The sequence below is a fragment of the Halovulum sp. GXIMD14793 genome (assembly GCF_054457435.1).
In genome coordinates this window covers 1-56,441 of sequence record NZ_JBTLNE010000005.1, presented here as the reverse complement: position 1 = coordinate 56,441, position 56,441 = coordinate 1, and the positions used below count along the sequence as shown (strand labels likewise).

Here is a 56,441-nt window from a genome sequence, read left to right as displayed (position 1 = left end):
AAGATGCGGATCCCATCAGTATCCGCAATACGCTGATCGAGCTGGCGAAATATGATGCACCGTTGTCCATTCTGACCCGGCTGTGTGCCAGTTGCGAACAGGGCGAAATTGATCCGGACTGCATCAGCCAGTCGCTTGATGTGATCCGGGGCTATCGCACACTGCTGTCAATCCGCACCCCGACGGAGGCGGTTATTCCGGCTGACGACTACTTTGCCTCGGACCGGGCGATGATTACGCTGCGTCAGGCCATTCGCAGCAATGTCGGCTATTATCCACGCAAGATTGAAAGCACCTGCGTCGCATCTTTCGCGCAATAGCGCGCGAAAAAAGGATTACCACGACCAAGACCGCGTCAGCCCACTGACGCGGTCTTGGTATTTTATAACGGTCACTTTTGTCGCGTGTTTTGGCCTTCCCCACCGTCAGGTGATCCGTTAGCGTGCCGCCGAAACACTGAAAGTAAGGATCACGGGATGGAAGAACTTCAGCATTACATCAACGGCAAACGGGTCAGCGGTACATCGGGCCGCTTCGCAGATGTCTTTAACCCCGCCACGGGCGAGGTTCAGGCCAAGGTCGGTTTGGCCTCAAAGGCCGAATTGGACGCCGCAGTCGCCGCCGCCAAAGCCGCGCAGCCTGCATGGGCTGCCACCAACCCGCAACGCCGGGCCCGGGTCATCATGAAGTTCGTCGACCTGCTGCACCGCGATATGGACAAGCTGGCCGAGGCGCTAAGCCGGGAACATGGCAAGACCTTCCCCGATGCTAAAGGCGATGTGATCCGCGGGCTGGAAGTGGCCGAATTCTGCATCGGCGCACCGCACCTTCTGAAAGGTGAATTCACCGATGGCGCCGGGCCAGGCATCGACATGTATTCGATGCGCCAGCCGTTGGGTGTTGCTGCCGGTATCACCCCGTTCAACTTCCCCGCTATGATCCCGATGTGGAAATTCTGCCCCGCTATCGTGGCCGGTAACGCCTTTATCCTCAAACCGTCCGAGCGCGATCCCTCCGTGCCGCTGATGCTGGCTGAACTGATGACCGAGGCCGGGCTGCCCGATGGCATTCTGCAGGTGGTCAATGGTGATAAGGAATCCGTGGATGCGATCCTGGACAACCCGGATATCGCTGCCATCGGCTTTGTCGGCTCTACCCCGATTGCGGAATACATCTATGGCCGCGGCTGTTCGAATGGCAAGCGCGTGCAGTGTTTCGGTGGTGCTAAGAACCACATGATCATCATGCCGGACGCCGATCTGGATCAGGCCGTGGATGCGCTGGTCGGGGCTGGCTATGGCGCGGCTGGTGAACGCTGCATGGCGATCTCGGTCGCTGTGCCGGTGGGCGAAGAGACCGCCGACCGCCTGATTGAGAAACTGGCCCCCCGGGTCGAAAGCCTGAAGATCGGCCCCTACACCGCCGGGGACGACGTCGATTTCGGCCCGCTGGTCACAGCCGAGGCAAAACAGCGCGTGCTGGGTCTGGTCGATAGCGGCGTCGATCAGGGCGCAAAGCTGGTGGTTGATGGCCGGGACTTCACCATGCAGGGCTATGAGAACGGCTTTTTCGTCGGGGCCTGCCTGTTCGACAATGTCACCAAGGACATGGATATTTACAAACAGGAAATCTTTGGCCCTGTTCTGTCGACCGTCCGCGCCAAAACCTATGACGAGGCCATCAGCCTTGCCATGGACCACGAATACGGCAACGGCACCGCGATCTTCACCCGCGATGGTGACACGGCCCGCGACTTCGCAAACCGGATCAATATCGGCATGGTTGGCGTCAATGTGCCGATCCCTGTGCCCCTAGCCTATCACACCTTCGGCGGCTGGAAGAAGTCCGGCTTCGGCGACCTGAACCAGCACGGACCCGACGCGTTCCGCTTCTACACACGGACCAAAACCGTCACCTCCCGCTGGCCTTCGGGCACCAAGGAAGGCGCCGAATTCGTCATTCCGACGATGTAGTAGACCAAGCGAGGACCGAATAGGGACTTGATGACCAAACACAGCCTGCGCAGAGAAGGATCCTAATCTGAACGATCATGCGATAATCCGGATATACGACCAACGCCTTCAGTTTCGTGCCCTTCGACTGACTGCACCTGACAAGGCAACATTTGTCGCGCATCCAATGATCCATATCGCGGATCAATCATTTTATGATCGCATCTCTGCGCAGGTGAAAACCTACGACGCCATTCTGACCGAGGGCGTTCGTGACAAAAAGCTCAGCGCAACTGTTAACGAAATATACCAGCGCTCGGTCGGTGGAAAATCGGGGCTGAGTGTTCAACCCAGCTTCGATAACGCGCATGCATCCACATATGGCGGCGACTTGGACGGCGCTGCGTTCTCCCGGCTTTGGGGCCGAGTTCCCAGGCTGAGAAAAGCATTGATCTTCAGCTTCATGTCTGGCGTCGCGCGATTACAAAGAACGCGCTGGTTTCGAAGATGGATGCTGGGCTCAAACATGGACATTGAGGGCTCCGTCTCGCTTGACAAGCTGCTGGGCAGCGCAGCGAAACAGGCGATTATTGACGAACGCAACAAGGCTTTGTTCCACAACTGCGAACAGATGATTGAGGGCTGGGCCGGATACACAATTGGGGTCATCTGGGGGGCCGTGCATATACCCCCGCTTGCGGAGGTTCTGGTAGGCAAGCACGGGTATGGATCGCAATATCTTGAATGGACAACCGTTTTCGCAGCCAATGACTGACATGTACGTTTGTCATAAACTACTGTCGCCGGATGAGCCGTTACGTCACCAAGTGTTGCAATAATTGAACCCACTCGCGCGTAAAACGACCTATACTAGACCCTGATATGGGAGTTTTGCCATGAAACATCTGATATGCGCCCTTGTGCTCGCCCTGCCCCTCGCCGGGCCTTTGACTGCGCAAAGCGGCGGTTTTCCCGTGTTTGGCCCCAGTGCTGAACGGGAAGCATTCTTTGAGGCACAGCGGCAGGAGCGGATTAAACGTGAGGATGATCTGCGTGAGGCGCGACTGGAACAGATGCGTCTGGCTGCGCAGGAGCGTATTGCAAAAGCCGAAGCAGAGGCCGAGGCCGCAAAGTCCCGCCGCATGGCGGCAGGCTACGGATGCTGGCCGGTGCCGGTTTATGACGCGGTGATTGTCGGCGACGGGCTGACCGTTGCGCCGGTCGATCTGAGTGCCTGTCGGACGTTGCATTGGTGGCCGCGGTACTACAGCACCCGCACCTCGCTTGATCTGCATTTCGGCGAAGACGGGTTTTCCGGCAGCGGCAGCTTCGTCACGCCAGGTCTGACTGTCAGCGTCGATGTCGACTGACGGGCGTGCCCCCTGCCCGAGGCTGGAATAAAACCATAGACGAACCGCGGCGGGCAGAAAGTCCTTTCCTGCCCTTGCCGATCCTGCGCACAGCGCTAATCTGGCGCCGATCAGAAACGGCCCGGAGTGCAGAGCGACCATGGATTTTTCCTTCAGTGACGACCAGCGTGCGATCATTGATCTGGCGCATGATTTCGGCCAGTCGGCCATCGCCCCTTATGCCCTGGACTGGGACCAGCAAGGCACCATGCCACGCGAGGTTCTGAGTGCGGCAGCAGAACTGGGTCTGGCGGCGATCTATACGCCCGAGGATAAGGGCGGCACCGGTCTTGGCCGTCTTGACGCTGTACTGATATTTGAGGAACTGTCCAAAGCCTGCCCCAGCATCGCAGCCTTTCTGTCGATCCATAACATGGTGGTCAACATGGTCGCCACACTGGGGACGGATGAGCAGATTGACCAATGGCTGCCGGGCCTGATCTCGATGCAGACGGTTGCCTCTTATTGTCTGACAGAGCCCGGCTCCGGCTCGGACGCGGCGGCGTTGAAAACCCGGGCGGACCGCACCAATGAAGGCTGGACGCTGAACGGAACCAAGTCCTTTATCTCGGGCGGCGGGTATTCCGATCTTTATCTCAGCATGGTGCGCACCGGGCAGGATGGCCCCAAAGGTGTCTCCGCCCTGCTGGTCCCCAATGGCACCGATGGCCTGTCCTTTGGCAAGAACGAGGTCAAGATGGGCTGGCGCGCGCAGCCGACCTCTGAGGTGCGGTTTCAGGACTGCAAGGTCGGCGCCGAGGCCCTGCTGGGCGAGGAAGGTCAGGGATTTGTCTATGCCATGCAGGGGCTGGATGGCGGGCGGCTGAACATTGCGGCCTGTGCGCTTGGCGGGGCGCAAGCCGCGCTTGACGCCGCCTTGCGCTATGCCGGAGAGCGTCAGGCCTTTGGCGGGCCGATCGACCGGTTCCAGTCGCTGCAATTCAGGCTGGCGGATATGGAAACAGACCTGCAGGCTGCGCGGGTCTTTCTGCATCAGGCCGCATGGCATTACGATCAGGGCTCCGCAGATGCGACGAAGCGCTGCGCCATGGCCAAGCGTCTGGTCACGGATGTCGCGTTCCGCGTGGCCAATGACGCACTGCAGATCCATGGCGGCTATGGCTATCTGGCGGATTACGGCATTGAGAAAATCGTCCGGGATTTGCGGGTTCACCAGATCCTGGAAGGCACAAATGAAATCATGCGCCTGATCATCGCGCGCGACATGCTGAAGGCCCGAGGATGAGCGATATCGACATTCGCGTGACCGGCCAGGCAGGCCGGATCACCCTGACCCGCCCCGGCGCGCTGAACGCGCTGACCTATGACATGGTTATGGCCATAGAGGCCGCTCTTGATGACTGGGCCGCCACTGACGCCGTCAAGCTGGTGGTGATTGATGCGGAGGGCGAGAAAGCCTTTTCCGCCGGGGGCGATATCACCGAGATGTACCGAACCGCCTCGACCGGAGATTTCGCCTATGGGCGTAAATTCTGGCGGGACGAATACCGCACCAACGCGAAGATCGCGACCTATCCCAAGCCTTACATCGCCTTCATGCAGGGCTTTACCATGGGGGGCGGTGTCGGGGTGTCCTGCCATGGGTCCCACCGGGTTGTTGGCACCACCTCTCGTATTGCCATGCCGGAATGCGGGATCGGGCTGGTGCCGGATGTCGGCGGCATGCTGTTGCTGGCCCGGGCGCCGGGGCATCTGGGGGAATATCTGGGCACGACCGGCACGAGGATGCGTGCAGGGGATGCGATCCATGCCGGGTTTGCGGATGTCTTTGTGCCCGAAACCGACTGGCCCGCGCTGATCGCGCGGCTGGAACAGACCGGCGACGTGCAGGCGATTGCTGAGGCGGCGCAGCCAGCGCCCTCTGCTGCGCTGGCAGAACAGCAGCCCCTGATCGACAAGCATTTTGGCCATCCCAATGCTACGGATATCCTGCAGGCTTTGCCCGATGATGACTGGGGCCGCGACACAGAAAAAGCGCTACGGCAGAGCTGCCCGCTGTCGGTGGCGTGTACGATTGAGCTGGTGCGGCGGGTGCGGGGCCTTGGCACGATCGAAGATGCCTTGCAGCAGGAATATCGCTTTACCCATCGCAGCGCGTCGGATGGCGACTTTGTCGAAGGCATCCGTGCCGCGGTGATCGACAAGGATCGCAATCCGCGCTGGAGCCACGCCCGCACCGAGGACGTGACACCCGACGAGGTAGCGCAGATGCTGGCCCCGCTGGGTCAGGACGAATTGTATCTGGGAGGAACGACATGAAGATCGGATTTATCGGGCTGGGCAATATGGGCGCGCCGATGGCCAAAAATCTGGCCGAGGCCGGGCATCAGGTGACAGGCTTTGACGTGGCCGGCGTCACGGTCGATGGCGCGGCCAGCGCATCTGCCGCCGCAGAAGCCGCCCGCGATCAGGACGCCGTGATCACCATGCTGCCGAATGGCGATATCCTGCGCAGCGTTGCCGCTGAGGTTGTGCCTGCGATGCGCAATGGTGCGGTTTTCATTGATTGCTCGACCGTGGATGTCGAAAGTGCTCGGGCAGCTGCCGCGCTGGCCAATGAGGCGGGACTGCTGGCGGTTGACGCGCCGGTCTCTGGCGGGATTGGCGGGGCGCAGGCGGGAACCCTGACCTTCATGGCGGGGGGCAGTGATGACGCTTTTGCCGCGGCCAATCCCCTGTTTGAGATCATGGGCCAGAAAGCGGTGCATTGCGGGGCGGCGGGGGCCGGTCAGGCCGCCAAGATCTGTAACAACATGATCCTTGGCATCTCGATGCTGGGCGTGTGCGAGGCCTTTGCCCTGGCCGATAAGCTGGGGCTGGATGCGGGGCGGCTTTATGATGTTGTTTCGACCTCGTCCGGGTCCTGCTGGTCGGTGAATAGTTATTGCCCGGTGCCGGGCGTCGGGCCGCAAAGCCCTGCGGATAACGGCTATACGCCCGGTTTTGCAGCAGAACTGATGCTAAAGGACCTCAAGCTTAGCCAACAGGCAGCCGAGGCGGCAGATGCCGCAACCCCAATGGGCCAAAAAGCCACGGACCTTTATCAGGCGTTTGTCGACGACGGCGGAAACGGCAAGGATTTCTCTGCCATCCTGCCGCTGCGGCGCGGCCAATCGCGGGGCTGATCGGGAATGGCACCATCACCTAAGACACTGCTGATCAGCGGCGGCTCGCGCGGGATCGGGCGCGCAACGGCGCTGGCCGCGGCAAGGCAAGGCTGGCAGGTGGCGCTGACCTATGCTTCGAACCGGCAGATGGCGGATCAGACCGTGCAGGAAATTGAGGCCATGGGCGCGCGCGCCCTTGCACTGCAGGGCGATGTGACGTCAGAGCAGGACGTCATCCGCAATTTCGATGATACGCTGCAAGCTTTCGGCAGCCTGCAGGCGGTGGTGGTCAATGCAGGGATCGTCGCGCCATCACTGCCGCTGGCTGACATGCCGTTGGAGCGACTGCAAACGGTGTTAAACACCAATGTGCTGGGGGCTTTGCTATTTGCGCGCGAAGCTGCCCGCCACCTTAGCGGGACGCCTGAGGCAACCGCCTCTATAGTGACGCTGTCTTCGGCGGCGGCGCGGCTTGGCTCGCCGTTTGAATACGTCGATTACGCTGCCAGCAAGGGCGCGATTGATACGCTGACGCTGGGGTTGTCGAAGGAATTGGCCCCAAATATCCGGGTGAACGCGGTGCGGCCCGGGCTGATCAAAACCGATATCCATGCAAGCGGCGGTCAGCCGGATCGGGCGCAGCGGCTGGGTCAGGCCGTCCCTATGGCCCGGGCGGGTACCGCTGATGAGGTAGCCGACACAATTCTATGGCTGTGCAGCGATGCGGCGTCTTATATCACCGGGGCGCATATTGATGTCGCGGGCGGACGCTAAAGCGTTTCGGGATAAACCTGAGACAAAAGATTATCCTGAAACGCAGTGATAAGCCTATATGGTGTACGCGTTTCGATTTTATGTGATGTCTCAAGGTAAACTCGAAACGCTTTAGAGCTTAAAGCGTCATGCGAAAAGCCTTACTCATCTAACGCTGCCTGAAATCATAGATTTCAACGCGTTAGATGGTGCGTGATGTCTAAGGTATTTCGCGAGACGCTATAAAAAGCAAAAGGCCATGCCTGATACACCGGCATGGCCTTGGAACACGTGTTTTCTCCAACCCGTGAAAGGGTCAGGTCAGCCGTCAATGTAGGACGCAACGACCTGTTCAAACTCACCCTTCTCAATCTCTTCCTTGTGCATGCTGACGAATGTCGCAACCACCGCACACAATACAAATCCTAACGCAGCAACTTTGTCCATTTCACCACATCCCAAAATTTTGCGCCCCGACTTGGTTAATGAATGCTAACCATCTGGGGCGGGAATGAGGCGCGATCAGGACATTTCCGCGGTCATCTCGCGGACAGATCATGTGCCCGTGCACATATCTGAATATACATCCCGGTCGCGCCCCGCTTTTGCACCACCGGGATCCAGTTTGCGCCCAAGATGTTAACAGATCGAAAAGATCAGGCAGCGGAGCTTTTGACCGACAAAAGCGGGGCCAGATAGCGGCCCGTGTGGCTGGCTTTGACTTTGCAGATCTCTTCGGGCGTGCCGGCGGCAACAATCTGCCCGCCGCCATCGCCGCCCTCGGGGCCGATATCTATGATGTGATCGGCGGTCTTGATCACGTCGAGATTATGCTCGATCACCACAACCGAATTGCCCTGATCGACCAATTCATGCAGCACTTCCAACAACTTGCGCACATCCTCAAAATGCAAGCCGGTGGTGGGTTCATCCAGGATATACAGGGTCCGGCCGGTGGCACGTTTGGACAATTCCTTGGACAGCTTGACGCGCTGCGCCTCCCCTCCTGAAAGGGTGGTCGCCTGCTGGCCAACCTTGATATAGCTCAGGCCAACCCGCATGAGCGCGGTCATTTTCTCGCGGATTGACGGCACCGCCTTAAAGAATTCCTCGGCATCCTCTACCGTCATATCCAGCACGTCCGAGATGCTCTTGCCCTTGAACTTCACCTCAAGCGTTTCGCGGTTATAGCGCTGGCCGCCGCAGCTTTCGCAGGTGACATAGACATCGGGCAGAAAGTGCATCTCGATCTTGATGACGCCATCGCCCTGGCACGCCTCGCACCGGCCGCCTTTGACGTTAAAGCTAAAGCGCCCGGGCTTGTAACCGCGCGCCTTGGCTTCGGGCAGACCGGCGAACCAGTCCCGGATCGGGGTGAAGGCCCCGGTATATGTGGCCGGGTTGGATCGGGGCGTGCGGCCAATGGGGCGCTGGTCGATATCGATGACCTTGTCCAGATGTTCCAGCCCTTTGATGGTGCGGCAGGGCGCAGGCACCTGCTGCGCGCCGTTCAGCCGCATGGAGGCTGTTTTGAACAGGGTTTCGATGGTCAGGGTCGATTTGCCGCCCCCCGATACGCCGGTGACACAGACAAACTGGCCCAGCGGGAATTCTGCGGTGACATCCTGCAAATTGTTGCCAGTGGCGCCCTCGATCACAAGTTTCTTGCCATTGCCCTTGCGCCGCTTGGCCGGAACCGGGATGGAGCGTTTGCCCGACAGATATTCACCGGTGATGGACCCTTTGGCCTTGGCGATCTGCTTTGGCGTGCCCTTTGCAACAATCTCGCCGCCATGCACACCAGCGCCGGGGCCGATATCCAGAACATAATCCGCCTCGCGCACCGCCTCTTCGTCATGTTCGACAACGATCACCGTGTTGCCCTGATCGCGCAGGTTTTTCAGCGTGGTTAGCAGCCGGTCATTGTCACGCTGGTGAAGCCCGATAGAGGGTTCGTCCAGCACATAAAGCACCCCGGTCAGGCCCGAGCCGATCTGGCTGGCCAGCCGAATGCGCTGGCTTTCCCCACCAGACAACGTGCCCGAGGACCGGCTGAGCGTCAGGTAATCCAGACCGACATTGATCAGAAAGCCAAGACGTTCCCTGATTTCTTTCAGGATGGCATGAGCTATGGCGTTTTTCTGGTCATTCAGCGTTGCAGGCACGCCCTCAATCCAGGCCAGTGCCTCTTTGATCGACCTCTCGACCGCCTGGCCCGCATGTTTGCTGTCGATCTTGACCGCCAATGCTTCGGGCCGCAGCCGATAACCGCCGCAGGCCGCGCAGGGGCGGTTGTTCTGGTATTTCTCTGACTCTTCGCGCACCCAATTGCTGTCGGTTTCGCGAAAGCGGCGCTCCATGGTCGGGATCACGCCCTCAAACGGGCGGGTGATCTCGTAGACGCGGCCGCTATCATCATAGCGGAACTTGATCTCTGCCTTGCCCGAACCGTGTAGAAAAACCTTTTGCACATCGGGTGTCAGATCTTTCCAGCGGGCCGAGGCCTTGAAGCCGTAATGCTTGGCAATCGCCTCGATCGTCTGGCGGAAATACGGGGTTTTGGTCTTGCCCCAGGACGCAATCGCCCCATCCACCAGTTTGATATTCTCATCCGGGACGATCAGGCGTTCATCAAAGAACAACTCCTGCCCCAGCCCGTCGCAGGCCGGACAGGCCCCAAATGGTGCGTTGAAAGAGAACAGGCGCGGCTCAATCTCGGGAATGGTAAAGCCCGAGACGGGACAGGCGAAATTCTCGGAAAAGGTGATCCGCTCTGGATCACCCTCTTTCGGGACGGTTTCCAGAACGGCAATGCCATCTGCCAGATCAAGGGCGGTGCGGAAACTGTCGGCCAGCCGGGTTTCCATATCAGCCTTGACCACCACCCGGTCCACCACAACGTCGATATTGTGGCGGTACTTTTTGTCGAGGGTCGGCGGCTCGGTCAGGTCGTAAAACTCCCCATTCACCTTAACGCGCTGGAAGCCCTGCTTTTGCAATTCCGCAAATTCCTTGCGGTATTCGCCCTTGCGGTCGCGCACGATGGGGGCCAGCAGATAGGCGCGGATCCCCTCCTCCATCTTCATCACGCGGTCCACCATGTCCGAGACCTGTTGCGCCTCAATCGGCAGGCCGGTCGCGGGGCTGTAGGGGGTGCCGACCCGGGCAAAGAGCAGCCGGAGATAATCGTAAATCTCCGTCACCGTACCAACGGTCGAGCGCGGGTTTTTTGACGTGGTTTTCTGCTCTATCGAGATCGCGGGGCTAAGACCCGCGATGTGGTCCACATCCGGTTTCTGCATCATGTTCAGGAACTGGCGGGCATAGGCCGACAGGCTTTCGACATAGCGCCGCTGCCCTTCGGCATAGATCGTGTCAAATGCCAGGCTGGATTTGCCCGAACCGGACAAGCCGGTGATCACCACCAGCTTGTCACGCGGGATATCCACATCAAACCCTTTCAGGTTATGCTCCCGCGCGCCGCGAATTTCGATATTCTTCAGCTCTGCCATACCCGCCCCAACGCGTTTTGCGGCAACCTAGTGCACCGACCGGTGATTCCCAATTCATAGATTTGGAACAAAACGTGATCATTGGCAAGGTTAATGCGTCCCGGCCCGCGATGTTTCGGCAAATTTCGTCTAGGTCGTGGGGACGGTTCAAGTCGTGCCGTGATCGTCGGCGATTGTCCTATGGCGCTAGACGATCAGATGCCCTGAGTTTGCAACCCAGCCTTTCCGGTTTCCGCTACCAGACTGCCTACTGACCGTAAATCTTCCGAACGTAGTTCTGCGTTTCTTTGTAAGGAGGCACCCCATTATAGCGCCGCACCGCCGCTGGTCCGGCGTTGTAGGCAGCAAGGGCCAGGCGCCAGCTTCGGAATTCGCGGTATTGCATCGCCAGATAGCGAGCCCCGCCATCAAGGTTCTGTTTGGGATCATGCGGATCAACGCCCAATGCACGGGCGGTAAATGGCATCAGTTGTGCCAAACCGATTGCCCCTTTGTGGGACTGTGCCTTTGGCTGCCAGTTACTTTCCTGTGTGACCAGCGCCATGAACAGATTTACCGGTATGCCATGCCGCACCGCAGCGGCACGGGCGTGAACCGTATAAGGGCTGGCGGGATGTTTGGTCGAGGCATAGACACCCGGATTATACACATCCAGCTTAACACCGTTCGGATTGGTCTTCGCCTCTTCTTCACGCTGCAGCCTTGGGGTGCGGGGCGTTCCAACCTTTGCACCAGGAACGGGCTTGCGGATCAGATCGCGGTCCTGCGACGGCAAGCTGGACGAATTGGAGAAAATGATTTGTGAAGACGCACCACCTGCAAAGCAAAACAGCAATGCCAATCCCAAAACCACACGCTTGACCATGCTTTCCCCCCTATCAGGTCAACCATTTACGCAACCGCCGAGGCTGGATCGGCGGGCCTGCGCGTTTTTAGCCGACTGGTTGCAGAAAGTCACCAGTCAACTGTTCACTAAAGTTTTCTTAATATTTTAGGCCTCTTGTCACCTTTGCGCGACAGGGTTGGTCTGAACCCGGACCGCTGTTCCGGCATGGTCTGCGGCTTGGAAGTTGGTTAATGTCGCGCGAGGATTCGGATTTTGCAGCAAGAGGCACGCAATGGCAGGAAGTTTGAACAAGGTAATGCTGATCGGAAATCTGGGGGCCGACCCCGAGGTCCGGACCTTTCAGAACGGCGGCAAGGTCTGCAATCTGCGTGTGGCGACCTCGGAACGCTGGCGAGACCGCAATTCGGGTGAGAACCGCGAGCGGACCGAATGGCATCAAGTGGCGATCTTCAATGAACGTCTGGCCGATCTGGCGCAGCAATATCTGCGCAAAGGCTCCAAAGTGTATCTTGAGGGCAAACTGGAAACCCGCAAATGGCAGGACCAGTCCGGCCAGGACCGCTATTCAACCGAGGTTGTCCTGCGCCCCTATTCCGGCGAGATGACCTTCCTTGATCGCGCAGGCGAAGGCGGCGGGAATGGTGGCGGCGGCTATGGCGGCGGTTCGGGTGGCTACAGCGGCGGTGGCGGGAGCGGCGGCGGCGGCTATGACGACCGCGGCGCACCGCCTGCAGGTGGCAACAGCGATCTGGACGACGAAATTCCGTTCTGATCCAAGGCAGCGTTTCGCGAAGGGCCGAAGATTGCGGTTTTCGCGAAACGCGGTGATATCAGGGGCCCGTCTGCAACAACGCGACAAAAAGGCGCGACACTCGCACCACAGAAACATGCCTTAGAGAGGCTTCTTCCCCTCTAAGCGCTTCTTATCCCACCCGGCGAAAGGTCTCCGGATAGTCGATCACAAGCCCAGCCTCATCAATTTCCAGCTCCGCTGTGAACTTGCGAAACAGTCCGTCATACCGATACAGGCGGCCCGGCTGCAGACAGGTGTACCGTTGTTCTGCCCTCTGCGGTAAGAAGTGCCCGTTGATCTGATCGGGCAGCGGAACATAGGCGACGGCAATGTCATGGCTTTCGCCAAGGGCAAGCTTAAGCCGCTTTATCGGCAGGGTGTTGGTGGCTGGTGTCATGCCGATATCCACATCAAAGCAGCCATCCAGATCAGGCAGCGCCGTGTCCCGGATGGCGTCGCGCCAATGCCCACTGGTATCCACTTCAAGATGCAAGTCCGGGCCATCAAGGTAGCTGACCTTTACCTCACGGGTTCTGAAGGCGTCATCCGTCCGCACAAAATACCGGCCGCCATAATGCCCGTGGCGTGTGCCGGCGACGACGCCTTCCAGCGTCAGGCCGCTATTGCTGCTGCGGCACACGCAATGCTCCAGACCCTGCCCCTGCCAATCCTGCCAACGCACATCTGACATCGTCGTCTCCTTCTACTAGAACCAGTTCAAAACCGATCCACGCGTCGGGTAAAGAAGTAAATCACGCCTGCTCGGCTGTTAGATGCCCTACCGCACCTCAGTCGGATCGCCGCCGTCTTCTGGCGGGTCGCACGACCAGCCCCTCTTGCAGAACTTCGGTCATGGGGTGGTCGGGAAATCTTGGGGCGTAGTGATTATGTAGGGCACGGATTGAGGCGATGGGATCAGCCATGTCAGGCGCGCCGATGGCCCAGTCAAAAAAGACTGTGCGGCAATCCTTGGCGCTTATTCCGTCCATGGAATAGGCCTCGCGGATCAGACCGCGGGGATCTTCGGGGATATCACCTTGCGACATGGGGCCGTGTTCTTGTGGCTTGCTTCGACATTTCGCCTGCATAGACTGGTCAGATGGGCGGGTGCAAGCATATCAGGCGGCACCAATACGCCGGGTTATGATGTCACCGGCGCGCGCGGCGGCATCGGCAAGTGCCGCTTGCAAGGCCTCGGCACTGGGGTGATCCGTGGCGTGGCACAAAAGCTGCCATAGACCGCGCCCGGTGCGGCCCGCCTCGATCCTGCCGCCGAGACAGAGCCGCGCAATCTGCTGAACGGCGGTATAGAGTTCAAGGGCGGCGCTCAGCCCCCCCGCGTCAGACGCGTCAAGCCAGCTGCTTTTGGCCAAAGCAGCGGCCATATCCCGTGGGCTTTGTGACATACCGCCAGATAACAGCGCTCCGGCTTGCAGAAGCAATTCGATATCGAGCATCCGGCCCGGACCCAGCTTGACCTCCCACGGGTTATCGGCGGCCTTGCTGTTGGCCTCGAACAGGCGGCGGCGCATGTCGCCAGTGTCATGGATGACCTTTTGTGTGTCTTGCGGTTCCGCCAGCACTGTATCAATCGCCTCCCTGATTTGCGCCATCAGGTGGGCAGGCCCCGCCAAAGGCCGGGCCCGGGTCAATGCCAGATGTTCCCACGTCCAGGCTTCCTCTTTCTGGTAGGTTCGGAACGCGGTCAGCCCCGTCGCCACCGGTCCCTGCCGGCCCGAGGGGCGCAGGCGCATATCGACAGGGTAAAGCGTGCCCTCTGCCGTCTGCGCCGTCAGGGCCGAGATCAGCGCCTGCGTCAGCTTCGCATAATATGGCCCCGCCATCAGCCCCCGGGGCCCGTCCGAGATCGCATCAAGCGGCGCGTCATAAATCACGATCAGATCCAGATCCGAGGTCGCCGTCATCTCGCGCGAGCCAAGCTTTCCCATCGCAACCACCGCGGCCCCCTGCCCCGGTGCGTTTCCGTAGCGTCTGGCATGTTCTCTGGTCACATGGGGCAACAGGGCGAACAGCGTGGCCTCGGCCAGGGCGGAATAGGCGACACCTGCTTCATAGGGGTTGATCAGGCGGCGCAACAATTGCACACCGATCTGAAAGCGGCGTTCCTTTTGCCAGCGGCGCGCGGCATCCAGCACAGTTTCGTAATCCGTACTGTCGGCCAGTTGCAGCGACAGGGCCGCGCCCAGCGCAGCCGCGTCCGGGGTGGGTTCAAAGAAACCCGGATCCAGCACCGCATCGAAAACCCGGGCATTGCGCCCAAGATATTCAGCCAGACGCGGCGCGGTGGCGCAGATTTCCACCAGCAGATCCATCAGTTTGGGATTGGCCTCAAACAGCGAGAAAAGCTGCACACCGGCAGGCAGACCGCGCAAGAAAACATCGAATTGCGCCAGCGCCTCCATCGGGCGGGGGGCGTCGGCCAGTCGGGGGGCCAGCATCGGTTCCAGCCGGGCGAAGATTTCTTCGGCGCGGGCGCTGCGCAGGGCCGGAATCGTATTCCAGGCGGCGGCGGTGTCCCGGGCCGCCTCGGGATCATCGAACCCGCACCACGGATCGTCTTCCTCCTGCGTCTGCTGCGGCACGAAGAACGCTTCGGTCATCGTATGGACCGCGGCGAACCGCTCAGTCAGTTCTGCCTCGAAGGCGGCAAAGTCGGATCGACCACACAGCGCCGCGACCCGGCGGCGCGCCGGTTCTTCAGTCGGATAGGTCTGGGTCTGCGCGTCATCAATCATCTGCAGCCGGTGTTCCAGCGTGCGGTGCTCGACATAAGCCGCAGACAGCGCATCGCGCATCTCTGCGGGCAGCCATCCCCGGTCCGCCAGATCGGCAAGCGTGACCAGCGTCCGCCGGTCGCGCAGCCCCGGGTCGCGGCCACCATGGATCAACTGCTGGGTCTGAGCCAGAAATTCAATCTCGCGAATGCCGCCGCGTCCCAGTTTGACGTCATGCCCGGGCAAGGTCAGCGGACCGCCCAGACCTTTGTGCTTGCGAATGCGCAGGCGCATGTCATGAGCGTCCTGCAGAGCGGCAAAATCCAGATTCTTGCGCCAGACAAATGGCGTCAGGGCCTCAAGAAACGCCTCCCCCGCCTGCTGATCCCCGGCGGCAATCCGCGCCTTGATCATCGCCGCGCGTTCCCATGTGCGGCCTTGGGTTTCGTAATACCGCTCTGCTGCGCCCATTCCGATGCATACCGGTGTAACCGACGGATCAGGGCGCAGGCGCAGATCGGTGCGGAACACGTAGCCATCGGCGGTGTTGTCCGACAAAAGCTTCACCATCCGCTGGGTGATGCGCACGAAGCTTTTGCGAATATCCGGGTAATCCTCGCCGGGATATAAGCTTTCGTCGAAGAGCAGGATCAGGTCAATATCGGAGGAATAGTTCAGCTCCCCCGCGCCCATCTTGCCCATGGCGATGGCGAACAGACCGCCATCGGGGCGGTCGGTCTCGGGCAGTTTGCCGCGCGCCTGTTCGGCGTTGACCAAATATGACAAAGCCGTCTGCACCGATGCGTCCGCCAGCGCGGTCAGCGCCCCGGTGACCTGATCCAGCGACCAGACGCCGCCCAGATCGGCCAGCCCGATCAAAAGTGCGGCACGCTGCTTGGCCCGGCGCAAGGCGGTGCTGAGGGCATCAAACCCGTTGCCCTCGATCACAAGCGTGCGGGCCAGAACCTCGTCCACATCGCCCGCAGCCAGATCGCGCAGCCAGTCGGCCTCTTTCCGGATCACACCACAGAGAAAGCGGCTGCTGGCAGCGGTTCCCACGACCAGATCCCGCATCGGTCCTGACAGGTCGGAAAAGTTGCTTTTGATCTCTGCCGCGATATCGGCATCGAAAGGGATCGGCGCGGCGGTGATCTGATCGGCAAAGCTCATGATGGTTTTGTTCCCCGCCCTGCCCCTTCGGTCAAGCCCGAGGTTCAGGCTGGGGCTTTTGCACAAGGGTGACCAAGACAAAGCTCAGGATCATCAGCAGATACCAAGATCCCAGCTTGGACCAGCTGACCAACTGCCAGCCCCCGGCCTGTTCGGGATAAATCCAGGCGCCACCAAAGGTGCCGATATTCTCGGCAAACCAGATAAAGATCGAGACCAGAAAAAAGCCCAGCGCCAGCGGCATCTTCAGCCGCATCGCCTTTGGTCGGTAGTGCACCCAGCAAGGTCCATAGAGGATAAGGGTTGCGGCAATCAGCACATAGCGCAGGTCCACCGTATAATGATGGGTGAAGAAATTGAGGTAAGAGGCCACGCTAACCAACACTGTGGCCCAAAACGGCGGATAGCGGGTGAAGCGAAAGTCAAAGATACGCCAGACCCGCGCCAGATAAGAGCCGACAGCGGCATACATAAAGCCCGAGAATAACGGCACGCCACCTATGCGAAACAGCGCCTCTTCTGGATAGATCCAGCTGCCTGCGGCCGTTTTGAAAACCTCCATCGCCGTGCCAACGATGTGGAAAATCGCGATAACCTTGACCTCGTCCCAGGTTTCCAGCCGCCCCAGGATCATGCCGATCTGGATCACAACGGCCATCAGGAACAGGAAATCATAGCGGTGAAGCGCCGCTTCTGCGGGGTAGAACGCCCATGTTGCCAGGATCAGCGCCAGCATCAGCCCGCCAAACAGGCAGGCCCAGGCCTGTTTCAGCCCGAACCACCAGAATTCAAAAAGTGCGGCTTTCAACGTCCCTCGTACCGCGCCGGACGTTTTTCCAGAAAGGCCATCACACCTTCGGTAAAGTCGCGCGTCTTGCCCGCCTGTCCCTGCAACTGCGCCTCAAGCGTCAGTTGTTCGTCCAGCGTGTTATCGTAAGAGCCACGCAGCGCCTGTTTCAGCAACCCGTAGGCTGCGGTAGGCCCATTGGCCAGATGCTGGGCGCGTTCCTGGATCGTGGCAGCAAAGCTGTCATCGGGAACCGCCTCCCAGATCATGCCCCATTGGTCGGCCTGATCCGCAGTGATCCGGTCGGCAAACATCGCAGTACCCATCGCCTTGGCAAAGCCCATCTGGCGCGGCAGCCAATAGGTGCCGCCAGCATCCGGGATCAGGCCAATGCGGGCAAAGGCCTGCACGAAAAAGGCCGACTTGGCCGCGATCACCACATCTGCAGCCAGCGCAATATTTGCCCCAGCCCCCGCCGCTGGCCCGTTCACGGCCGAGATGGTCGGGATCGGACAATCATAGATCGCACGCAACAGCGGCTCGTACTCCTCGCGCAGGGTGCGTTCCATGTCGATATCGGCTGAGGTCGTGCGATCCCCCAGATCCTGGCCCGAGCAAAACCCCTTGCCCGCCCCGGTCAGGACAATCACCCGCGCGCCATCCTCGGGCGCATGTTTGACCGCATGCAGAATATCCATCCGCATCTGAGAGTTCAGCCCGTTCATCACTTCGGGCCGGTTCAGCGTGATGGTCGCAACCCTGTCGCTGACTTTGTAAAGGATCGTCTCATAGCTCATTCCGGGCGCCCCCTGTCGTAGATTTCCGCAAACCTAGCCCGGGCTTTCTGGCAGGGAAAGCGAAACCTGAGGTCAGCAAGCGGGCGAAAGCGGAAAACTATTTGGAACCGATGTGAATTTAGGCGAAATAATTAATCGGATTCTATGTAAGTAAGGAGCGGATTTTCTACCACATAAACCGTATATATTCATGAGCACCTAATCACTTATTCCCGGCAACCAAAGAACCAGATCGGGAAAGGCCAGTATCAGCCCAAGGCCGATAAGCTGAAGCAGCACAAACGGCACCACACCGCGATAGATTGTGCTGATCGGCAGATCCTCTGCAATGCCACGCAGATAAAACAGCGCATAGCCGAAGGGCGGTGTCAGAAACGATGTTTGCAGGTTCACCGCCAGCGCGACGGCGAACCAGATCAACACCGCCTCTTTGCCAAGGCCCAGATCAAGCCCAGTGATGACGGGGGCGACAATGGGTACGACGACCAGTGTGATCTCGACCCATTCAAGGAAAAAGCCCAACAGAAACACGAAGCCCATGATCATCAGGATCGCGATCATGGGGCTGGCGTTATCAAAGGCAAACATCTCGACAATCATCTTGTCGCCGCCCAGTTTGCGAAAGATCAGCGAAAAAATTGAGGCACCAATCATGACGAAGACGATCATCGCGGTTGTGCGGGTCGTCTCGGTCAGCGCTTCGGCCAGTGTGCGCCAGTCCAGGCTGCGTGAGATAAGGGCGATAAACATTGCCCCGGCGGCCCCGATGGCCGCAGATTCGGTCGGGGTGGCGATACCGGCAATGATCGTGCCCAGCACCGACAGGATCAGCAGGATCGGCAGGATCAGGTCCTTAATCAGCATCAGAACAACCTGTGCCATCGGCATCGGCGGCAGGCTGCGTGCTGGGGGCATGCGGTCGGGCGAAATTATGGCAACCACCGTCAGATAAGCAGCATATAGCCCGGCCAGCAACAGGCCGGGCAGCATGGCCCCAAGGAACAGATCGCCAACCGAAACGTTCAGCTGGTCGCCAAGAATGATCAGCATCACCGACGGCGGGATCAGAATGCCCAGCGTACCGCTGGCAGCGATCAGCCCTGCCCCGATCCGCATATCATAGCCGTTCTGGCGCATGGCAGGCAGCGCCATCATCCCGATCAGCACGACCGATGCCCCAATAATCCCGGTCGAAGCCGCCATGATCACGCCCAGAAACGCAACGGCAAAGGCATAGCCTCCGGGCAAGGACCGGAACAACGCCGCCAACGCCCGCAACAGGCGTTCTGCAATGCCGGATCGTTCCAGCATCAGGCCCATAAAGACAAACAGCGGGATCGCGATCAGCAACCAGTTGGTCAGTACACCCGAATACATGCGCTGCACGCCAATGGACAGGAACAGCAGCGGTACATCGGCCATCAACGCCGTAAGTATTCCGACACCGGCCAGCACAAAGGCCACCGGGTAGCCCGAAAAAATCCCCGCCAGCAGCGCCAGCAGCATCAGAACAGGCCAGGAGGTCAGCGTTTCAATCATTCCGGATCAGCTTCTTAATCCCCAACCCAACGCGCGCCAGTGCCGACACCCCCAACAAGCCGAACGCCAGCGGCAGGCAGGCCTTAATCACCCAGCGATCCATCAACCCGCCATAGCTGGAGCCTTCGCCCGCATTGAACGCCGTTATCGCGAACTTGGTCCCGTACCAGCACATGATGGCGCAAAATGGCAGCAGGAAAAGCAGATCACCCAGGATCTGGACGGCTGTGCGCATCTTCGGTGGGAAGCGGGAGGACAGAAAATCAACCGAAACATGCCCATTATCGCGGAACGCCAACACCCCACCAAAAAGCGAGATCACCGCAAACAGGTACCATTGCAGGTCCATCATAGAGTTTGCGGTGATCCCGTCGCCCAGCAGGAACACACGGCCATCCCAGTCCCAAAAGGCGTTAAAGCCGACTTGTGCTGCATAAAGCGCCGCACAGACGCTGGCGATCAGGGGCAGGATCAGCCAGCCAACCCAGCGGCCGGGCAAGGCACAAAGATCAAGGATCCATCGCATCGCCCGGCCGACTCTGTTCAGCGATCAAGCTGCTGAAGCGCGCTCCACCGCCCTTGGGCAGCGATATAGGCGGTCAACGACTCATACGCTTCCTTGAAGTAGGGATCGTTGGCTGCTTCCTCCTCCATCACCTCGATTGAGGCAGCTTTCAGGGCCGCAAGCACATCATCAGGGAAGCGGCGCACGGTCGCCCCTTCGGCCTCCATCTTGGCGATCGGATCGGCCTGATTGTGGATCTGGTCAATCAGGTTTTCGGTGATATTGGCTTTGCACGCCTCGATCATGATGGTCTGGTTCTGTTCAGAGAACCCGTTCCAGACATCCATGTTGATGATGATCGAATCCCAGCTCGCGGGCTGATGCCAGCCGGGGAAATAGTAGTTCTTGACGATCTTGTGAAAGCCCAGATTGACGTCGATCTGCGGCACCGAGAATTCCGCCGCATCCAGCCGCCCGGTTTCCAGCGCCACGTAAATCTCACCTGCAGGCACGATCTGGGGGTTCGCGCCCAGTTTGGCCAGCGTCTTGCCGCCAAGCCCTGCAATGCGGATATTCTTGCCTTTCAGATCCTCGACGCTGTTGATTTCGTCATGATACCAGCCACCCGCTTCAGGCAGAACCAGATGACAGGGGATGATCTTGACGTTGTGTTCGTCATAGGCCTTCTGAATGATCTCCAGCCCACCACCTTCGAACATCCAGCCAAGGAAGACCTCCGGCGGGGGGCCAAAAGGCATCGCGCCCACAAGATTGGCCACCGGGATCGTGCCTGACCAGTATCCGATCCAGTCAAAGCCCATGGGCAATGCACCGGAACTGACGGCCCCGAAAACCTCGAAACCGGGTACAAAATCACCCGCGCCATGCACGGTGATGTCCACCTCGCCGCCGGTCATCAGCCGGACCTTGTCGGCCCAAAGCCCAGGGCTGGGCCCGATTGATGGGATCGCCAGCGGGAATGTGCTTTGCAGATCATAAGTGTCCGCTTGCGCGGGCGCTGTCAGGGCCGCTGCGGTGACGGTCGCAGCAGTAAGAATGCGTTTCATATATCCTCCCTTCCGGCTCAATGGGTGGCCGGTTTTATTGGCGCATCTCTTCTCTTGCGCCTGTATTCACGTTAGCCATAGGATAATAACTTAGCAATCAGCAAATTTAACAAAGCTGATAGGGGATTTGGGGATGTTTGATTTAAGCGGTCGCGTGGCGGTGGTGACCGGGGCCGGACAGGGCAGCGGGACAGCGATTGCGCGCGGCTTGGCCCAGGCCGGGGCGACGCTGGGTCTATGCGATCTGAAGGCTGACGGCGTCAGCGATCTGGCCGCCGAATTGCCGCAGCCGGGATATGCGGCGCAATGCGATGTGACCGACGCTGCAGCGGTTGCCGGTTTCGCAAGGGACGTTTCCGACCGGCTGGGTCAGGTGTCTATCCTGGTCAACAATGCTGGTGTGATCGCCCGCAGCACCCCGGATGCTGACGACTATGCCGAGAACTGGGACAGGATCTTTGCCGTGAACCTGACCGGCGCGCGCCTGATGACAGAGGCGTTTTTGCCGCAGCTCAAGGCAACAAAGGGCAGCATCATCAATATCGGTTCCATCATGTCGGTCACGGCCGGACCGGGGCTGACCGCTTATGCCGCCTCAAAGGGGGCGCTGGCACAATATACCCGTGCATTGGCCCATGATCTGGCCCCGCTTGACGTGCGTGTAAATGCGCTGTTGCCCGGTGTGATCGAGACACCGATGACGGCGGTAACCCGGGACAACCCTAACGCGATTGGCCGGTTTCTGGCCCATACGCCCATGGGCCGCGTCGGCCAGCCAACAGAACTGGCGGGGCCGGTGGTGTTTCTGGCCTCTGGCGCGGCCAGCTATGTCACCGGGGCACTTTTGCCTGTGGATGGAGGATATCTTGCAGCCTGAGATTTATGAATGCGATGTTTTGGTGGTCGGTTCTGGCGCAGGCGGGCTGGCCAGTGCGGTTAGTGCAGCACATCGCGGGCTAAAGGTGCTGGTGGTCGAAAAAGAACCCGTCTTTGGCGGCACGACGGCGCGGTCGGGGGGCTGGATGTGGATCCCCGGAAACGCCCCTGCAAAACGCGCCGGGGTTAAGGATAGCGTTGAGGCCGCGACAACCTATCTGCAGCATGAGGCCGGGGCGCATTTCGACAACACCCGCGTTGCCGCCTTTCTTGAGACGGGCCCGAAAGCGGTGGATTTCTTCGAAAGCCAGACCGCGTTGCAATTCGACCTGGGGCCGACTTTTGCCGATTACCACCCCAAGGCACCCGGCGGCATGGATGGCGGGCGGTCTATCGTGGCCCGCCCGTTTGACGGGCGCAAGCTGGGCAAGGAAATCAAACGCCTCCGCCCGCCGCTGAAAGAGATCACCTTTCTGGGCATGATGATCGGAACGGGCAAGGAACTCCTGCATTTCTTCAACGTCATGCGCTCGCCTGTGTCGGCGGGATATGTCGCAGTTCTGTTCGCCAAATATCTGCGTGACCGGTTATTTCACGGACGGCCCATGCGGTTGATGAATGGCAATGCGCTGGTGGCTCGGCTGGCCAAATCATGCTTTGACAAGGATGTGTCGATCTGGACCCGCGCGCCGGTGCGCACGCTGGTGCAGGATGCCTCGGGCCGGGTGACCGGTGCGGTGGTGCATGCGGTTCACGGCACGGTCGAGATACGCGCCGCCAAAGGTGTGGTGTTGGCCGCTGGCGGTTTCCCGCAAGATCCAGAGCGGCGTGCAGCCCTGTTCCCGCAGGTCGCTGCGGGTCATGCCCATGCCTCTCCTGCGCCGCCGGGCAACACGGGCGACGGGCTGCGACTGGGGGAGCAAGTGGGCGCAGGCGTCGAAGACGCGCTGCCCAATGCCGCCGCCTGGGTGCCCGTATCACGGCCCCTGAACCGCGATGGCACCCAAGGCACATTCCCGCATTTTGTCGACCGCTCCAAACCGGGCGTGATTGCCGTCACCCGCTCGGGCCGCCGGTTCTGCAACGAAGCGGACAGCTACCACGATTTCGGCCAGTCACTTATGCGCCGCAACGCACAGGAAGGCGGCGAGTTGTGCGCCTTTTTCATCTGTGATCACAGGGTGTTACGCAAATATGGGCTGGGCTTCGTCAAACCTGCCCCGGTGCCCTACAAGCATATGATCCGCCAGGGATACCTGTTTCGCGGTGCCACGCCCGAGGCGCTGGCGCAGCAGATCGGGGCCGACCCTGCCACGCTGGCCAAAACCATTGAGGCTTTTAACGGTCCCGCACAGCAAGGTCAGGACCCCGAATTCGGACGCGGAGAAACGTCTTACAACCGATCGCTGGGCGACCCGGAACACCAGCCCAACCCCTGCGTTGCCCCAATAGAAAAAGCACCTTTTTATGCAGTAAAGCTGGTGCTGGGTGATCTGGGCACCTTTGCGGGGCTGAAATGCGATGAGAATGCGCAGGTTCTGGGCGCAGATGGGCGACCCTTGGGCGGGCTTTATGCGGCAGGCAATGACGCGGCTAGCATCATGGGCGGAAACTATCCCGGCGGCGGGATCACTTTGGGGCCGGCGGTGACCTTTGGCTATATCGCAGCGCGGCACATGGCAGGGGCAAATGACTAGCAGAATAGACGGATTTCGGAAGTTATCGCCAGACGAGCGGCGCGCAACTCTGGGCCAGGACGCGCTGGACCGCGCGTTGCCTCTGCAGGTTGCCGATGGCATGATCGAAAATGTCGTCGGGCGGTTTGAACTGCCCTTGGGCGTGGCCCTGAACTTCACCGTGAATGACAAGGATTACCTTGTGCCAATGGCGGTCGAGGAACCCTCTGTCGTGGCGGCTGCCTCGTTCATGGCAAGGCTGGCACGCGGCTGCGGGGGCTTTCGCGCATCGGTCAGCGATCCGGTGATGCGCGCGCAGGTTCAATTGCTGGACGTAGATCCAGCACAGGCAAAACCGGCGCTACTGGCCGCAAAAGATGCGCTGATCGAGGCGGCAAATGCCTGCGATCCGGTCCTTGTCGGGCTGGGCGGCGGCTGCCGCGATATCGAAGTGCATGTGTTTGACGATACCCCGGCGGGGCCGATGGTGGTGGCGCATCTGCTGGTGGATGTGCGTGACGCCATGGGGGCCAATACGGTCAACACCATGGCAGAGCGTCTGGCCCCTGAAATGGCCCGCTTGACCGGCGGTCGCAGCCTGCTGCGCATCCTGTCAAACCTTGCCGATACCCGGCTGGCAAGGGCCGAGGTCACCCTGACTGCCGAAGCTCTGACCACAGACACCCGCCCCGGCGCAGAAGTGGCGAAAGTCATCACGGAAGCCTATGCGCTGGCCGCCGTCGACCCGTACCGCGCAGCGACCCACAACAAGGGCATCATGAACGGCATCGACCCGGTCGTCGTGGCCACGGGCAATGACTGGCGCGCCATCGAAGCGGGCGCACATGCCTTTGCCGCACGGTCGGGGCGGTACACATCACTGACCAAATGGTCCCTGACAGACACAGGCGGCTTGCATGGCGTGATCGAATTACCCATGGCGCTTGGGCTGGTGGGCGGGGCGACCAAAACCCACCCTTCCGCGCAGGCAGCCCTGCAGCTGATGGATGTTCACAGCGCAGGCGAACTGGCGGGCGTCGTCGCAGCGGTTGGCCTGGCGCAAAACCTCGCCGCCCTGCGCGCCCTTGCGACAGAGGGCATTCAACGCGGGCACATGGCGCTTCATGCGCGCAACATCGCCATCACCGCAGGTGCCACCGGGGACGAGGTGGACCGCATCGCCAAAGCTCTGGTGCAGGGTGGCGATATCTCCGTCACGGCAGCGCAGCGGCTTCTGTCGTGACCACAAAGCCGCAACGCGGGGTGCAATCGGTCGATACCGGCGGGGCACTGTTGCGCGAACTTGCCGCCTCGCAGACGCCAATGATGCTGCGCGATCTAGCCGAGGCCATGGGCACAGCACCCGCGCAACTGCACCCCTATCTGGTCAGTTTCAAGGCCATGGAGATGGTCGAACAAACGCCCAATGGCCGCTACCAGCTTGGTCCGCTTGCCCTGCAACTGGGGCTGGCACGGCTGCAACGCACGGACAGCTATCGCGAAACGCTGGATCGCATCGGCGCGCTGGCGCGAGAGTTGGAGTTGATGGTGTCACTTGCCGTATGGGGGCTGCACGGGCCGGTCATCACCTATGTGCGCGAGTCTCCGTTGCCGCTGCATGTCAACATCCGGGTCGGCGGGCATTATGCAATGCTGGGAACTGCGACAGGCAAGGTCTTTGCCGCTTATCTTTCGTCCGAAGTCACGCACCCTTTGATTGCACGTGAAGAGCGGCAGATCGGCACTGTCAGGAATTATGCAGCCAGGAATTATGCAGCGCAAGTCGACCAGGTCCGCAAGCAAGGATTTTCAACCACGATTGACCAGCCCATTCCCGGAATCTCGGCTATTGCGGCACCAGTGTTCGATCATACCGGCCAGCTGCAGCACTGTCTGACCGTGATCGGAAACACCGGCCGGATTGATCTGTCAGCCGATGGACATCACGTTCAGACGCTGCTGGCCTTTGCAAAGAAACGATCCAAAGACTTAGGCTTTGCGCTTCCGGCAAAGAACGACACAGCGGGATAGGGCGTTGTCACCTTGTGATCAGCGCCATCAAAAGCCGCATTGCACCCGGTATGCCATGTTCAAGCTGGTGATGCAGGTTCAGCGCACAATGCGTGTGCCGACCTTTCCCGAACGCACCGCTTAGCAATCCGCCCTGCAGTGGCGGGTCGCCCTCATCTGCCATCTCCAGCAAGGGCGTGTAGGCCTCATCCCAGGACTTGGCAAAATACAGCCCACGCTCTTTGTCCCAATCGTCAAACGCGGCCTGATCAATTGGGACCGGCCCGGTCAACAGCGGGTGATCTGGGGCCAGAATACGCACAGGGGCCTGGGCATTTGTGACGCGCCACCGCAAAGAGGGCTGACCGATCTCCAACCGGGCCAATGGCGTTTTGTCCGGGTCCCAGTTGTCCCAGGGCCGGTGATAAAGCGTCAACAGATTGCCGCCCGCCTTCACCCAGTCATGCAGCAGGGGCGCTGCCTCGGCCAAGCCAGCGTTGAAACCGAAGGCATGGATGCCGACAATCAGGCTGGGCAACTCGGCCAGCGCGGACTTGTCCAGCCCGGACCTGCCCAGATCCCGCAGATCAACGCCCAGATCTTTCAGGCGCGGCGCCAGCGTATCCAGCCCGCCCCCCAGGTAACCAACAGCATGATCCGGCACCGGGACGTCAACCACGGATACCTCCAGCTTTGCGACATGCGCGAATTGTGTGGGGCGGATATGCGCATGATTGAAACGGTACACCCTGCTGGCCGCTTTGCCGTCAAGGCTTAGGGGAAGGTGATGTCGTCCCTCGGCTGCGGCTTGCGGGGCAGATAGGGACAGGGTGCCGTTCTCTTCGGTCATGTGCCACCCATCCGGCAGGGCCGATGTAACCCGGTCCGTCGGCGGATGGATCGACTCAATGGCGCTTTGGGCGGTGACCTGCCCTGCCCCGATATTGATCACCAGCCGCGAAGGGGACAGCGCCAGTTCCCGCGCCGGTCCGGCGATCACCGGGCGGTCAAATGGCCAAAGAGTTTCGACCCCATCTTGCAGAACTCGCAGCGCCGGGCGAGGCGGTATCAGGGGGTCATAGCTGTCGCGATAGCCATCATAGGGCGGATGATCCGCGGCAGGTCCGAAACCTGCATCGGTCTTGTTCCAACCTTCGGGCAAGGCGACCTCTGCCACCTCCTCTTGCTGAGGATCAAGTGTCGTCAACGCGCCCGGCCTGACCCAGATACCGGCAGGCGTCACATTTGGCACCACCCCCGCCGCCAAAGCCTTAAGCCGGGCAATCTGCAACCGTTTCAGATCAAAGCGATGCGACTCTTCCAGGCCCGGATCAGCGCGGTTCAAAAGCGCATCAGCTTCGGCCAGCGCCTTTTGCAACCGGCCAGGTGTCGCCAGCAAGGCAGGCATCTCTGCCACCAGCGGATCAAACCCGGCGACCCCAAGGTCAGACATGTTTGCGGGCAGATTATCCGAAACCGATCCGCGATCCGGCCCGACAATGCTCTCTGCAAGGTGCAGGGGGAAATCCCGCTCCTCCCTCGGCCAATGCCCCATGCCTTGAGACCGGTGATGCCCATGGGACATCGCCCCAATCCGGGCATAGCTCCAGCCGGTAAAGGCGTCCTGTCCGGTTCCCGGCACTGTCACGGTGGCAGGCGGTGGCGGCAGATCATCATCATAAGCACGGCCCGCCCCGGACCATGCCGGCAGATAGAGTTTAGAAACAGTCCACGCGGGCAGATCGCAACCGGAATATCCGGGATCTGCAGCGGCTGCGAACGCCTGATGCGCAATGCGGGTCATGGCGCGGTGATGGCCATGCTGCCCCGGCACATCCAGAAAGGTCGGGCAAATCATATCCGGCTTGTCCCGGCGCAAAATGTGAACCATCCGCGCCAGCGTGCGGTCATGGTCCCATTTGGCCAGCGTCTCCCCGCCGCTTTTGGAAAACCGCCAATCCGTGATACTGTCATCCGGGCTTTCCGAAAGCCAGTACATCCGCATGTTCAGCATATCGCACGCCGCTTCCATCTCGGCTGTGCGCAGCGCCCCAAGAACCAGCCCGCGCTCAGGTCCCAGATTGTTCTGACCGCCCTCGCCCCGTGTCGAACAGGCATAGGACAGACCAATGCCATCACGAAAATGCAGCGCCGCAAGCATGGGCGCGCATTCGTCATCGGGATGCGCGCCGGATGACATGAACCGCAAGGGGCTGCGCAACCCATGTATCAACTGCCACAGGCCAAGGGCTTTGGGCTGGCTGGCCGTGCGGTCAAGACGGGACTGATCTGCAGTGGGCTGGGTCATCGCACTCTCATGGTTGGGTTGTGAAAAAACGGTTGCGCATCAGGGCGGCAGCACCGGTCGAAACGGTAAAGGGCCCGCAGGCCCCGCATTGCAGGCGTGGCTGAACCCGGTCACAGCGGTTCGACACCGTGCGACTTGGCAAGGGGCACGCCGCGATCAGGGCCTCCAGGACACCAGACGGCATCGCCCCGCCCAGAACAATCTTAGCCGGATCAAACAGGTTCTCGATCAGCGCAACGGTTTGCCCAAGGACCGGGGCAGCCATCGTGATCCATGGGGTCAATGCGCCAGTGTCGAAATGCTGTTCGATCCGGGCCACATCCACACCGTTCAGACCAATGGATTGCAGGAACTGTTCCAAGGCCTTGCGCGACAGACAATCCTCAAGCACGCCGTCGAAGCCCTGCACGCACACATGACCAATCTCGCCCGAGTTGCCAAAAGCGCCCTGCAAAGGCTGGCCACCGGCAATCACACCTAATCCCAGACCCGCGCCGAAATAGAGGTACGCGAAATCATCGACGTTTTGGGCGCTACCGATCTGATGTTCGGCACAGGCCCCCGCCGTGGCGTCGTTGTCCAGCGTGACCGACATGCCAAGCAGGCCTTCGATCTGGCCGTGCAGACCGGGATCTTCCCAGCCCGACAATTCTGTTTCCGGCTGGCGCAACCCGGTTCGACCAAAGGGACCGGGGCGCACGATACCTGCCCCGATGATCCGCCCCTCAGCACCCTGCCCCGCCGTCAGGTGCTGCGCCAGACGACACAGTTCCGGCAGCACGGTGTCAGGGCAGGATTTTGCCAGACCGGTTTTTTCCCGGGCACAGATTTGCCCCGCCATATCGGCAATCGTCGCATAGACCGAGGTCGGACGGACCTCAAAACCCAGTGCAAAGGCACCGTCGGGGTTCAGCTCATACAAGGCAACCGGCATGCCCCGACCACCAGTACGCTTTCCGCTCTGCCGGATCAGACCGGCCTCCATCAGATCTGCGGTGATATTCGAAGCCGCCTGCACCGACAGATCCAGCTTACGGGCAAGATCGGCCCGGCCCACCGGCCCGGCAAGGCGAATCTCATCCAATGCCCTTTGGCGATGCGACAACCGCCCAGCGGATGCCGGTGAAATAAGGGAAAGCGTATCCATATCGGCACAATATCCCATCACGGTTGATTGCTCAACTAACTTGAGTTAACCTGATCCAGATCCCCGAAACCTTAAGGCCAAAAAAGGGGAGCAACTGGGAGAAAGCCATGCTTAAAATGAAACTGTTTGCCAAAGCCGGTGCAACCGCTGTGGCGCTGTTGGCCGGGTCTGCCGCGATGGCGGATGTGGAAATCGAATACTGGCAGTATTTCTATGATGCGCGGGTCACCGCGATGGAGCAGCTGATCGAAAATTTCGAGGCAGCCAATCCCGGGATTACGGTCAAGATGACCCATTTCCCCTATGCCGACTATCGCACCAAGGTCGCGGCCTCCATCCCTGCCGGACAGGGCCCGGATGTCGTGCAGCTGTTCTATGGCTGGCTGAATGACTACAAGGAAGCAAAGCTGATCCAGCCGCTTCCGGCAGACATATTCCCTGCTGATAAGATTGATGCGGAATTTTTCCCGATGGTCGGCGCGATGCGCGAAGGCGATCAATACTGGGCCTTGCCGACAGCAGTGCGCTCGCTGGCGCTGTTCTACAACGAGCGTCTGATGGAAGAGGCCGGTATCGACAGCCCGCCGACCACATTGGATGAAATGGTCGAAGCCGCCCGGAAAATGACCAAACGCGATGGCGCGGGCAATATCACGCAGGTCGGGCTGACCGCCGGGATGAACGCGCAGGATCACCACTGGTTCCGCGAAGTGCTGATCCGCCAGATGGGCGGAGAGCCTTACCTGGATGACTACAGAACCGTGAACTATGACAGCGACGCGGGCCGCAAGGCGGCAGAGTTCTATACCAGCCTGGCAGGCGATGACGGCGTTACGTCCTTTGGCTTCATGGATGAACCGCAGGCTGCGTTCAAGGCGGGGCGTGCCGGGATGCATATCGACGGCTCTTTCCGCATCGGATCGCTGAATGATACGCGCGGCCTGAAATGGGGTGTGACGGAACTGCCCAGCCATAATGGCGTTCAATCGAACTACAGTTCTTACTGGGTCAACGCGATCACCACCAAGGCCGAGGGTGAGCGTTATGAAGCCTCCGTGAAATTCATGGAATACATCACCAGCGACGAGGCGATGCAGATCTGGCTTGATACCGTTGGTGAACTGCCCGCAAAGCCGTCCGTCGGCATGACCGAAGCAAACTCTGCCGACCCTGTCTTCGGACCGTTCATTCGCGGTCTGGCCTATGCGCACACGACCAAATTCGCGACCGAAAGTGCGCAGCGTCAGGTTCTGATGGACATGGTGCAGCGGGTCGATATCGAAGGCGCTGATGTCGCCGCCAGCTTATCCGAAGCCGCCAAGGCGGAACAGGTCATACTGGACGATTACTACAAGTAACCCCCCGGCGCGGCAGCCGAAGAAATCCGCCTGAAAGCCCCCACTTGTTAAGGTGGAGTATTTCGGTCTGCCGCGCCGTTTATCCACTGTTTTCCCCGTCGGAGAAACGACATGCTGCGCAATTTGACGATCCGGCAAAAGCTGATCATCTGGGCCTGGGCTTTTCTTGCGCTGCCTGTTCTTTTCTACACGGTGATCCGGTTCTACCCCACCGGCAATGCCATTCTCATCAGCTTTCAGAACTGGAACCTGCTTGGCGAACGCACCTGGGCAGGTTTGGACAATTACATCCGCCTTTGGAACGATCCGGTGTTTTGGAAGGTGTTCAAAAACACATTTCTGTATCTGCTGATTGGCACACCTATCAGCCTGCTGCTGTCATTCACCATTGCCTTCCATCTGGACCGCGTGCGTTTCATGCACGGGTTTATCCGAATGCTGTATTTCCTGCCCTTCATGACCAGCGCCGTTGCGATGGCCTGGGTGTGGCGCTGGTTCTATCAGCCGGTGCCGGTAGGACTGTTCAACAATGCCCTGGCCGCAATGGGCGTCCCGCAGATAGAGTTCCTGCGCTCCACCACCAACGCGTTGCCTGCGGTCCTGGCCCCTGCAGTCTGGGCCGGTCTGGGCTTTCAGATCATCATCTTCATGGCCGGCCTGCGCGCCATCCCGCAAAGCTATTACGAAGCAGCGCGGATTGACGGTGTGTCTGGCTGGACGATCCTTTGGGAAATCACCCTGCCGCTGCTGCGCTCGACCATCGTCTTTATCGTCGTCTTCAGTTCCATCGGGTTCCTGCGGATTTTCGACCACGTCTTCAACATGACCACGAACGATCCCGGCGGACCGCTCAACAGCACCAAACCCCTGGTCCTGATGATCTACGATACCGCATTCAACGGCTTCAACATGGGCTACGCCGCCGCCCAGACCGTGGTGCTGTTCACCGTGCTGCTGGTTGTTAGCCTGCTCCAGCTTTACCTTCTGAAGGACAAGTCATGAGCACCCCAACCATACGCGCAAGCTCGGAAACACTGCTCAGCACACGGGCCGCGCAAAGCCGAGCCTCGTTCGGCCAGACACTGCGCTGGCTGCTGCTGTTTGGTGGCGGCGTTCTGATGATCATGCCGATCGTCTATATGTTCTCCACCTCGCTCAAGTGGCCGCATGAGGTCTATAACCTCAAGCTTGTCCCCGAAGAGCCGACACTGGAAAACTACACCTATGTGCTAGAGGACGGGCGGTTCTACCTTTGGTTCATCAATTCGATAATCATCGCGACACTGACAACCCTGTCCAACGTGTTTTTCGACAGCCTTGTCGGCTATACCTTGTGCAAATTCCGCTTTCCCGGGCGGCAGCTGGTGTTCATTGCCATACTGTCGACACTGATGATCCCGACCGAAATGCTGGTGATCCCGTGGTATCTGCTCAGCCGCGATATGGGCTGGCTGAACAGCTATTGGGGCATCATGTTCCCTGGCATGATGACCGCGTTCGGCACCTTCCTGATGAAGCAGTTCTTTGAAACGGTCCCCGATGATTTCATCGAAGCCGCCCGCATCGACGGCCTGAACGAGTTTCAGATCTGGTGGAGCGTCGCGATGCCTCTGGTCAAACCGGCCCTTGCTGCGCTGGCGATCTTTGTCTTCCTTGGCAACTGGACCGCCTTTATCTGGCCGCTGATCGTGACCGGCTCGGTCGATATGTACACCTTGCCCGTCGGACTGGCGAGTTTCGGGAACGAGGCGGACACCGCATGGGAACTGATCGCAACCGGGGCGGCCATCAGCACGATCCCAACACTAATCGTTTTCTTGATGTTCCAGCGGTTCATCATTCGCGGCGTCGTCATGGCGGGCCTGAAAGGATGAGCGGCACGGACACAAAGACCGACCAGATGGCCTTCCCGCATCCGGTCTACGCCGAAACCGTGCTGGGGCCACTGTTTGAAGGAGTCAAAACCCACTTTGCGGCGGATATGAACCGCATCAATCAGGCCCATCTGGTCATGCTGGCCGATACCGGCATCCTGTCCGGGGCGCAGGCCGCCCAGATCGCTGACGCCCTGTGCCGGATCACGGATGAAACGGACCTCAACGACCTGACTTACACAGGTGAGCACGAGGATTACTTTTTCGTTGTCGAACACCAGTTGCGCGCAAGGCTAGGCGATCTGGGCGGCGCGCTGCACACCGCCCGCTCGCGCAATGATATGGACCACACGCTGTTTCGCAGCGCCCTGCTGCGCTATGGGCTGGACCTTCAGGAAATCTTGCAGGGCCTGATCACCGCCCTGATCAACAAGGCCGAGGCAGAGGCCGAAACCCTGATCGTTGCCTATACCCACGGCCAACCAGCCCAACCCTCAACCTTCGGGCACTACCTTGCCGCGTTGGTCGAGGTGCTTCAACGCGATGCCGCGCGGCTGGAGGATGCCGTCGCCAGCCTTGATCACTGCCCGATGGGGGCCGCAGCCATAACGACAACTGGGTTTCCCATCGACCGCGCACGCGTATCGGATCTTTTGGGATTTGCGGAACCGACCCGCAATTCCTACGGATCCATCGCCTCGGTGGACTATATCACCGGGCTTTACAGCGCGATAAAGCTGATCTTTGTCCATCTTGGGCGGCTGGTGCAGGATTTCGCCTTTTGGTCAGCGTTTGAGGTGGGGCAGCTCTATGTGCCTGATGCGCTGGTTCAGGTCAGCTCTATCATGCCGCAGAAACGCAATCCGGTCCCGATCGAACATATGCGCCACCTGGCCAGCGTGACCGCCGGGCGCTGCGACATGGTGGTGAACACCATGCATAACACCCCCTTTACCGACATGAATGACAGCGAGGGTGAGGTGCAGCAGGCCGGTTTCGCCGCCTTTGACAGTGGCGGTCGGATGCTGAAACTGCTGACCGCCTTTGTGCCCGCCTGCCGGATCAATGCGCAAAATGTCAGCCGTATCACCGATGCGGCCTGTATCACCATCACCGAACTGGCCGACACATTGGTCCGTCAGGCCGGGCTCAGCTTCCGCCAGGCGCATGAAATTGCGGCCACGACCTCGCGCGCGGTTATTGCCGCAGGTCATCCGCTAAGTGCCGGATATGACGGTTTCGCAAAGGCCTATCAGGCGGAAACCGGCACGCCCTGCCCGCTTGATCAGGATACGTTCAGACAGGCCGTGTGCCCCGCATCCTTTGTGGCCAGACGGGACCGCCACGGCGGCCCCGCCCCGCAGGCGCTGGCCGATGCTATTGCCTGCTATCGCAACACACAGGATATCCAGCGCGCCCGGATCGCCGACAGGCATGCCCGGCGCAGCGCCGCGGCCGACAGACTTGGCATGGCTTTCAACGCAGTAAGAGGACCCAATGGCGACACTTGATCTGATTGATCTCAAAAAGTCCTATGGCAGTGTTGAGGTGCTTCACGACATCAACCTGTCGATCGCGGATGGGGAATTCGTGGTGCTGGTCGGCCCATCCGGCTGCGGCAAATCCACAACCCTGCGCATGATCGCCGGTCTGGAGGATGTGACAAGCGGCCAGATCCGCATCGGCGACAAGGTGGTTAATAACCTTGCGCCCAAGGAACGCGACATCGCTATGGTGTTCCAGAACTACGCCATTTACCCGCATATGAGCGTGCATCGGAATATCGGTTTCGGGCTGCGGACCTCGGGCCTGCCCAGGGCTGAACGTGACGCCCGCATCCGGCAGGTCGCCGAAGCGCTGGAAATGACCGAGTTGTTAGAGCGTCGTCCAAATCAGCTTTCGGGCGGGCAACGTCAGCGGGTTGCCATCGGCCGGGCCATGGTACGCGACCCGGCGGTGTTCCTGTTTGATGAGCCGCTGTCGAACCTTGACGCAAAGCTGCGCACACAGATGCGGCTTGAGATAAAGAAGCTGCACCGCCGCGTCGGCAAGACCATCGTCTTCGTCACCCATGATCAGGTCGAGGCGATGACGCTGGCCGACCGGATTGTCATCATGAAAGACGGCTATATCCAGCAGGCCGGCACCCCGGTCGAGGTATTCTTTACCCCGGCCAACACCTTCGTTGCCGGGTTTATCGGGGCGCCTGCAATGAATATCCTGCCGGGCAAGGCCGCCTCGGGCGCTGTCACGCTGGAGGGCGGGCACTCGGTGCCCATTGGGCTTGGCCAGGAGGGGCAATCGGTGCTTTTGGGTGTGCGTCCTGATGACCTTAGCCTGACCGATGGTCTGCCGGTGGTTGAAGGCGTGGTTACGTTGCATGAACCGTTGGGGAATGAGGTTCTGGCCTATCTCGACACCCCGCTGGGAGAGGTAACCGCCCGCTTTGCCGGACGAAACGCGCCCCAGACCGATACAAAGATGCTGCTGCATGCCAAACCGGAACACATGCATCTGTTCGACGCAAATTCCGGCCAGCGCCTGTGACAGCGCCGCAGCATATCCTGTGCGTCGGGCGGATCTACTGCGATCTGCTGTTTTGCAGTGACACCCTGCCCCGCTGGGGGCACGAGGTGTTTGCTGAAGATTTTACCAGCAGCGCGGGGGGGGGGGCGTTTATCACTGCTGCCTACCTTAGCGCGTTTGGTCATCGCATTAGCCTGGCGGGCAATGCCGGGGCAGAATTTCCCTTCGGCCCGGTGATAGCGCGCGATATGCAGGCCTGCGATATCGACGGCCAGCAGATCCGCCCAGGCACCTCGGCCCAGGTGACCGTCGCGCTGGCCGGGGGGCATGATCGCGCGTTCCTGACCTATCGTGACCCCGCCCAAATCACAGCGCCCAATGTGACCGGGTGCGATCACCTACATATCGGAGAGCTGTCCAGCCTGGCCGAATGCCCCGCCCTGATCGAACAGGCCCGCGCAGCCGGGGCAACCGTGTCCTGCGATTGCGGGGATGGGGGCGGGTATCCCGCAGATGTTGCGAACCTGATCGCCGGGCTGGACCTGTTCATGCCCAGCCAAAGCGAATGGCAGGCGCTGCGCGATAGCGGCCTGATGCCGGACCTGGCCCCCGGGGCGCTTGTGGTCAAGATGGGCGAACAGGGCGCACGGACCTGGGATGGTACCGACTGGATCACCACCCCGGCCCTGCCCGCAACACCCAAAGATCCCACCGGTGCCGGGGATGCGTTCAATGCGGGCTACCTGCACCGATGGCTGGCGGGCGCAGCGCTGCTTGATTGCCTTCAGCTTGGCGCCCGCTGCGGCGCTGCCACCGTCGAGATGCTGGGCGGCTGGTCCGGACGTGACCGCGTTGCCGCCTTCAGGGACTAGAGATATCAATGAACATTATTGTCTGCGATGATGCCCCGACAGCGGCCCGGACAGCTGCGCGCCGCATCCGCGATGCGCTGGACGCCAGCCCCACCCTTACCCTTGGGCTGGCCACCGGCGGCACAATGCTGCCGCTTTACGCCGATCTGACCCGCGATGCTGGCGCGTTATTCGCGAAATGCGAAACCTTCAATCTTGATGAATATGCCGGCCTTGGCCCCGACCATCCGGGCAGCTTTCACAGCTATATGATGACCCATTTTCACACCCGCCTGACATCGCCGCCGCGTGCAATGCACCTGCCGAACGGCGCAGCCCCCGACCCGGTGGCCGAATGCACCAGATACGAGGCCCTGATCACCGCCAAGGGCGGGATCGACCTGCAGCTTCTGGGGATCGGCCACAACGGGCATATCGGATTTAATGAGCCTGGTGCCGCCTTCGACAGCCAGACAAGACCGGTCCGTCTGGCCCCCGAAACCCGCCAGGCCAATGCCCGGTTCTTTGACGACCCCGACGCCGTGCCCACCTATGCGCTGACCATGGGCATCGCCACGATCCGCAAAGCCCGCTCTTGCCTTCTGCTGGCCACAGGTGAGGCCAAGTCCTCGGCCGTCGCAAGACTTGTGGAGGGCCCAATTGGCACCGATTGCCCGGCCACCGCCCTGCAGGATCATGATGCGCTTTGTCTCATACTGGATCGCGCCGCGGCGCAAGGTCTAACCCCAGCCGATGAAAGCACCGCGCACTGAAAAGGCGATGGATTCTAGTGTTTGTCTGGGCCAACCCAGGTGCATTGTTATGGGTCAATAGGAATGCACGCCAGATCAAGTCGTCATATTAAAGCGTTTCGGGATATACCTGAGACAAAAGATTATCCTGAAACGCAGTGATAAGCCTATATGGTGTACGCGTTTCGATTTTATGTAATGTCTCAAGGTAAACTCGAAACGCTTTAGGCGATGGCAATACGCACCAGTTACCCTGTAGCGCTTGGACTTGGGGAGAGGTCCAGGCACTTGCATACCCGGCCCTCAATTTCCCTATAGGTTCGGAATCCCATGGCTTCGTAATACGACAGCGCTTCGGTATTTGTTGCCCCGATTGTTGCATCGACCTTAACCAACCCTGCCTCTTGCGCAGCCTTCAGCGTCGCTGAAAACAGCGCCCGTCCGACCCCGCGCCGCGCGGCATCAGGCCGGACATGGGTCCCGATCATTCCCCAGCCGGGCGTCACACCATAGGGGTTGCCCTCAGATGCGCGTTTAAGGATCTGCAAGCCTAACAAGGTGCCATCCTCATCCTCGACGACAGTGCATCTGATATTATCCTTGTGCGCGATGTAATTGTTTCTGACAAAGTCTTCGTCACTTGGAAGCGTACGCTTTCCCAAGGCCGTCAGTTGCTGAAGAAAGACACTTATCTCCGGCGCATCCGGCATCTGTGCATCACGGGTTTTCACAAAAACATCCTTTCGCATAAAGTGCCGAGCCTACATGCAACCAGGCAATTTGCTTACTCTTTATCACAGTATTTTTTGTCCAGCTTACAGGCCCGCGACCTAAGCGTCGCAGCCTCTGCCGCATCGCTATCCTGCAATAGTCCTGACAACAGATTGCAAGCCCGCGCATCCCGGTTGTCGCAGCCAATCTGATAGTACCTCGCCGCGACTTCGTCATCGGCAGGTGTACCACGCCCAAACTGATGAATTACACCGGTGGCCGTACACCCAGCCCAATGCTCCATTTCGCAAGTCTGTCGGTATTGAAGCAAAGCCCTTTTCGGCTGATCCGACTTTTCCAGACGAACGCCCAAACTATAGCACGCATGACCGGAATGCGCCTCGCAGCCTGCGCGGGCATAGGCCATCTCGCGGGCGGGGTCGGGACGCAAACGCTGCAATACGGCAGCATAGAACCCGCAGGCATCGCCTGACCCCATCCGGCAAATCTGATCAAGGTCTTTAAGATATGCCTCCACCCGGGCGATATCTGCCGGGTCGTTGCTAACCGTTACGAGTGGTTTGCCCCGTATCTCTGCCAGAAACAGGCAAGCGTTGAAATCGCCTTCGGAACAAACTGCTTTCAAGTCTTGTTTGGGATCGCTGCGTCGCCAATAGCTTTCATAGTTCAGTTCCTCGCATCCAATCGGATCACCCAGCTTGCAGGACCGCACGTATTGTTCATGCGCTGCGGCCCAATCATTCTCCAGCTGCAGCCCATAGTTGTAGCAACCTGTTGGATTGCCGCCCTTGCAGGCCATACGGGCATATCGCTTCGAAGTGCGTTGTCTGGGGTTGAAGTTCGGTAGTAGCGCGTAATATTCATAGGCATCGCCTGAATATATATAGCTAAGCTGCGTGCAGGCCCGGGCATTGCCCGCAAGGCAGGGTGCCTTGAGCCCGTCCAGAAAAATCTCTTTTTTGGGCCGCACAAAAGGCAGTACAGGATTCAATCGCGCCCAATTGGTACAGGCCGTCAGGTCGCCATCATTGCAGGTTTGCTCCAAACCATCATAGTAGGTTTTCAACGGCTCCAGATCGGCCTGACTTTCGGATGCGAATCGAAGAATACTGGCTGACCTTTGGATCGCAGGACATGTCCAGCCAATACCTTGATCACAAGCGCGCGACAAAAGCTCAAAGTGATCGGGATCAAGGGGACTTCGGTGAATAAGAAAGCTGGCGTATCGGGCGCAGTTTTCCTGCTCACCTTTCTTGCAAAGGGCCTGATCATCCGCGGCATAGATCGCAAGTTCGTCCAATGATCCGGCATTGGCCTCATAGCTGAGGTTGACGAGCACGGCCTCATAACACGCCTTCCGATCACCGTTTTTGCACTCCGCACTCAGCAACCACCCCTCAGTCAGTGTATGCTGCGCGGCTAAGGGCGATGCCAAGCTGGCGATCAGGCTAAGTGCTGCAATTATACGGCGCATCATCACCCTTTTTCCGTAGAAGGTTACTCATCTTCCAAAAGTTTTCTGACCCGCGCTTCCTCAGCAGAAGACAGTGCTGACGGCGCGTTGTCTGACGAATGCTGTCGCATGAATCTGAATGCGACGATTACCCCCAACAACAGCAAAGTCGGCGCCACAACCCAAAGCAAAACACCCGACCCGCTGAACCGGGTCCGCATCAGGACATAATCGCCATACCTGGCGTGGAAAAAATCCAGCACATCCTGATCGCTGTCCCCGACCAGCAAACGTTCACGCACCATCGCACGGGCATCCTGCGCCCACTCAGCATTTGACGACGCAATCGCCTCCGACTGGCATTTTACGCAACGCAGTTCTTCATAAAGCGACATGGCACGGGTTTGCAGCAGCGGCTCATCGAGCACTTCAGATGGCGCGATTTCTGCTCTTAGAGGCAGTGCCAGACAAAGGCCCAGCAGTAAAACATACGCCGCCCTCATTCTGCAGGCACCGCTATAGGAGCCTTGCGCCGGGCAGGTGCGCCAAGGCGATAGCGCCGGTCGGTCAGGCTTAGGATACCGCCAAACGCCATGATCAGCATTCCGGCCCAAAGCCAATTGGCAAAGGGCTTGATAAAGGTCCGTACGGCCCGCCCGCCGCCGGGTTGCGCATCACCGATCACGACATAAACGTCGCGGGTGAAACTGCGATCAATCCCAGCCTCGGTGGTGGGCATCTGTGCAACGGGATAAAAGCGCCGCTCTGTGGTCAGCTGTCCCCGTTCTGTACGGCCCGACCATAGGGTCAAGGTGCCGCGTTCCGCCGTGTAGTTGGGGCCACGGATATTTTCGACCTTGTCGAGACGCAGTTCATGCTGGCCGAGTGTAAATTTTTCGCCCGGTTGCAGGACGCGGATATCCTCTACCTCCCAGGCGGTGATCGCCGCGATGGCGAAAAACAGCACGCCCAGCCCGCCATGCGCCACCATCTTGCCCCAATCAGCGCGCGGCAGGTTGATGGCGCGGCGTAACGCCTCACTGACCGAGCTACGCTCTAGCCGGATACGCTGCGCCAGATCGGTAACCGTCCCGGCACAGATCCAGACCGCCAGAACTGCGCCAATCGGTGCCAGCGCGGACCGCCCGGTCTCCATCGACCAAACCAGCGCACCTACGGCCAGGGCAAGGATCAGCGCGGGGGCCAACTGGCGTAGCACCGCGCCCGGCCGCGCCCGTTTCCAGGGCAGCATCGCGCCGATGGGCAGGACCACGGCAATCGCCACCATGAACGGCGTAAAGGTGACATCAAAAAACGGCGGCCCAACAGAAAGTTTTTGCCCAAACGCCAGCTCAGCGATCAGCGGCCAAAGCGTGCCGACAAACACCACAAAGGCGGATACGATCAGCAAAAGGTTGTTGATCACCAGCCCGCTTTCCCGGCTGACCAGACCAAAGACCGTGTTGGTCCGCATCGCACTGGCCCTTATAGCAAACAACGTCAGGGCCCCACCGATGAATACCGCCAGGATCACGAGGATCGCCATCCCACGGGTCGGATCGCTGGCAAAGGCATGCACCGAGGTGATAATGCCCGAACGTACGATGAAGGTCCCGACAAGGGAAAAGGAAAAACCAAGGATCGCCAGCAGGATCGTCCAGCTTTTCAACGTCTCGCGTTTTTCCACGACGATGGCCGAATGCAACAGCGCCACAGCCACCAACCAGGGCATGAACGAGGCGTTCTCGACCGGATCCCAGAACCACCAGCCGCCCCAGCTCAACTCGTAATAGGCCCACCAGGAGCCAAGCCCGATCCCGATCGTCAGGAAAATCCAGGCCGCCAGCGTCCACGGCCGCACCCAACGCGCCCAGGCCGCGTCAATCCGCCCCTCGATCAATGCAGCGACTGCGAAGGAAAACGCCATCGAAAGGCCAACATAGCCGAGATAGAGAAAGGGGGGGTGAAAGGCGAGACCGGGGTCCTGCAACAGCGGGTTGAGGTCAGTGCCATCCGTCGGAGCCCTGTCGAGACGCAAAAACGGGTTCGACGTGAAGAGCATAAGTGCATTAAAGGCAACGGCAATAGCACCCTGCACGGCCAGGACCCGCGCCTTTAGCGGCAGCGGCAGGTTATTCCCCATAAAGGCAACCGAGGCACCGAAAACAGCAAGGATCAGCACCCATAGCAGGAGCGACCCTTCATGATTTCCCCAGGTGCCAGACACCTTGTAGAGCATCGGCTTGGCAGAGTGGGAGTTTTCGACGACAAGGCGTAGCGAGAAGTCCGAGACCACAAACGCATATATCAATGCCCCGAAAGCGAGGGCGCTCAGCACAAGCTGCAACCCGGCGGCGGGCATCGCAATGCGCATCCATCCCTGCCAGCCCTTCTGCGCACCGATCAGTGGGACCACCGATTGGATACAAGCGACGGCAAATGCCAGGAATATGGCCAGATGGCCAAGTTCAGCAATCATCGGAAAACGTCTCCTTCGATCACCACTATAGGCTTTGGTGACACCGCTGCAATTCAAGTTTCCGAGCAGTACAAACGAGCGGTGGTGGGTTTCACCCACCCTACAAAGCCGCGCTACCGTTGCCGTAGGGTGGGTGAAACCCACCATTGCCTGTCATGGGATCAGCAAACGCCCTTCCAGCACGACCACACCCTGCCCCCCGACCTGAATACCCGTGATTGCATCGCGTGGCCCCAAAACCTCCACCTGCGCTTGCCCTGGACGGCCCATACCATGCCCCTGCTCGGCCACAAAACAGGGGGTTTCAATCAGGTCTTTTGCCCAAAGATACGCCGCCATGCAGCCCGTCGCCGACCCCGTGAACGGATCCTCAGGCCGGTTTGGCGGGGCCAGAAGCAGGCGGGCAAATGTCTGTCCGTTTTCGGTCGCTCCTTCGAGCGCAACCAAGAACGGCTCCATCTCGGTTTGGTGCCGCGTCCGCCACTCTGCCAGGCGCTGTGTATCCAGAACAGCCTGTTCCACCACATCGCGACTGCTGAGCACGGTGACGCAAAAGCAACTGCCGGTGGAGACAAGCTGCGGTGTGCCAATCACCATATCCGGCTTCAGGCCATAGATAGCTGCGACCTCTTCGGGGTGCAGTCCGCACCAAAACTCGGGCGCATCTGGGTCATCGTGATCAGGGGTGCCTCAAGCGTTCCGGTCACAGTGATCGGCAGCACGCCGGCGCCAACCTCCAGCGTCAGGGTGGAGGGCACGGCGACATGACCACGATGGATCAGCGACCTGATCGTGGCAACCGTCGGGTGTCCCGCCATCAGGATTTCCCGGTCCGCCAAGTAATAACGCGCACCGAAATCGGCCTTGTCCGATCGCACCAGAAAGGCGCATTCGCTCAGCTTGGTTTCGCGGACCAGTGCCAGGCGGTCCTTGATACCAAGCTCGTCAGCATCATAGACCACCGCACAGCCATTGCCGCCGAAGGGCTGGTCGGTAAACGCATCTACCCAGTCAACATCATAAGTCATGTACGCCTCCTCCCCCTTATTTTCGAGGGTGGAGGACGCAAGGTCAAATCAGAAATCATGACCTGAAGCATAACGCCTCAGTATGAGCCACCGCGCGCGTCGCGCCATGCCACCAAAGCAGGGTTATCCTGAATGGGCTCAAAGTCCGAGGTTTCGATCTGACGCAAAGCTTCGATATTACGCACGACACCGGCAACCTCGGTCGTTGCAGCAATCTGTCCCCGGCTGCGGAAATGATGCAGTTCCCGCGCCCCGAAATAGAAGGATACAATCGCCCCCAGCAGCCACCATAGCGGATCGGGCACCAATGCCAGCCCCTGCATCCGCACACCAAAGGACACCGGATCCGCCATAGCAAACACGAACAACCCGATCGTTCCCAGTGCAAGCGCGGGGCGTGGCAATCGGTTGATGCCATTGATCAACTGATCGAACCAGCCGCCCCTTTCGCCCGCATATTCAGCAGCCAGTTGCTGCAGGCTGGCGACATGTTCCAGATGTTCCTGCTCGGCGCGCTTGGTGCGATTGGCTGTAAACACCTCGGCCACGTCGCGCACACCAGCCGACAGGCCAAGCAGATTTGTGATCAACCCCATGCTGCGACCCTCTCTGCATGCTGTGCCGTACTAAGATGAAACCGGGGCGAGATGAACTCCTCCGCGCGCTTGATCCACCCGCCTTTCCCGCCATCGCGCCGCCGAGCATATTTCCGCGAGGCCGGGCGCCGGTCCGCTAGATCATAGTAGTAGTTGCGGCGCGCTATGCCATAGGCATCAACAAGATAGCCCCGCGCCTTCATGTGGGCCGAGGCCGCAGCCCGCGCTGTTTGTGGCCCAATTACACCATCAACCGCAACCGGTTCTCCAAACTCTGCCAGCAGGCGCTGCAGAATGCGGACGGCGTGACGGCCTGCATTCACATACATATCAAACACGCTTACCCTCAGTGCCTCGGGCAATCGGGCGATGCCGGGTTTTTCGTAGTAGTGTTTCAGGAAAATCCCAACGGCCTGATCCAGGCTCAGACGTTGCACGTCGCGCGCATCGACATCGCCGTCACGGTCAAGGTCCAGCCCCAGGCGTCGCATCGTGTGGATGGTCACACCGTATTTGGTCGCCCCGCCGGGATCGTCAGGATCATTCACATACCCACCTTCCCGCGCCACAATATCGCGGGCCATGGCCTCAATGCTCTGCATTGGCCACCTCCAGATCTGTCAGTTTCGTGAAAAAGTCCCACGACGCTGACAGAAACTGGCAAAGATTGGGTTAATCAGTTGTCGATTTCAGCAAAAATCTCTGCCGCCCTGGCCTGTAGCTTTTCTTCTTCTAGCGGCTGATCCAGCGTATAAACCTCAACCCAACCTGCTGCGTGCGCCTTGACGCCATTGGTATAGATCGAGGGTTGGTCATCCAGATGAAAGCTCAAAGTTCCAAGCAGACAGTTTCCATATTCTTCCCTCAGGCGATCACAGACCTGAAGATACTTTCCAATCAGCGCTTTGCGCTCTTCCGGGGTTGCAAACTTTTGGTTCAGATCTGTCACAGGAAGGAAGGCACTGATAAACCCGCCACCTTTGATCACATCCAACGTCCCGATGTCGTAGTTCTGCACAAAGCCAAACGTGGCGCGAACCTGAAAATTACTGTCTTTCAAAGGATGTGCTGACGCTTTCAGCACACCACAGCGCCGTGCCATCGCGGGCAATGTGTCCTCACAATACCGGGTCATAAATTCCGGAACCCGCAGCCTTGCATAGGTCGCGGCCAGCGCCTCGGCGGGTGGTGTCTCATCGGGCTGCAGAAGGTCGGCAAGCGGCACGTTGGTCTCAAAGATCGCGCGGCGTTCATCGTTGATCGCCTCTTGCTGCGTCTTGGCACGGTTCTCGCCACGATCATCGACAAAGTCCATCCCCAACACCAGTCCGTCAAACACACGCTCCGCCCGCTGCGGCTGTCCGCTGGGATCGTCCAGAACAACATCCAGCGGTAAGGACTCGCGGTAGGGTCGACCTGCGGCTTTATCCAGAATATCAGTGAACAGCCGTTCTGTTGCCGCTTCCCGCAACTTATAGTCTTCGGAGATGACGTGATCCGCAAACAGAAAATGTACGACCGTGCTGCCATAAGGCGCGGCTTGCAAAGGCGCGGACGGCGCGGGTCCGACCAGGACATTGGCAGCGCCATCAGCGACGATAAAGTTTGTTTCCGCAGAGACGCCAAAGCTGTCACGAAACCATTTCGCGTAAGCAGCAGACCCCTTGGTTCGCAGGAATAGCAGATTTGCATCCAGCGTGTTGCCTTTCGCAGCACCAGCATGAGAGGTCCAGTATTCCTTGGGCGCGGGGATCGGATGCGCCATGCAGTCGAATTCCCGCTCTTCCCGCCGCGAGATACTGAATTCGGGGTAGGGACCAAAATCCGATGCGCGAATGGCATCGAACGTGGCATCGCCGATATTGCCTGTCAGGCCAGACTGACCGCCCGAGATAAGCGAAACATGCGCGATCTTCACACCGTCTGCAGGAATGACATTCCACAACACGTTGCCGCTTCCCTGCAAGACCCAATGCAGCGGCGCAGAGGTATCGGTGACCACCACATCCACCCGCGAAACCTCGCCGCGGTCAATCTCAATCTCGTGCGGCAATTGACCTTCGGCGAGCGCGGATTTGACCGCGCGATCCAGCTTTGTGACGATGTCACCCTGCATCAACGTGCGCAGTTGCGCGGGGCGATACGGGGCACCTCTCAGCACGCTAATCAGCTTTTCGCCGGGCTGACTGCGCCGCATTTGGCATTCTTCATTCGGCAGGAATGGCAGCACGGTCAGCGCCGGTGCATCCGGTTTGCCGCCGGTCCATTCCGCAACCAGCTTTTCCATCGCAACGGCTTCGCGCGAGGCGTTAAACGCATGGCCCGATCCGTAGTCGAACCCAAGACGTCCCGCCTCAAACGGCTTGGTGATATCCGAGAAGCCAACAATCGGTGCCTTGAACAGGGCCGCATCCTTTGCACCGTTTTTTGCTCGCGCCGGCCAACCTCGTTCAGGAAGGCCTCGCCTACGCTGCCATAAAGCCCCCCAAACTACCACCGGACAATCCCTCAGCGGTTTGCGGACCGACCGCATCCTTCATCATCTTTGCCGCAAACATGCCACCGGCGACTACCATCAGCATCAGCCCGGCAGCGAAAAAGACCCGCAGCATCGGCGAAGCCCCGGCACGGCCTTTGCGCTGACCACGCTGAACGGACTGGTCTTCCTGATATTGCGGGTTTGCGCGTTTGGCCTCATCGATTCGCGCCAAACGGTCGGCGAACCGTTTTTTTTGTTCGTGATCATTCATTTAGGAAAATCCAGGCAGCATAAGAAGCGTATCGGCCCGCTAAAATAGCGCCAAATTCGTCAGCATTATGACTGCTTGAAACCTTAACTGTCGCCCGGCTGCTGATAGACGCCCTGCTCTTTCAGCGTATCGACCAGTTCGCGTGGCATGTAGTCCTCGTCATGCTTGGCCAGCACCTCGGTGGCGACAAAGACACCGTCCTCAATCCGGCCGGTGACGATGGTGCCCTGCCCTTCGCGAAACAGATCGGGGACGATGCCGGTATAGTGCACCGGAAAATCCGCTGCTTCATCTGTGATCACAAAGCGATGCGTTTCACCCTGCTGCCAGCTGCCATCCTTGACCAGCCCGCCCAGACGAAACACCTCGCCCGCACGCGGCGGTTTCTCAGCAATTTCGGTCGGAGAGCGGAACAGCTGGAACGCGTCCTGAATCTGGTCCTTGAAAAAGATCATCGGGATCGCAAAGGCCATCGCCATCAAGGTGAAGGCGGCGACGACAAACTGGATACGGCGTTTCTTCTTCAGACCGGCCATATGGCATGCTCCCGATACAACAGCCTATATTTAGACGACTGGTAGATGTCTTTCAATCAGCCCCGGCGTCACAGGGCTGTAAATGGGTAGGTATGCCCGGTCAACGTCTGGGCTTGTGCCCCAACATGCGCCGGATCGCCAGATGTCAGGTATGTGGCCTTGCCCGGCTGGCTGAAATGCGGATGGCGGCGCAGATAGTCCGCCAGCGCATCCGCCACAAGATCGCCCTGCGACAGGATCGGCGTGCCCGTCGGCAGATGCCGGGCAAAAAGTGCCTGGGCCAGCGGGTAATGCGTGCAGCCCAGCACCGCCGCATCCGGTTGTTCTGTCTGTTGCAGAAGCGTCGAAACCGCCCCTGCGACCAAGTCTTCAACCAATGCGGCATCCCCGGTCTCAAGCGCATCGACAAGGCCGGGGCAAGGCTGACCCAGAACGTCCGTTCCGGTGATGCGAAGGTTCAGCTCGCGCTGAAAGGCACCGCTGGCGACCGTTGCGGGCGTGGCAAACAACGCCACCTTGCGCGCCTGCCCTACAATCGGCGGGCCCCGGTCAGCCCACCCGCGCCCGGCCAGCGCCTCGATCACCGGCACGAACACCCCAAGCACCCGGCGATCAGCGGGCACCCAAAACTCCTGCATCGGACGCAACGCAACGGCCGAGGCCGTGTTACAAGCCAGGATCACCAGCCGACAGCCACGGGCAAACAGCGCCTCGGTCGCGGCGATGGTGATATCAAGGATGTCCTGGGCCGAGCGCCCGCCAATCGGTGCATTGGCGTTATCGCCCAGATAGACAAAGGCCTGCTCTGGCAGGCGGCGACGCAGGGCGGACAGGATGGTCAAGCCACCCAAACCGCTATCGAATACCCCGATGGCCATGGGTCAGTGACCATCCTCGAACTCAAATCCATAATCGAGGGTATAAATCGGCTCGGGCGACAGGCGATAGGTCTCGGCCCTCAGGTAATCCATCAGCGCCCGCGCATCCCCGGCCCGGGCCGAGATTTCTTCGGGTGGCAGTGGTTCACCAACGACAACCGGCACTTTCGCGCCAACACGTCGCTTGAATTCCTTGATCAGCAAAGCCATCCGCAGGGTGTAATGCACATGGCTGGCCAGTTGAAACAGACGGCTGTTGTGCCCGTCGAAAAAGATCGGCACCACCGTCGCCCCGGATTTCGCGATCAGTTTTGCGGTGAAGCGCCGCCAACTTGGGTCCATCGGGTGGCCAAAGGGTTTCAGGGCCGTCGATACCGTTCCGCCGGGGAAAATCCCGATGCAGCCTCCCTGATCCAGATAATCCAGCGCGATCTTGCGTGTCTGAACATTCAGCCGTGTTGCCTCTCCCGTCTGTTCGAAGCTGATCGGCAGGATGATCTTGTCCAGATCGTCAGCCTTGCGGAACACCTGATGCGCCAGAATGCGAAAGTCACCACGGGTCTGCGACAGGATATGCCCCAGCATAAGCCCATCCAGAATGCCATACGGATGGTTGGCAATGACAACCAGCGGCCCTTCACGCGGGATCAGATCCAGCGACCCGCCGCGCATATCCAGGCCCAGACCGTAGCGTTCCACCATGACCTGCCAGAAATCGCGGCCCTCTGCCACCTCCAGATCATAGCCTTTGGCCATCCGGATCAGACGGATGCGCCCCGTCAGGTTCTCGACCGATCGGATCAGCCCGCGCCCGGCCCGGGTCTGGGCCGAGCCGGAATAACTGATCTCGCGCGTGATGCGTCGCTGCATGACATCCTTCTGACACAAAACCTTCAGCGCAGTATCGCCGCGCACCGGGCCGTGTCAAATCTGCTGTTCACGAAGTTTTGGGGCAGCGCTCTGACGCAATGCCTTGACCAACAGGTGCCAGACCTGAATGCTACGATGGGACCTATGATACTGAGATAATGAACAAACCTTTTCAGGACGCCGAACCGCGCAAGTTTTCCAATCCGGATGTGACCGCAACCGGCGAGGAACGCGCCATTGTCGCATTAACCGGCGTACGCACCCTTTGGTTCAACACCGGAACGCTTTGCAATATCGCCTGCGAGAATTGCTATATTGCCAGCTCTCCGCAGAATGATCGGTTGGTCTATCTGACAGCGGATGAAGTCACGACCTATCTGGATCAGATCGAAGGCCGGGCCTGGCCCGTGACGGAAATCGGCTTCACTGGCGGGGAGCCGTTCATGAATCCCAACATGATCGAGATGACCCGGCGCAGCCTTGCGCGCGGCTACGAGGTTCTGATCCTGACCAACGCCATGCGGCCAATGATGCGCCCCCGGGTGCGCGAAGGTCTGGCCGAATTGCAGGCCGCCTATGGTGATAAACTGACGCTGCGTATCTCGCTGGATCATTATACGGCCCGGTTTCACGACGAAGAACGCGGGCGGGGCAGTTTCGATATCACGCTGACCGGTATGCGCTGGCTGCGCGATCAGGGCATCGCCATGACCATTGCAGGTCGTACCATGTGGGGCGAGGCGGAGGCAGACAGCCGCGCCGGATTTGCCGACCTGATCAAGCGCGAGGGCTTTGCCATCGACGCCGATGACCCAGGCCAATTGGTGTTGTTTCCCGAGATGGATGAAAATGTCGATGTGCCTGAAATAACAACGGCCTGCTGGGATATCCTTGGCAAGAAACCCGCCGATGTGATGTGCGCCAGTGCCCGGATGGTGATCAAACGCAAAGGGGCCGATCACCCGACCGTCACGGCCTGCACGCTTTTGGCCTACAGCCCCGAATTCGAACTGGGCGAGACACTGGCCGATGCCGAAAAGCCGGTGCGCCTGAACCACCCTCATTGCGCCAAATTCTGCGTGCTGGGCGGGGCGAGTTGTTCAGGCTGAAGTTTTGCCTGCCCCGGCCAGCAGCTATACTATGACCCACCTTTGAGCTGCCGCGACTTGCCCTTACTACCCAATAAAGACATCTTCATCCAAGAATAGAAACTGGGGCCCGAGTCCATGCACATCAACAAGTCTGCGGATAGCGGGATCAGTGCCCCGGCTGTCAGCCGTAAAGCCTGGGCAATGCTGGCGCTGACACTGGTGATCTGGGCCTCGTTTCTGGTGGTGACCCGGGCTGCTATGACGGCGCGGTTGGGGCCGGTAGAGGTTGGGTTGATCCGGTTCGGGACCGGCACTTTGTGCTTTCTGCCGGTTCTTTTGAAGCATGGGCTGCTTCCCGGCGGCACTGGCCTGAAGGATGTGATCCTGATCCCCGGCTTTGGTGGGATTGCCTTTATTCTTTTGCTCAGCGGCGGCTTGCAGATCGCGCCGGTGGCCGATAGCGGGGTCTTTGCCCCCTCCATGCTGCCGCTTTATGTGGCGCTGCTATCCGCTGTGTTTCTGGGCGAGCGGTTCTCGCGCCTCAGGATCGCGGGTTTTGCCATGATCGTCGCAGGGGCGCTGGCGGTTGGCGGTTGGGCGGCGCTGTCTGAGGGGGCTGAGGGTGTCTGGCGCGGGCATCTGATGTTTACCGCCGCTGCCTTCAGTTGGGCGATTTATACAGTGGCTTTTCGCCGCTCCGGCCTGTCGGCCCCGATCGCTGGGGCCATGTTATGTGCATGGTCAGCTATCGGGCTGGGCATCATTGCACTGTTCACCGGTGTGGATTTCACGGGCGTTCCGGCGCAAACCCTGATCATCCAGATCGTGTTTCAGGGATTCCTGTCCGGCTTTGTCGCCGTTTTCACCTATTTCTATGCCATCCAGTATATCGGTGCCTCGCGCACCGCCGCCTTTGCCGCGCTGGTTCCGGTTATGGCCGCTCTTGGCGGCTGGGCACTGCTGAATGAACCGATTGGCTGGATCAAGGCAATGGGCATCGTAGTGGTCGCGCTGGGGGTAACGCTCGCCTCAGGCGCTGTGACGGGCGGCAAGCGCGTCTGACAGCAGATCGCGCACAGTTGCGGGGTCCACATCGCGCGAGACAAATGCCTGCCCGATACCGCGCACCAAAATGAAGGACACCTGCCCATCACGGACCTTCTTGTCCTGTGCCATCAGCCCGACCAGCGCATCGGCATCCGGCAGATCGCCCGGAATGTCGGACAGATCGGTCTTCATGCCCATGGCTGCCAGATGTGCCCTGACCCGGCTTGGGTCTTCCTGCGCACATAACCCCAGGCGCTGGCTAAGCTCAAAGGCGAGCGCACAGCCGATGGCCACGCCCTCCCCATGCAACAAGCGGTCGGAATACCCGGTGGCGGCCTCAAGCGCATGCCCGAAGGTATGGCCAAGGTTAAGCAACGCGCGATCACCGTGTTCCTTTTCGTCGCGCAGAACGATATCCGCCTTCATCTCGCAACACCGCCGGACGGCCATGGCGCGCGCCTCAGCATCACCGCGCTTTACAGCCGGGCCATTCTGTTCCAGCCATTCAAAGAAACCGGCATCGCCCAGCAGCCCGTATTTCACCACCTCGCCATATCCTGCCAGCAGGTCCCGTTCGGGCAACGTGTCCAGCATATCGGTATCCGCCAGAACCAGCCGGGGCTGATGAAACGCCCCGATCAGGTTCTTCCCCTGGCTGGAGTTAATTCCCGTCTTGCCACCGACAGAACTGTCGACCTGCGCCAAAAGCGTTGTCGGAACCTGAACAAAACCGATCCCCCGCCGCAGGATTGCGGCAGCAAACCCGGCCAGATCGCCAATCACGCCACCACCGAACGCGATCAGAATATCGTCCCGCTCCGCCTTCTCAGTGATCAGCCATTCCACGGCACGTTCCAGCATCGGCCAGCTTTTGGTGGCCTCCCCCGCTGGCAGTGATAGGTGCTGCACGCTTACGCCCGCCTCGGCAAGACCATCACGCAGGGCAGCAAGATGCAGCTTGGCAACCGTTTCCTCGGTCAAAACGAACGCCTTCTTGCGGCGCAATACCGGCAAAATATGCCTGCCGGCCTCCGCCAGCAGACCGGGGCCGATCTGGATGTCATAGGCGCGCCCCGGCAGGGCAACGGAAACGGTCTGGCTCATTCAGTGGCCCTTTCCAGGATCGGGGTACGGTCCGGATGCTGCTGATCATACTCATGCAGGGCGGTCACGATCCGCCCGACCATGGCCTCATGCGCTTGGCCAGCCTCGGACATCACATGCACCTGTGCCTCGGCATAGACCGGATTTCGTTTCTCCAGCAGATCGCTCAGCACCTGCTTTGCATTGGGCTGCAGCAACAAGGGACGCGTTGTGCGGTCCTTGACCCTGTCCCACAATGTCTCCAACCCGGCATTCAGCCAGACTGAGACACCATGTTCGGCAATCGCCGCCCTGATTTCGGGTGACATGAACGCCCCGCCCCCGGTGGCAAGAACCATGGGCCGCCCATCCAACAACCGGGCAATCACGCGCTTTTCACCATCGCGGAAATAGGCCTCGCCGAATTTGTCGAAGATCTCGGCAATCTTCATCCCGGCAGCAAGTTCGATTTCATGATCAGAATCGTTAAAAGGCACCTTCAGAACCGAGGCCAACCGCCGCCCGACACTGGTCTTACCCGCCCCCATCAGCCCGACCAGCATGATTGTCCGGGTCAAGCGAAGCTGGTGTCCCGAATCGGCGATACGCGTCATTCTGTAAGGGCTTTCCGGTTTCGTGGATTGAAGATTGGGCTCCGTCGCGCTAAGTTTCACAATAAAGCGGCGGCAAGAGCAATAGCAGAACAACGCCGCGAACGAGGCAGCGACATGGGACGTGTGTTAAAGTACCTGTTCTATCTGGCCGTGCTGGCAGCATTGGCCGTGGTTGGTTATGCGTTGGTTTTTGATCTTCCGGCGCCGCAAGAAGAGGTTTCGATCCCGATTGATGTCGCAGATGATTAAAGCGGGTCTTGCGCTGACGCTTTGCGCCGCGCCGGTCTGGGCCGAAACCCCGCGCAGCGCGATCCCGTGGTTATCAGATGTGCTGGAACAACCAGCAGAGCTAAGCCGCCCTGCCCAGCCGGTTTCGGCGATTTCCGATCATGTGTTGTCAGACATCGTTGTCACCTCACTCGATGCGCCATTGCGTGATGGCGTTGGCCTTCTGACACCAAACCAGACCGGGTTTCCGCAGGACCTGTGGGGGCCGACCTCTGCCCTCAGGGTCCGCCATCTGATCCTTGATCACCCCGGCACGGGCGTGCCAGCAACACGCGGAACTTTCTTTGCGGTGCTGCTGGCCGAAACCAAGCCGCCGCCAGGGTCGACGGCAGAAAATGCGGTGCTGCTGGCCCGGATAGACCGGCTGATGCAAAGCGGCCATCTGGATCAGGCCGAGGCCCTGGTCGAACTTGCCGGCATCACCGACCCTGAGATTTTCCGCCGTGCATTTGATATCGGCCTGCTGACAGAGCGCTCAGACAATGTCTGTGCCAGTCTGCGGGCCTCTCCGGCGTTGTCGCCGACATTGCCTGCCCGGGTGTTCTGTCTGGCGCGCAGCGGTGACTGGGATGCCGCAGCCATCACCTTGGGTTTGGGACATGATATCGGCGAAATCCCGCCGCAACAGGAAGAGCTGCTGGCGCGTTTTCTCGACCCTGATCTGTTCGACGGGACCGAGGATCCCCCGGTGCCCGATCCCCTGACCACACTGGATTTCGTGCTGCGCGATGCGGTCGGTCTAGACCGACCGTCCGGTACGCTGCCGCTGGCCTTTGAACATCATGATCTTGGTCCGCATTCTGGCCTCCGCCAGCGGATCATTGCTGCCGAACGGCTGGTGCGCGCCGGGGCGCTGGCCTATCCGGTGCTGTTCGCCGCCTATCGCGAGGGCAAACCCGCTGCCTCTGGCAGTATCTGGGAACACGCCGCTGCAGTTCAGGCATTGGACGCGGCCTTTGCGGCGGGTGACATGGACCGCATTTTGACCACCCTTGTCGCCGCTGACGAAACCTTTCAGGCCATCGGTCTGCGGCTGGAACTCGCCCGCGAATTCGCACCACAGCTGGCCGAACTGGAACTGGTTGATATGCCCTCGGATACCCGGCACCGCGTCTATTCGCTGTTGATGCTGGCTGAGGATTGGTCCAACGCGCGCCGTTTCATGGCGGACAACAACGATGTCTCAGACACCTATTTCCGCGCTTTGGCTGAACCCGGAACGTCGTTCCCGGACATGTCGGTTCTTGGCGATCTGCGTCTGGCTGCGGCCCGCGGCCTGACCCGGCCCGATGCACCCACCGAAACCGCCGCCCTGCTAGCGCAACGAATGGACCAGGGTGCGGTGGGTGAGGTGATCCTCTCAGCACTTTCAGACCTGTCGGCTGGCACCGAGGTCGACCCCGGTGATCTGGAATCAGGCCTTTGGCTGTTGCGTCGCGCGGGGCTTACGGGTGCAGCGCGCAACATTGCCGTCCAAACGTTGATCCTGCTGCCCGAGGCTTAGGCAATCATGCTGGCCTGGACCGCCCCCTTTCTGGAAGCCATGCAGGCAGAACGCGACGCCGCCCCAAACACGCTGGCGGCCTATGCACGGGATCTGGAGGATTTTGCCGGGTTTCTTACACGTAAAGGTCTGAAACCCGAAACCGTGACCCGGGCCGAGATCGAGGTCTATCTGGCTGACCTAACCGCCGAGGGCCTGTCGCCTGCCACACGCTCCCGTCGCCTGTCGGCGATCAAGGGCCTCTTCCGGTTCGGATTCTCCGAAGGCTGGCGCGACGATGATCCGGCTGCCCTGATCGGCGCACCGAAAAAGCCGCGCCATCTGCCGGACACCTTAAGTGTGGATGACATCTCTGCCCTATTGGAGGCCGCAGCGCGCACGGGTCGAACCGATACCCTGCGCCTACGTAACACCTGTCTGATCGAACTGCTGTACGCCACCGGACTTCGCGTCACCGAACTGGTCAGCCTGCCGGTGGCGGCGGTACGTGGCGATCCGCGCATGATCCTGGTGCGCGGCAAGGGCGGGCGCGAGCGCATGGTACCCCTGTCCGATCCGGCCCGCGATGCCCTCGCCGCCTGGCTTGTGGCACGCGATGCGGATGCAAAGCTGGCCAAATCCACGTTCCTGTTCCCGTCGCGCGGCAAAGCCGGACATCTGTCGCGGGTGGCCTTCTTTCTGCTGATCAAGGACATCGCGGTGGAGGCCGGTCTAAGCCCCGACCGCATCTCTCCGCACACGCTGCGCCACGCTTTTGCGACCCACCTTCTGGCCAATGGCGCAGACCTTCGTGCCATCCAGACCCTTCTGGGCCATGCCGATGTCGCGACCACAGAAATCTACACCCATGTGCTGGACGAGCGTCTGAAAGCGCTGGTTCTGGAGCATCATCCGCTGGCCTGATGTCTTAGCGGAACCGAATCTCGGTCAGCAGGGCACTATGATCGGAACCGTATTTACCCAGCATCAGGACATGCGCCTCAAGCGCTTCGTTCACCAGAACATGGTCCAGCGGCAGGCCGGGCCACAGCGGCTTTTTATCGAAAGTCAGACGCAGGCCCTGAACCACCTCTGTCCGGGTCAGCCGCGCCACCTGTCGGACCGAGGCCCCCCAGGGTGCCATGTTAAAGTCACCCGCCAGAATGACGCGCCCCGGCATGGCGCGCAGGGCGGGCGTCAGGCTTCGGACATGGGCGGCCTGTTCATAGGGCCAGGGCCATCCCAGATGTACGGAGCCCAGCGTGACCAACCCGTCAGGCACCTGCACCTCGACCCAGGCCAGACCGGTGACCTCGCCGCAATGCTCCTGTCCAAACACCGGCAGATTGGTCAGGACCGCCACCCCGCCGACACCACGGAAATCGCAGACAATCTGTGTTGGATAGCGATCTTTCAGCGCGTTTAGCAGCGCATAGTTTGCGCGGCTGACCTCTTGCAACAGCACGAAATCTGCCTTGCTGTCGCGGATGGCCGTCTCAACCTGATCAAGGGCGGCGTTCCTGAACAACAAATTCTGCGAATACCCGCGCAGGTCCACACGCGCTGGCGCAACGGTCGGGATCAGCGCAGGCAGCATCCCCAAAACCGCAACGGTCAGCCCCAGGATCGCCAGCCATCGTGCCAACCGCGCACGAAACAGCCAGAACAGCGGAAACAACGCCAGAACAGCCAATGCAAAGTGCAGGCGGAAGGCCGCAAGGCTGTCAAATATCGGATGAATATTCCCGGCAAACCCCGCCACAATCGCCGCGACCGGTGCCATCACCAACAGCGCCAACGCGTTTCGTAGCCCCCGCATTCGCGCCTCCCTAACAACAAGCCCCCGCAATGTATCAAACCATTGCGGGGGCTGGTGTCAACAAAAGGCGCGTGCCCGGCCCTGACGAGAGGAACTTGTTCCCCGCCAAGGCTTAAGCGCGCTAAAATATGAAGTCGTTGTTGTCCAGATCGCTCAAGGACACGCCTGTCAGAGTGATCGAGTTTCCGCCACCGGTGTCGATCACAACATCACTTCCATCCTGGGTCGCAGCACCGCCCGACCCAAGCAGGTCGTTGATGTTGTTTATGGAGGTTACACCGCGAAGATCGATGACTTCGAAGTTATTTGTCGCATCAAAGTCAACGATCGTGTCATCGCCATGACCATTGGCGAAGACAAAGGTATCGGCGTTAAAGTTGCCGATCAATTGATCATCACCTGCACCACCTTCGATGATGTCGAACCCGGACCCGCCTCAGATCGTATCGTTTCCGCTGCCCCCATAGAGGGTATCATTGCCCGAACCACCGAAGAAACGGTCATCGCCAGCATCGCCATACAGCGTGTCATTGTCAGCGCCTCCATAGAGTCGGTCAACTGTTTCACCGCCAAAGAGCACATCATCGCCGCTCCCGCCATAAAGGTTGTCAAACCCCTGGCCTCCGATCAGGCGATCGTTATTGGCACCTCCATAGATGGAGTCGGCGTGATTCCCACCCATGATATTGTCTGCGCCGACACCACCATAGATGGTGTCAAAGCCAGCACCACCATCAATGTCGTCATGGCCGCCGCCGCCGTATACCGTATCATTTCCAATATTTGTCCGGATCACATTGGCAGCGTCGTTACCTGTCACGGTATCGTCACCCGACCCGGTATTCAGGTTTTCGATGATGGTTCCCCGCGCAATACCGATATTTCCGATATAACCGCCGACATCGGAAAACTGTTGGGGTCGCAGATCGATACGGTCATCTGTGGTGCTATACGACAGATCCAGAAGATCGGTTCCCTCGCGATCATAGATAGTAAACGCCATTCTTGAGGACGTGGCGTTCCCACCACCGGTGCCTCCCGCAATACGATCAAAAGCGTCGTCAATGTAGTTACCTAGCGTTGATCCCTGACCGCCCCAGGTCGTGTTTCCGGAGGTCGCGCTTGAGGAATCGGGCGCGCCATAGAGGTTTTGAATCGCGACAATGTCAGCCATCATCGTACTGGCGAGCGCTGCATAGCTGGTGACCTGCCCCCCGAAACTTCCCTCGTTCTGATGTAGAGTTTGCTCAACCTTTTGAAGGAGCAAACGAATGCGAAAGAGCCGTTTCACGGAAGTCCAAATCATTGGGATGATCAAAGAA

The 56,441-nt window shown here is 59.8% G+C and carries 56 protein-coding genes (1 of these 56 running past the window's edge); 25 read left to right on the top strand and 31 right to left on the bottom strand.

The window, feature by feature from the left end; translation table 11 throughout:
- From ACW9UQ_RS01870 to ACW9UQ_RS01835, 8 genes are all read left to right on the top strand, one after another.
- On the top strand, window positions 1-320 hold the 3' portion of the coding sequence (locus ACW9UQ_RS01870; RefSeq protein WP_458929295.1) for a hypothetical protein. The gene continues 730 nt to the left of window position 1, outside the view; only the last 320 of its 1,050 coding nucleotides appear in the window; its start codon lies off the left edge, out of view; it ends in the stop codon at window positions 318-320.
- A gap of 156 nt (window positions 321-476) precedes the next feature.
- Window positions 477-1,973, top strand: a complete 1,497-nt coding sequence (locus tag ACW9UQ_RS01865) for a CoA-acylating methylmalonate-semialdehyde dehydrogenase (protein WP_458929294.1) — start codon at window positions 477-479, stop codon at window positions 1,971-1,973.
- A 166-nt stretch (window positions 1,974-2,139) separates the two neighbouring features.
- Window positions 2,140-2,727: a hypothetical protein gene (locus ACW9UQ_RS01860; RefSeq protein ID WP_458929293.1), complete on the top strand. Its 588-nt coding sequence runs from the start codon at window positions 2,140-2,142 to the stop codon at window positions 2,725-2,727.
- A gap of 121 nt (window positions 2,728-2,848) precedes the next feature.
- On the top strand, window positions 2,849-3,322 hold the full coding sequence (locus ACW9UQ_RS01855; protein ID WP_458929292.1) for a hypothetical protein: 474 nt from the start codon (window positions 2,849-2,851) through the stop codon (window positions 3,320-3,322).
- A 139-nt stretch (window positions 3,323-3,461) separates the two neighbouring features.
- On the top strand, window positions 3,462-4,607 hold the full coding sequence (locus ACW9UQ_RS01850; RefSeq protein WP_458929291.1) for an acyl-CoA dehydrogenase family protein: 1,146 nt from the start codon (window positions 3,462-3,464) through the stop codon (window positions 4,605-4,607).
- Window positions 4,604-5,641: an enoyl-CoA hydratase/isomerase family protein gene (locus tag ACW9UQ_RS01845; protein WP_458929290.1), complete on the top strand. Its 1,038-nt coding sequence runs from the start codon at window positions 4,604-4,606 to the stop codon at window positions 5,639-5,641. Before ACW9UQ_RS01850 ends, ACW9UQ_RS01845 begins: the two co-directional genes overlap by 4 nt.
- Window positions 5,638-6,507 carry a 3-hydroxyisobutyrate dehydrogenase gene (gene mmsB, locus ACW9UQ_RS01840; RefSeq protein ID WP_458929289.1) on the top strand — a complete coding sequence of 290 codons (870 nt, stop codon included), beginning with the start codon at window positions 5,638-5,640 and terminating at the stop codon, window positions 6,505-6,507. The genes ACW9UQ_RS01845 and mmsB overlap by 4 nt, the downstream gene beginning before the upstream one ends.
- A 6-nt stretch (window positions 6,508-6,513) precedes the next feature.
- Window positions 6,514-7,263, top strand: coding sequence for an SDR family oxidoreductase (locus ACW9UQ_RS01835; protein ID WP_458929288.1), 750 nt, complete (start codon window positions 6,514-6,516; stop codon window positions 7,261-7,263).
- Between the two features lie 300 nt (window positions 7,264-7,563).
- On the opposite strand, the gene ACW9UQ_RS01830 is transcribed toward ACW9UQ_RS01835, so the two are convergent.
- The 3 genes from ACW9UQ_RS01830 to ACW9UQ_RS01820 all read right to left on the bottom strand — a co-directional run bounded on the left by ACW9UQ_RS01830 (window position 7,564) and on the right by ACW9UQ_RS01820 (window position 11,619).
- Complete coding sequence (locus tag ACW9UQ_RS01830) at window positions 7,564-7,689, bottom strand: hypothetical protein (protein ID WP_458929287.1); 126 nt, start codon at window positions 7,687-7,689, stop codon at window positions 7,564-7,566.
- A gap of 209 nt (window positions 7,690-7,898) precedes the next feature.
- The gene (gene uvrA / locus ACW9UQ_RS01825) at window positions 7,899-10,754 is read right to left on the bottom strand and encodes an excinuclease ABC subunit UvrA (RefSeq protein WP_458929286.1); all 2,856 of its coding nucleotides are present in this window, start codon (window positions 10,752-10,754) and stop codon (window positions 7,899-7,901) included.
- Window positions 10,755-11,001: 247 nt separating this feature from the next.
- Entirely contained in the window at window positions 11,002-11,619 is a 618-nt protein-coding gene (locus ACW9UQ_RS01820) for a lytic transglycosylase domain-containing protein (protein ID WP_458929285.1), read from the bottom strand.
- A 253-nt stretch (window positions 11,620-11,872) separates the two neighbouring features.
- On the opposite strand from ACW9UQ_RS01820, the gene ssb reads away from it, so the two are divergent.
- Window positions 11,873-12,373 carry a single-stranded DNA-binding protein gene (gene ssb, locus ACW9UQ_RS01815; RefSeq protein ID WP_458929284.1) on the top strand — a complete coding sequence of 167 codons (501 nt, stop codon included), beginning with the start codon at window positions 11,873-11,875 and terminating at the stop codon, window positions 12,371-12,373.
- Window positions 12,374-12,524: 151 nt separating this feature from the next.
- Here ssb and ACW9UQ_RS01810 read toward each other — a convergent pair whose 3' ends face one another.
- The 8 genes from ACW9UQ_RS01810 to ACW9UQ_RS01775 form a co-directional block, all read right to left on the bottom strand.
- Entirely contained in the window at window positions 12,525-13,085 is a 561-nt protein-coding gene (locus ACW9UQ_RS01810; RefSeq protein ID WP_458929283.1) for a putative glycolipid-binding domain-containing protein, read from the bottom strand.
- A 97-nt stretch (window positions 13,086-13,182) separates the two neighbouring features.
- A complete protein-coding gene (locus ACW9UQ_RS01805; protein ID WP_458929282.1) occupies window positions 13,183-13,440 on the bottom strand; it encodes a hypothetical protein in 258 nt (85 codons plus the stop codon).
- Between the two features lie 72 nt (window positions 13,441-13,512).
- Window positions 13,513-16,299 carry a bifunctional [glutamine synthetase] adenylyltransferase/[glutamine synthetase]-adenylyl-L-tyrosine phosphorylase gene (locus tag ACW9UQ_RS01800; protein ID WP_458929281.1) on the bottom strand — a complete coding sequence of 929 codons (2,787 nt, stop codon included), beginning with the start codon at window positions 16,297-16,299 and terminating at the stop codon, window positions 13,513-13,515.
- A 31-nt stretch (window positions 16,300-16,330) separates the two neighbouring features.
- Window positions 16,331-17,107 carry a DUF817 domain-containing protein gene (locus ACW9UQ_RS01795; protein WP_458929280.1) on the bottom strand — a complete coding sequence of 259 codons (777 nt, stop codon included), beginning with the start codon at window positions 17,105-17,107 and terminating at the stop codon, window positions 16,331-16,333.
- Window positions 17,104-17,883 carry an enoyl-CoA hydratase-related protein gene (locus tag ACW9UQ_RS01790; protein ID WP_458929279.1) on the bottom strand — a complete coding sequence of 260 codons (780 nt, stop codon included), beginning with the start codon at window positions 17,881-17,883 and terminating at the stop codon, window positions 17,104-17,106. The genes ACW9UQ_RS01795 and ACW9UQ_RS01790 overlap by 4 nt, the downstream gene beginning before the upstream one ends.
- A 198-nt stretch (window positions 17,884-18,081) precedes the next feature.
- Window positions 18,082-19,422: a TRAP transporter large permease gene (locus ACW9UQ_RS01785; RefSeq protein WP_458929278.1), complete on the bottom strand. Its 1,341-nt coding sequence runs from the start codon at window positions 19,420-19,422 to the stop codon at window positions 18,082-18,084.
- A complete protein-coding gene (locus ACW9UQ_RS01780; protein ID WP_458929277.1) occupies window positions 19,415-19,948 on the bottom strand; it encodes a TRAP transporter small permease subunit in 534 nt (177 codons plus the stop codon). Before ACW9UQ_RS01780 ends, ACW9UQ_RS01785 begins: the two co-directional genes overlap by 8 nt.
- Before the next feature lie 17 nt (window positions 19,949-19,965).
- On the bottom strand, window positions 19,966-20,994 hold the full coding sequence (locus ACW9UQ_RS01775) for a TRAP transporter substrate-binding protein (protein ID WP_458929276.1): 1,029 nt from the start codon (window positions 20,992-20,994) through the stop codon (window positions 19,966-19,968).
- Between the two features lie 133 nt (window positions 20,995-21,127).
- Between ACW9UQ_RS01775 and ACW9UQ_RS01770 the strand changes: the two genes are divergently transcribed.
- Genes ACW9UQ_RS01770 through ACW9UQ_RS01755 form a run of 4 tightly spaced genes read left to right on the top strand, consistent with a single transcriptional unit; the run spans window position 21,128 to window position 25,577 of the window.
- Window positions 21,128-21,871 carry an SDR family NAD(P)-dependent oxidoreductase gene (locus ACW9UQ_RS01770; RefSeq protein WP_458929275.1) on the top strand — a complete coding sequence of 248 codons (744 nt, stop codon included), beginning with the start codon at window positions 21,128-21,130 and terminating at the stop codon, window positions 21,869-21,871.
- Window positions 21,861-23,567 (top strand): FAD-dependent oxidoreductase, encoded by a 1,707-nt coding sequence (locus tag ACW9UQ_RS01765; protein ID WP_458929274.1) that lies wholly within the window; start codon window positions 21,861-21,863, stop codon window positions 23,565-23,567. The genes ACW9UQ_RS01770 and ACW9UQ_RS01765 overlap by 11 nt, the downstream gene beginning before the upstream one ends.
- Window positions 23,560-24,789 (top strand): hydroxymethylglutaryl-CoA reductase, degradative, encoded by a 1,230-nt coding sequence (locus ACW9UQ_RS01760; RefSeq protein ID WP_458929273.1) that lies wholly within the window; start codon window positions 23,560-23,562, stop codon window positions 24,787-24,789. Before ACW9UQ_RS01765 ends, ACW9UQ_RS01760 begins: the two co-directional genes overlap by 8 nt.
- On the top strand, window positions 24,786-25,577 hold the full coding sequence (locus ACW9UQ_RS01755) for an IclR family transcriptional regulator (protein WP_458929272.1): 792 nt from the start codon (window positions 24,786-24,788) through the stop codon (window positions 25,575-25,577). The genes ACW9UQ_RS01760 and ACW9UQ_RS01755 overlap by 4 nt, the downstream gene beginning before the upstream one ends.
- 7 nt (window positions 25,578-25,584) lie before the next feature.
- On the opposite strand, the gene ACW9UQ_RS01750 is transcribed toward ACW9UQ_RS01755, so the two are convergent.
- Window positions 25,585-27,864, bottom strand: coding sequence for a PIG-L family deacetylase (locus ACW9UQ_RS01750; protein WP_458929271.1), 2,280 nt, complete (start codon window positions 27,862-27,864; stop codon window positions 25,585-25,587).
- 7 nt (window positions 27,865-27,871) lie between these two features.
- Entirely contained in the window at window positions 27,872-29,011 is a 1,140-nt protein-coding gene (locus ACW9UQ_RS01745) for an ROK family protein (protein ID WP_458929270.1), read from the bottom strand.
- Between the two features lie 107 nt (window positions 29,012-29,118).
- Here ACW9UQ_RS01745 and ACW9UQ_RS01740 point away from each other — a divergent pair, with 107 nt between their 5' ends.
- The 7 genes from ACW9UQ_RS01740 to nagB all read left to right on the top strand — a co-directional run bounded on the left by ACW9UQ_RS01740 (window position 29,119) and on the right by nagB (window position 36,393).
- Entirely contained in the window at window positions 29,119-30,369 is a 1,251-nt protein-coding gene (locus ACW9UQ_RS01740; RefSeq protein WP_458929269.1) for an extracellular solute-binding protein, read from the top strand.
- Between the two features lie 111 nt (window positions 30,370-30,480).
- Window positions 30,481-31,371 (top strand): carbohydrate ABC transporter permease, encoded by an 891-nt coding sequence (locus ACW9UQ_RS01735; RefSeq protein ID WP_458929268.1) that lies wholly within the window; start codon window positions 30,481-30,483, stop codon window positions 31,369-31,371.
- Window positions 31,368-32,243 (top strand): carbohydrate ABC transporter permease, encoded by an 876-nt coding sequence (locus ACW9UQ_RS01730; RefSeq protein WP_458929267.1) that lies wholly within the window; start codon window positions 31,368-31,370, stop codon window positions 32,241-32,243. Before ACW9UQ_RS01735 ends, ACW9UQ_RS01730 begins: the two co-directional genes overlap by 4 nt.
- Window positions 32,240-33,754, top strand: coding sequence for an argininosuccinate lyase (gene argH / locus ACW9UQ_RS01725; RefSeq protein ID WP_458929266.1), 1,515 nt, complete (start codon window positions 32,240-32,242; stop codon window positions 33,752-33,754). The genes ACW9UQ_RS01730 and argH overlap by 4 nt, the downstream gene beginning before the upstream one ends.
- A complete protein-coding gene (locus ACW9UQ_RS01720; RefSeq protein ID WP_458929265.1) occupies window positions 33,741-34,790 on the top strand; it encodes an ABC transporter ATP-binding protein in 1,050 nt (349 codons plus the stop codon). The genes argH and ACW9UQ_RS01720 overlap by 14 nt, the downstream gene beginning before the upstream one ends.
- Window positions 34,787-35,641, top strand: coding sequence for a carbohydrate kinase family protein (locus ACW9UQ_RS01715; protein ID WP_458929264.1), 855 nt, complete (start codon window positions 34,787-34,789; stop codon window positions 35,639-35,641). Before ACW9UQ_RS01720 ends, ACW9UQ_RS01715 begins: the two co-directional genes overlap by 4 nt.
- An 8-nt stretch (window positions 35,642-35,649) precedes the next feature.
- Window positions 35,650-36,393 (top strand): glucosamine-6-phosphate deaminase, encoded by a 744-nt coding sequence (nagB, locus tag ACW9UQ_RS01710; RefSeq protein WP_458929263.1) that lies wholly within the window; start codon window positions 35,650-35,652, stop codon window positions 36,391-36,393.
- Window positions 36,394-36,620: 227 nt separating this feature from the next.
- Here the strand turns inward: nagB and ACW9UQ_RS01705 are convergent, their stop codons facing one another.
- The 13 genes from ACW9UQ_RS01705 to ACW9UQ_RS01645 all read right to left on the bottom strand — a co-directional run bounded on the left by ACW9UQ_RS01705 (window position 36,621) and on the right by ACW9UQ_RS01645 (window position 47,694).
- The gene (locus ACW9UQ_RS01705) at window positions 36,621-37,103 is read right to left on the bottom strand and encodes a GNAT family N-acetyltransferase (RefSeq protein ID WP_458929262.1); all 483 of its coding nucleotides are present in this window, start codon (window positions 37,101-37,103) and stop codon (window positions 36,621-36,623) included.
- A 53-nt stretch (window positions 37,104-37,156) separates the two neighbouring features.
- Window positions 37,157-38,578, bottom strand: coding sequence for a tetratricopeptide repeat protein (locus tag ACW9UQ_RS01700; RefSeq protein ID WP_458929261.1), 1,422 nt, complete (start codon window positions 38,576-38,578; stop codon window positions 37,157-37,159).
- A 23-nt stretch (window positions 38,579-38,601) separates the two neighbouring features.
- Window positions 38,602-39,060, bottom strand: a complete 459-nt coding sequence (locus ACW9UQ_RS01695) for a cytochrome c-type biogenesis protein (RefSeq protein WP_458929260.1) — start codon at window positions 39,058-39,060, stop codon at window positions 38,602-38,604.
- Window positions 39,057-41,036, bottom strand: coding sequence for a heme lyase CcmF/NrfE family subunit (locus ACW9UQ_RS01690; RefSeq protein WP_458929259.1), 1,980 nt, complete (start codon window positions 41,034-41,036; stop codon window positions 39,057-39,059). The genes ACW9UQ_RS01695 and ACW9UQ_RS01690 overlap by 4 nt, the downstream gene beginning before the upstream one ends.
- Window positions 41,037-41,189: 153 nt before the next feature.
- A complete protein-coding gene (locus ACW9UQ_RS01685; RefSeq protein WP_458929258.1) occupies window positions 41,190-41,633 on the bottom strand; it encodes a PhzF family phenazine biosynthesis protein in 444 nt (147 codons plus the stop codon).
- Between the two features lie 8 nt (window positions 41,634-41,641).
- Window positions 41,642-42,064: a PhzF family phenazine biosynthesis protein gene (locus tag ACW9UQ_RS01680; RefSeq protein ID WP_458929257.1), complete on the bottom strand. Its 423-nt coding sequence runs from the start codon at window positions 42,062-42,064 to the stop codon at window positions 41,642-41,644.
- Window positions 42,065-42,141: 77 nt separating this feature from the next.
- The gene (locus ACW9UQ_RS01675; RefSeq protein WP_458929256.1) at window positions 42,142-42,660 is read right to left on the bottom strand and encodes a holin family protein; all 519 of its coding nucleotides are present in this window, start codon (window positions 42,658-42,660) and stop codon (window positions 42,142-42,144) included.
- Entirely contained in the window at window positions 42,651-43,262 is a 612-nt protein-coding gene (locus tag ACW9UQ_RS01670) for a holin-associated N-acetylmuramidase (RefSeq protein ID WP_458929255.1), read from the bottom strand. Before ACW9UQ_RS01670 ends, ACW9UQ_RS01675 begins: the two co-directional genes overlap by 10 nt.
- Before the next feature lie 74 nt (window positions 43,263-43,336).
- Entirely contained in the window at window positions 43,337-45,157 is a 1,821-nt protein-coding gene (locus tag ACW9UQ_RS01665) for a hypothetical protein (protein ID WP_458929254.1), read from the bottom strand.
- Window positions 45,126-45,410: a hypothetical protein gene (locus tag ACW9UQ_RS01660; protein WP_458929253.1), complete on the bottom strand. Its 285-nt coding sequence runs from the start codon at window positions 45,408-45,410 to the stop codon at window positions 45,126-45,128. Before ACW9UQ_RS01660 ends, ACW9UQ_RS01665 begins: the two co-directional genes overlap by 32 nt.
- Window positions 45,411-45,493: 83 nt before the next feature.
- Window positions 45,494-45,946 (bottom strand): cytochrome c maturation protein CcmE, encoded by a 453-nt coding sequence (gene ccmE / locus ACW9UQ_RS01655; RefSeq protein ID WP_458929252.1) that lies wholly within the window; start codon window positions 45,944-45,946, stop codon window positions 45,494-45,496.
- Between the two features lie 68 nt (window positions 45,947-46,014).
- The gene (locus ACW9UQ_RS01650; protein ID WP_458929251.1) at window positions 46,015-46,824 is read right to left on the bottom strand and encodes a glutamate racemase; all 810 of its coding nucleotides are present in this window, start codon (window positions 46,822-46,824) and stop codon (window positions 46,015-46,017) included.
- Window positions 46,825-46,827: 3 nt separating this feature from the next.
- Complete coding sequence (locus ACW9UQ_RS01645; protein ID WP_458929250.1) at window positions 46,828-47,694, bottom strand: lysophospholipid acyltransferase family protein; 867 nt, start codon at window positions 47,692-47,694, stop codon at window positions 46,828-46,830.
- 158 nt (window positions 47,695-47,852) lie between these two features.
- Between ACW9UQ_RS01645 and ACW9UQ_RS01640 the strand changes: the two genes are divergently transcribed.
- Together ACW9UQ_RS01640 and ACW9UQ_RS01635 are read left to right on the top strand one after the other, a co-directional pair.
- Window positions 47,853-48,803, top strand: coding sequence for a radical SAM protein (locus ACW9UQ_RS01640; RefSeq protein WP_458929249.1), 951 nt, complete (start codon window positions 47,853-47,855; stop codon window positions 48,801-48,803).
- Window positions 48,804-48,920: 117 nt separating this feature from the next.
- The gene (locus tag ACW9UQ_RS01635) at window positions 48,921-49,847 is read left to right on the top strand and encodes a DMT family transporter (RefSeq protein WP_458929248.1); all 927 of its coding nucleotides are present in this window, start codon (window positions 48,921-48,923) and stop codon (window positions 49,845-49,847) included.
- On the opposite strand, the gene aroB is transcribed toward ACW9UQ_RS01635, so the two are convergent.
- The gene (aroB, locus tag ACW9UQ_RS01630) at window positions 49,815-50,936 is read right to left on the bottom strand and encodes a 3-dehydroquinate synthase (RefSeq protein WP_458929247.1); all 1,122 of its coding nucleotides are present in this window, start codon (window positions 50,934-50,936) and stop codon (window positions 49,815-49,817) included. The two genes, ACW9UQ_RS01635 and aroB, sit on opposite strands and share 33 nt — an antisense overlap.
- Window positions 50,933-51,529, bottom strand: a complete 597-nt coding sequence (locus tag ACW9UQ_RS01625; protein WP_458929246.1) for a shikimate kinase — start codon at window positions 51,527-51,529, stop codon at window positions 50,933-50,935. Before ACW9UQ_RS01625 ends, aroB begins: the two co-directional genes overlap by 4 nt.
- A 114-nt stretch (window positions 51,530-51,643) precedes the next feature.
- Between ACW9UQ_RS01625 and ACW9UQ_RS01620 the strand changes: the two genes are divergently transcribed.
- The 3 genes from ACW9UQ_RS01620 to ACW9UQ_RS01610 are packed head-to-tail and all read left to right on the top strand — an operon-like array spanning window position 51,644 to window position 54,224.
- Window positions 51,644-51,778 (top strand): hypothetical protein, encoded by a 135-nt coding sequence (locus ACW9UQ_RS01620; RefSeq protein WP_458929245.1) that lies wholly within the window; start codon window positions 51,644-51,646, stop codon window positions 51,776-51,778.
- Entirely contained in the window at window positions 51,771-53,321 is a 1,551-nt protein-coding gene (locus tag ACW9UQ_RS01615) for a hypothetical protein (RefSeq protein WP_458929244.1), read from the top strand. Before ACW9UQ_RS01620 ends, ACW9UQ_RS01615 begins: the two co-directional genes overlap by 8 nt.
- A gap of 6 nt (window positions 53,322-53,327) precedes the next feature.
- Window positions 53,328-54,224, top strand: a complete 897-nt coding sequence (locus ACW9UQ_RS01610) for a site-specific tyrosine recombinase XerD (protein WP_458929243.1) — start codon at window positions 53,328-53,330, stop codon at window positions 54,222-54,224.
- 4 nt (window positions 54,225-54,228) lie between these two features.
- Here ACW9UQ_RS01610 and ACW9UQ_RS01605 read toward each other — a convergent pair whose 3' ends face one another.
- The 3 genes from ACW9UQ_RS01605 to ACW9UQ_RS01595 form a co-directional block, all read right to left on the bottom strand.
- Entirely contained in the window at window positions 54,229-55,119 is an 891-nt protein-coding gene (locus ACW9UQ_RS01605) for an endonuclease/exonuclease/phosphatase family protein (protein WP_458929242.1), read from the bottom strand.
- Window positions 55,120-55,240: 121 nt separating this feature from the next.
- Window positions 55,241-55,507, bottom strand: coding sequence for a hypothetical protein (locus ACW9UQ_RS01600; RefSeq protein ID WP_458929241.1), 267 nt, complete (start codon window positions 55,505-55,507; stop codon window positions 55,241-55,243).
- 48 nt (window positions 55,508-55,555) lie between these two features.
- The coding region (locus ACW9UQ_RS01595) for a calcium-binding protein (RefSeq protein ID WP_458929240.1) at window positions 55,556-56,441 on the bottom strand (886 nt) is incomplete at its 5' end.

Bases quoted from the DNA above. Each gene is read 5' to 3' on its own strand.
- ACW9UQ_RS01645 (WP_458929250.1), bottom strand. From the start codon at position 47,694: ATGCAGCGACGCATCACGCGCGAGATCAGTTATTCCGGCTCGGCCCAG.
- ACW9UQ_RS01675 (WP_458929256.1), bottom strand. From the start codon at position 42,660: ATGGGGTTGATCACAAATCTGCTTGGCCTGTCGGCTGGTGTGCGCGAC.
- ACW9UQ_RS01775 (WP_458929276.1), bottom strand. From the start codon at position 20,994: ATGAAACGCATTCTTACTGCTGCGACCGTCACCGCAGCGGCCCTGACA.
- ACW9UQ_RS01820 (WP_458929285.1), bottom strand. From the start codon at position 11,619: ATGGTCAAGCGTGTGGTTTTGGGATTGGCATTGCTGTTTTGCTTTGCA.
- ACW9UQ_RS01605 (WP_458929242.1), bottom strand. From the start codon at position 55,119: ATGCGGGGGCTACGAAACGCGTTGGCGCTGTTGGTGATGGCACCGGTC.
- ACW9UQ_RS01730 (WP_458929267.1), top strand. From the start codon at position 31,368: ATGAGCACCCCAACCATACGCGCAAGCTCGGAAACACTGCTCAGCACA.
- ccmE (WP_458929252.1), bottom strand. From the start codon at position 45,946: ATGGCCGGTCTGAAGAAGAAACGCCGTATCCAGTTTGTCGTCGCCGCC.
- ACW9UQ_RS01805 (WP_458929282.1), bottom strand. From the start codon at position 13,440: ATGTCGCAAGGTGATATCCCCGAAGATCCCCGCGGTCTGATCCGCGAG.
- ACW9UQ_RS01660 (WP_458929253.1), bottom strand. From the start codon at position 45,410: ATGAATGATCACGAACAAAAAAAACGGTTCGCCGACCGTTTGGCGCGA.
- ACW9UQ_RS01835 (WP_458929288.1), top strand. From the start codon at position 6,514: ATGGCACCATCACCTAAGACACTGCTGATCAGCGGCGGCTCGCGCGGG.
- ACW9UQ_RS01625 (WP_458929246.1), bottom strand. From the start codon at position 51,529: ATGACGCGTATCGCCGATTCGGGACACCAGCTTCGCTTGACCCGGACA.
- ACW9UQ_RS01670 (WP_458929255.1), bottom strand. From the start codon at position 43,262: ATGCAGAGCATTGAGGCCATGGCCCGCGATATTGTGGCGCGGGAAGGT.
- ACW9UQ_RS01790 (WP_458929279.1), bottom strand. From the start codon at position 17,883: ATGAGCTATGAGACGATCCTTTACAAAGTCAGCGACAGGGTTGCGACC.
- ACW9UQ_RS01635 (WP_458929248.1), top strand. From the start codon at position 48,921: ATGCACATCAACAAGTCTGCGGATAGCGGGATCAGTGCCCCGGCTGTC.
- ACW9UQ_RS01785 (WP_458929278.1), bottom strand. From the start codon at position 19,422: ATGATTGAAACGCTGACCTCCTGGCCTGTTCTGATGCTGCTGGCGCTG.
- ACW9UQ_RS01770 (WP_458929275.1), top strand. From the start codon at position 21,128: ATGTTTGATTTAAGCGGTCGCGTGGCGGTGGTGACCGGGGCCGGACAG.
- ACW9UQ_RS01620 (WP_458929245.1), top strand. From the start codon at position 51,644: ATGGGACGTGTGTTAAAGTACCTGTTCTATCTGGCCGTGCTGGCAGCA.
- ACW9UQ_RS01740 (WP_458929269.1), top strand. From the start codon at position 29,119: ATGCTTAAAATGAAACTGTTTGCCAAAGCCGGTGCAACCGCTGTGGCG.
- ACW9UQ_RS01855 (WP_458929292.1), top strand. From the start codon at position 2,849: ATGAAACATCTGATATGCGCCCTTGTGCTCGCCCTGCCCCTCGCCGGG.
- ACW9UQ_RS01695 (WP_458929260.1), bottom strand. From the start codon at position 39,060: ATGAGGGCGGCGTATGTTTTACTGCTGGGCCTTTGTCTGGCACTGCCT.
- ACW9UQ_RS01615 (WP_458929244.1), top strand. From the start codon at position 51,771: ATGATTAAAGCGGGTCTTGCGCTGACGCTTTGCGCCGCGCCGGTCTGG.
- ACW9UQ_RS01690 (WP_458929259.1), bottom strand. From the start codon at position 41,036: ATGATTGCTGAACTTGGCCATCTGGCCATATTCCTGGCATTTGCCGTC.
- ACW9UQ_RS01735 (WP_458929268.1), top strand. From the start codon at position 30,481: ATGCTGCGCAATTTGACGATCCGGCAAAAGCTGATCATCTGGGCCTGG.
- ACW9UQ_RS01680 (WP_458929257.1), bottom strand. From the start codon at position 42,064: ATGACTTATGATGTTGACTGGGTAGATGCGTTTACCGACCAGCCCTTC.
- ssb (WP_458929284.1), top strand. From the start codon at position 11,873: ATGGCAGGAAGTTTGAACAAGGTAATGCTGATCGGAAATCTGGGGGCC.
- nagB (WP_458929263.1), top strand. From the start codon at position 35,650: ATGAACATTATTGTCTGCGATGATGCCCCGACAGCGGCCCGGACAGCT.
- ACW9UQ_RS01760 (WP_458929273.1), top strand. From the start codon at position 23,560: ATGACTAGCAGAATAGACGGATTTCGGAAGTTATCGCCAGACGAGCGG.
- ACW9UQ_RS01700 (WP_458929261.1), bottom strand. From the start codon at position 38,578: ATGCGCCGTATAATTGCAGCACTTAGCCTGATCGCCAGCTTGGCATCG.
- aroB (WP_458929247.1), bottom strand. From the start codon at position 50,936: ATGAGCCAGACCGTTTCCGTTGCCCTGCCGGGGCGCGCCTATGACATC.
- uvrA (WP_458929286.1), bottom strand. From the start codon at position 10,754: ATGGCAGAGCTGAAGAATATCGAAATTCGCGGCGCGCGGGAGCATAAC.
- ACW9UQ_RS01780 (WP_458929277.1), bottom strand. From the start codon at position 19,948: ATGCGATGGATCCTTGATCTTTGTGCCTTGCCCGGCCGCTGGGTTGGC.
- ACW9UQ_RS01750 (WP_458929271.1), bottom strand. From the start codon at position 27,864: ATGACCCAGCCCACTGCAGATCAGTCCCGTCTTGACCGCACGGCCAGC.
- argH (WP_458929266.1), top strand. From the start codon at position 32,240: ATGAGCGGCACGGACACAAAGACCGACCAGATGGCCTTCCCGCATCCG.
- ACW9UQ_RS01720 (WP_458929265.1), top strand. From the start codon at position 33,741: ATGGCGACACTTGATCTGATTGATCTCAAAAAGTCCTATGGCAGTGTT.
- ACW9UQ_RS01640 (WP_458929249.1), top strand. From the start codon at position 47,853: ATGAACAAACCTTTTCAGGACGCCGAACCGCGCAAGTTTTCCAATCCG.
- ACW9UQ_RS01800 (WP_458929281.1), bottom strand. From the start codon at position 16,299: ATGAGCTTTGCCGATCAGATCACCGCCGCGCCGATCCCTTTCGATGCC.
- ACW9UQ_RS01830 (WP_458929287.1), bottom strand. From the start codon at position 7,689: ATGGACAAAGTTGCTGCGTTAGGATTTGTATTGTGTGCGGTGGTTGCG.
- ACW9UQ_RS01865 (WP_458929294.1), top strand. From the start codon at position 477: ATGGAAGAACTTCAGCATTACATCAACGGCAAACGGGTCAGCGGTACA.
- ACW9UQ_RS01810 (WP_458929283.1), bottom strand. From the start codon at position 13,085: ATGTCAGATGTGCGTTGGCAGGATTGGCAGGGGCAGGGTCTGGAGCAT.
- ACW9UQ_RS01860 (WP_458929293.1), top strand. From the start codon at position 2,140: ATGATCCATATCGCGGATCAATCATTTTATGATCGCATCTCTGCGCAG.
- ACW9UQ_RS01685 (WP_458929258.1), bottom strand. From the start codon at position 41,633: ATGGTGATTGGCACACCGCAGCTTGTCTCCACCGGCAGTTGCTTTTGC.
- mmsB (WP_458929289.1), top strand. From the start codon at position 5,638: ATGAAGATCGGATTTATCGGGCTGGGCAATATGGGCGCGCCGATGGCC.
- ACW9UQ_RS01745 (WP_458929270.1), bottom strand. From the start codon at position 29,011: ATGGATACGCTTTCCCTTATTTCACCGGCATCCGCTGGGCGGTTGTCG.
- ACW9UQ_RS01610 (WP_458929243.1), top strand. From the start codon at position 53,328: ATGCTGGCCTGGACCGCCCCCTTTCTGGAAGCCATGCAGGCAGAACGC.
- ACW9UQ_RS01850 (WP_458929291.1), top strand. From the start codon at position 3,462: ATGGATTTTTCCTTCAGTGACGACCAGCGTGCGATCATTGATCTGGCG.
- ACW9UQ_RS01845 (WP_458929290.1), top strand. From the start codon at position 4,604: ATGAGCGATATCGACATTCGCGTGACCGGCCAGGCAGGCCGGATCACC.
- ACW9UQ_RS01650 (WP_458929251.1), bottom strand. From the start codon at position 46,824: ATGGCCATCGGGGTATTCGATAGCGGTTTGGGTGGCTTGACCATCCTG.